Here is a 57671-nt window from a genome sequence, read left to right as displayed (position 1 = left end):
GGCAACACCGGCTCCTTCGCCTCCAAGTCGCCCCTGTGGATCGCCAACTACAACGGCACCCCGCTGCCGCTGCCCAAGGGCTGGTCGTCGTACACGATCTGGCAGACCGCCGACCACGGCACGTTCCCCGGCGACCAGAACGTCTTCAACGGCACGCTCGCCGACCTGAAGAAGCTCGCCGACGGCTCCTTCACGCCGCCCCCGCCGGGCAGCGACTGGGCCACGGTGAAGGAGGGCAGCAGCGGCTACCGGGTCACCGGCCTGCAGCACCTGCTCAACGCGCACGGCGCGAAGCTCGACGTGGACGGGCAGTTCGGGGCCGGTACGCGTACGGCGGTCGTCAACTTCCAGAAGTCCAAGGGCCTCGACGCCGACGGCATCGTCGGACCCAACACCTGGCAGGCCCTCATCACCACCGTCCAGTCCGGCTCCACCGGCAACGCGGTCAAGGCCGCCCAGTCCCTCCTCAACGCCCACGGCGCCAAGCTCACCGTCGACGGTGACTTCGGCGCGGGCACCCGCGACGCGACCGTCGCCTTCCAGAAGGCCCAGGACCTGGACGCGGACGGCATCGTCGGCCCCAACACCTGGAAGGCCCTCGTCGACTGAACACCGCCCCGCCCGCCCCCACCGCGAAGGGAACACATCCATGCGTACGTCATTCCGGCTCAGGCCCCTGGCCGGCGCTCTGACGGCCAGTGCGCTCGCCCTCGGCGCGCTCACCCTGACGGCGGCACCCGCCGACGCCGCGACGGTCTACAAGTGCAACCGCATCTACTACACGGGGGAGGCCCTGACCGCGTACGGCGATTCCGGGAACCGGGTCATCCAGGCCCAGTGCGGCCTGGTCAGCTACGGACGTCTCAAGGCTGCTGACGTGGACGGTCAGTTCGGATCCAAGACCCGCGCCGCCGTGATCGCCTTCCAGAACAGCCTCAAGTACAACAGCGCCTGCGGTGAGAACGTGAGCGTCGACGGCATCGTGGGGCCGGTCACCTGGTACTTCCTGCGTTACGGCTGCGGCTGACGGCCGTACGCGGCGAGTGCCGCGCGGCACGGATCCGCCGGTCGTGCGCCGGTTGTGCGCCCGCCGGGCGGCGGCACCCGATGGGGTCACGGTCGGTGTTCGGTGAGGGCGTCGGTCGTGGCGGCGGGAAGTCACCACGGCAGACGGATCCTCTACCGCGGGATCCACCAAGTGAAGGGACGTACGGATGAAGAGGACGACTGCGAGCCTCGCCCTGATCGCCGCCGTGGGTGGCGTGCTCGGGATGGCGGTACCGGCGACCGCCGATGACGCGAACGGCCAGTACACGGTGACCGGGCCCGAGGCGTCCTCGCGCGGGAAGGCCGTGACCGAAGCCCACTGCAAGCCGGGGGACCTGGTGGTGGGCGGCAGTTACGAGGTCACCGACGGCGTCGGCAGCAGTTCGCTGTTCGTCTCCACCGGCCCCACGGCGGACGCGACCGGCTGGTACGCGCACGCTCAGGGGAACCGTACGAAGGCCAAGCCCATCGTGTTGTGCCAGAAGGCGGCCGGCTGAGCCGTGGCTTCGCCCTGTCGCCCCCGTCCCACGAGGACGGGGGCGACAGGGTGCGTGGCACTGCGGGCTGCGTCGCGGACTACTCCTGCGCATCCTCGGGTGCGGGGATGGTGAGTTCGACGGTCTTGGGGGTGGTGAGCATGCTCGTACCGGGGGTGCCGTTGGACTGGTAGGTCTTGATCTCGCCGGCCTCGGTGTCGACGGCGAGGACGTCGGCCTTGCCGTCGCCGTCGTGGTCGCCGAGGGTCAGGTGCTGGTGCTGGCCGAACGGCATGACGGTGACGGGGGCCTTGAAGGGGTTGTTGGTCACGTCGCCGTTGGAGATCCAGACCTTGAGTACGCCCTTGGGGTCGAGGGCCATGATGTCGCTGGTGCCGTCGCCGTCGGCGTCGCCTGCGGTGGCCTGGGTGAAGTTGCCCCAGTTGGTGAGGTACTGCGGCGGGGCGAAGGGGTTCCCGGAGTCGCCCTTGATGCCGCGCCAGAGGTAGGCCTTGTTCTCGTTGGTGTTGACGGCGGCGATGTCGGCGATGCCGTCGTTGTCGAAGTCGCCGCCGCTGACCTGCTGCAGGTGCGCGGGCCAGTTGGTGAGGGCTTTGGTGTCCTTGGTGAAGGTGCCGTCGCCGTTGCCGCGCCAGAGCCAGGCCTTGGTGCCGTCGGTGGCGACGATGTCGGCTTTGCCGTCGCCGTTGAAGTCGCCGGCGGCGGTGTGGTCGTACTCCCAGGTGTCGTACAGGACGCTGCCCTGCTCGAAGGTGCCGTCGCCCTTGCCCTTGAACTGGTACAGCTTGCCGTCGGCGTCGTTGCGGGCGACCAGGTCGGCCTTGTCGTCCCCGTCGAAGTCGGAGGTGACCGACTCGGCCAGGTCCTCGGCCTTGAGCGTGCCGGTCGGCTCCTCGGCGCCCTCGACCGTGACCCGTCGCTCTACGCTCTCGGCGCGCAGGGTCTGGCCGTTGAGTTCGAGGGTGTTGGTGGCCTTGATGACGAGCGGTCCTGGCTCCTGTCCTTCGCGGGTCGTCGACCATGAGCCGCTGCGTCCGACCGGGAGGCTGCGCGGATCCTCGCCGTTGAACGTCACCTCGACGATGGTGCTCTCGCCAGAGGTGCCCTGAAACCTGTGATCGGTGGGTACGGTGGCGCCTTCCTTGAGGTTGTAGAAAGAGGGCGCCCGCAGCTTGATGTTCTGCGTGGGCACCGGCTTCAGCTCGGTCTTGGTGGTTCCGATGTTCTGGGCGAAGAGCAGTTCCTCGTCCTCGCTGAGGTCGACCCAGGTCCCGATGTTCGTGAAGGTGCCGTTGCTCGGGACGGGGAGCAAGGTCTTGCGCTCTGGCCCGGAGACGATAGTCGCACCGGGCTGGCCGGTCCCGGCTATCAGCACGTTCACGCTGCCGTCCCGCTTGTGATTGACGATGACCTCGGTGATCTCCAGCGGAGTGACTTCGTCACTGTCCGGCCGGACGCCCGGAGCAGAGTTGCTGGGTGGCGTGGGTGTCTCACCACCGGCCGCGGGCGGCGGGTCGGCAGGGGCCGGCTCCGAAGGCGCGGCGGCAGGGCTGTCCGGTCGCGGCTCGTCTCCGGCGGCGAGCGCGGGGCTGACGGCCACGGCGGTGAGCGAGAGGGCGGCGAGCGGGGCGACGAGCGCGCCGCGCAGGGCACGGGTCCTCAGGAACGGATGGGAATGGGGCACAGCTTCTCTCCGGCTTTCGTACGACGGCCCCGTACCGGCAGGCATGGCCGGTACGGGAGGGGTGTCCCCTCACCCTCGACCCCCACCGCTGGCCCGGGGCAGCGCCAGAAGAGAGCAGCGCGGAGCCGAAGGAGGACACCGCCGCATCACCCTGTGACGCGTCCACCTACCCCGGCCCGCGCCGAGCCTCGTCAGGAGCGATCAATCCATCACACTCCGTAGCGACTGGCACGCCACCCGCCAATAGACGCCCCTACCGCCCGTCCCGCGGCCCGAACGTCCGCACCGCCTCCGCGTCCGTCGTCACCGCCCTGATGTAGTGCTCCGCCCAGTCGCGGCAGCCGTCGAAGCCCGAGTCCTTCACTACCCGCTCCACCGCGTCGTCCAGGTCGAACGGGGTGTGGCGCAGTTGGACCTGCCCCTCGCGCAGCACCGCCCAGGACGCGCCGGCGCGGCCGTACGGCATGCCGAGGCTGCCCGAGTTGATCACCAGGCGCTCGTCGACCAGGCGTACGAAGGGCATGTGGGTGTGCCCGCACACCACCGTGCGCACCTCGTCGGGGAGGTCGGCGAACACTTCCTCCCAGCGCTCCAGACGGGTGTCGACCAGGACCACCTCGTCGTCGTCGCGCGGGGTGCCGTGGCAGAAGACGACCGTGCCGAAGCCGTCCACGTCCAGGGTCACCGGGTGGGGGAGCGAGGCCAGCAGGTCGACGTCCTGCGGGCGCAGCCGCGCCGCCGCCCACAGGTCGATCGCCCAGGCCTCGTCCTCGGGCGGGCCCTCGCCGCGGGCGATCGCGGCGAGCTCGCGGTCCGCGTTGCCGCGTACCAGTACCGCCCGGTCGCCGAGCGCGCGCAGCCGGTCCAGGACCTCCACCGGCTGGGGCCCGGCCGCGTGGTCGCCGGTCACCACGATCAGCTCGGCGTCGCGCACTTCGGGCTCCGCCAGCACCGCCTCCAGTGCCGGGAGCACACCGTGGATGTCGGAGAGGACGACGACGCTGGCGACCATGACGGGCCCTTCGTGGTTCGGTTGTTCGGTCGGTCTGGGTTGTCGGAAGTATCTGGAACTTGATGAACGGGACACGGGCAGTGGTACGTGCGGGACGCGGGCAGTGATCGGAGCACGAATCCGCGATCCTAGGCGGCCTCCGCCGTCACCTCCAGGCGGAATCGCGACAGGACCTCCTCCATGCGCTCCCGTACGACGGACGAGTCCGGGCCCTCGACGTGCACCACTCCGGTGGAGGCGCTGGAGGTGAGCGGGCGGGCGAGGACGTCGCCGGGGCGGGCGGTGACCTCGGCGGACACCACCCCCGGTAGGCGCGTCAGTTCGTCCGGTGCCGACACCGCGCGGACCCGGCCGGGGCGGACCGGCAGCAGCAGGTGACCGGCCGAACCGTCGCGGGTGTACGTCAGTTCGGGGCGTCGTCCCGTGTAGACGTCCGCCGTCGCCGCCAGCATGTCGAACCCGCGCGACAGCCCGTGGCTCGTGGGTAGTTCGGCGCCGCCGATGCGCGCGGCCACCTCGCCCATGACGAACGACCCGTCGGGTCTGACGAAGAACTCCGCGTGCAGATAGCCGTGTTCGAGGCCGAGGGCCTTCACCAGGCCCTGCGCCACCGCGCGCGCCTCCACCGGTGCCCGCTCCGAGGGCGCCAGCGTGATGTCGGCGTTCATGGCACCCCGCTGCGCGTCGAGGACGGGGGCCGGGTTCACCGCGACGTACGCGTCAAGGACCTCGTGCTCGTGCACCAGCGCGCACAGCTGGTGCTCGGTGCCGGGGACGTACTCCTCCGCGAGCCACGCGCGGTCCGCCCCGTCGCGCAGCGCGTGGTCCAGTGCGGACAAGTCGCCGCCGTCCACCTTCCAGACGTCCCTCGACGACCCCGACACGGCCGGTTTCACCACCACCGGCCCGCCGGTCTCCCGCGCGAAGTCCCCGGCCTGCGCCGCCGTCGTGATCCGGCGGTGACGCGCGGCGGGAAGCCCTGCCGCCGCGAACAGTTCCTTCATCGCCAGCTTGTCCGTCGCCGCGCGCACCTGACCGGGGCTGAGGTGCGGCAGCCCCGCCGCCGCGGCGAAGGCGTGCGCCGGGGCCTGTGCCGACTCGTCCGGGTTGCAGAACCGGTTCGGGCGGGGCAGGGCCCGTTCGTCCAGCCAGGACCGCAGGCGCGCCGCCTGCGCCCGAGGGGGCTGCCCGGCGGGCAGGGTGAAGACGTGCCCGCCGGGCGGCGCCTCGACGGTCGACCCCTCGGGCCGCAGCAGTACGGTCTCGATGTCCGGACGCTCCTGGACGTGCCGGGTGAAGCGGTGCCGCCGGCTCAGCACCAGGAGCAGGACGGGACGCTCACCCACGGGCGCTCACGCCCCCACGGGCGCTCACGCCGCCTCCCTCACCCGGGCGCCGTGCGCGAGCAGCGCCGCCAACTCCCGTACGGCGCCGGGGCGTCCGGAGACGTCGACCCGGGTGCCGCGCGGTGACCGCAGCCGCGCCACCGTACCGCCGCCCGCCCGGACCAGTGCGTGGCCCGCCGCCGTGTCCCACCACGGCAGCGCCACCGCCACGTGCGCGTCCAGCGTGCCCGAGGCCACCCGCAGCAGGTCGCAGGCTGCCGACCCGGTGCGCTGGATCGCGTACCGCTCCCCGGCCAGGCCCAGCATCGTCCGCGCCTCCTCCAGCTCCTCCTCCCCGTACGGCAGCGCCACCGCGACGCGGGGCGGCCCGGCGGCGGGCGGTGGTGGCGCGCAGTGGTCCTCCACCGCGCCCTCCCGCAGCGCCATCCACTGGTCGTCCGCCGGGCGCACGATCGCCGCCGCCAGGCAGCGCTCCCCGCTCTGCGCGGCGACGCTCACCGCGTAGTGCGGCGAGTCCCGCACGAAGTTCGCCGTGCCGTCCAGCGGGTCCACGATCCAGGTGACCCCGGTGCTCCCCGGACGGAACCCGGACTCCTCGGCCAGCACCGCGTCCCCCGGCCTCGCCTCGCGCAGCAGGTCCCTGATGGCCATCTCCGCCCTGAGGTCCGCCTCGGTCAGCAGGTCCCCGGGGCCGCTCTTCTCGCTGACCCGGTAGGCGCCGCGGGCGGTGTCGCGGATCTCGGCCGCCGCCCGCCGCGCCAGGTCGAGCGCCAGCCGCTCGGTGTCCGTCACTGCTCCCCCGTCCCTTCGTCCGTGGGCGTTCCGAGGCGCTCCAGCGCCTGTCCGATGACCTCGTCGAGCCGGGCCGTCACTTCCTCCTCCGTCGTACCGCGCACGGTCACCGTCACGGCGGCCTGGTTCCAGCCGGCCGGCTCGGGCATCAGGTCGCCGACCCGGAACCGCGTCTGGACGTCGAGGATCCAGTCCGCAGCCGGGGGCGTCGGGTCGGCCGCGAGGCGGCCCGGAGCCGCGTACACCAGGGCGTAGCCGGTCAGGTGCTCCGCGGGCGCGCCGGGGGCGGGGATGTCGTCGCCCAGGTGGGCCAGGACGGCCACCTCGTCCAGGTTGACGCCGGTGCGCGAGCGGAAGCCGGGGATGATGCCGCCGCCGCCCGGCCGGCCACCCAGCTCGCAGAAGCACACCTCGTCGTCGTTGAGGAACACCTCGTGGTGCGTCACGCCGCTGAAGTCCGGGTAGCAGGAAAGGACTTCGCGGTTGAAGGCCAGCAGTCGGTCCAGCGTGCCGCCGGGTCCCACCCCGACGTCGCGGAACGGGCCCAGGTGGCGGTAGGAGGTCGTCTCCTCCACGCTGCGGCCGGCCGTCGCCGCGAGCGGCACGCCGTCGCGCACTACGCTGTCGATGTGGAAGAGGGTGCCCTCGATCCGCTCCTCGACCTCGTACGCCTCCGGTCCCGCCCCGCTGTGGGCGGCGAACCGGCGGACGTCCTCGGCGCTGTCGAGGAAGGCGATGCCCGCCGAGCTCTCGCCGCGCCGCGGTTTGGCCACCACCCGGCCGTGCCGGGCGAGCAGCCGCTCGGCCGCTTCCACGGTGAACGGCGCGAACTCCGGTACGCGTACGCCGAACTCCCGCAGCCGCTCCTTCATCGTGACCTTGTCGCGGTAGCCGAGGACCTGCGCCTCGGTGGGCCCGGGCACGCCCAGCTTGTCGCGCAGCCTGGCGGCGCTGAGCAGCAGCCCCTCGCTGATCGCGACCACGCGGTCCACCGGGTGGCCGGACGCCGTGTGGTGGAACAGCGCCGCCGACTCCAGCAGGTCCTCGTCGCCCCGCGGGATGCCGACCACCGCCGCCAGTTCGTCGCCCCGGGCCTGATCCAGCTTGCGCAGGTCGGTCACCAGGCGGACGCGGTTGTCCGGGGCGGGCAGGAAGGCGCGGCCGTCGGTGTCCCGGTAGTAGCCGTAGCCGATGTGGTCGAGGACCAGGACCTCGCGCGGGCGGCCGGTCACCGGCTCACGCACGCGGCGTACCGCGCGGTCAGCTCGGTGGCCGCCTCCTCCACGTCGGCGAGCGCCAACTCCTTGCAGGTGTAGCCCAGTTCGTCGCGCATGATCTGCACGGACTCGTCGGTGAACTCCACCAGGCCGTCGTCCGCGATCGCGGCGATGCCGTCGTGGCGCTGGCCGTCCCGGTTGATCTCCACCGCCGCACGCTCGCTCAGCCCCGGCGGCAGGTCGAGGCGGCTGCCCCCGGCGGTCATGCGCACCGGGTAGCCGCCGGGCAGCCCGTGCCAGCCCGGCACGTGCGCGGTCACGTCCGCGCCGGTCGCCAGGGACTCCAGCACGCCGAGCGCCGACGCCGCCGTCATCAGCTGGCCCTCGCGACCGCCGATGCGCCGGTAGTCGGTGCGCATGGCCCGGAACACCTCGTCGGTGTCCAGCCGCCCGGTGACGTCCTCCTCGTCCCGCCAGAAGGACAGGTCGTACGCGGCTCCGCCGCTGTCCCCGGCGCGCGAGAGCCGGTGGCCCACGAAGTGGTGGGCCACGAAGCGGGGCTGGACCTCCTGCGGAGCGCAGCCCAGTTCCCGGGCCGCGATGGTGCGCAGCGCGGGCACCGAGTTGGCGACGTTCCCGATGCCCAGGTCCGGGCTCAGGCCCGCCCCGGCGAGCGCCGGGTGCACCGCGTCCGGGTAGGCCGCGTTGACCACGACCGCGTCGGTGCCCGACGCCCGTACCGCCCGCATCAGCTTCAGCACCGGGTCCAGGTGCATGGGCAGCCACGGGCCGAAGTGGGCGGCGCTGACCCGGGCGTAGTGCTCGGTGGGCAGCTCCGAGATGACGTACCAGGACTGGCGGCTGGCCGCCGTGAAGATGACGTCGGGCGCGAAGGCGCTGATGGCCTCGGCCGTCCCGGCGATGTCGTCGAGGTCCCGCACGAACGGGTCGACGGGGCAGGAGCGGCCCAGTTGGGTGGCGGCGAGCGAGACCATGTTCGCCGTGCGCACGACCGCCTCCGCGTCGCGCCCGAGGAGCCCCAGGTGCCGGGCCTGGCCGGTGGCCGTCAGGCCGTGCAGGACGCGGGTGGACAGGTCGCCGCAGCCCACGACGAGGATGCGCACGGGCCGCCCGGTCGCGTGCGCGGCGGTCTCGGCGGGGTGCCGGTCGCGGGGCGCGCTCATGCCGTCGCCCCCCTCAGCGCGGGGACGAACCGGTCGGTGTTGGCGGCGAGTTGGTCCGGCGGGCACAAGGGGGAGAAGCGTTCGAGCCAGCCGCCCGCCTCGACGGTGTCCCAGTGCGGGTAGTCCGAGCCGAACAGCACCGAGTGCGCGCCCAGTTGCTCCACGGCCCACTCCACGTGTTCCTCGTCGGGGTCGGGCACGACGGCGAAGTGCCGGTGGAAGACCTCCAGGGGGCTCTCGGCGCCGTCGCCGAGCCGGCGCGTATGGGAGGCGAGCCGCCCCAGCACGCTGGGGATCCAGGTGATTCCGGACTCCAGCATGACCACGCCGAGTCCGTCGGGCAGCCCGTCGGGCCGGGTGACCAGGTCGGCCAAGGCGACCATGTGCTCGCCCATGTGCCCGAAGGCGTGGGTCATCGCGTAGTCCTCGTACGCCTCGGCCAGTGGCGACCACTGGTAGCAGCCGGTGCCCCCGTGCACCATCAGGGGCAGTCGCAGGCGCGCGGTGGTCTCCAGGAGCGGCGTGACGGCCGGGGAGCGCAGCCGTACGGAAGGGGTGCGGCCGGTGGGGCGGACCACGACCGCGACCAGGTTCTCGTCCTGCGCGTACCGGCGCAGCGCTTCCTCGCTGTGCTCCGGGTCCTCCACGGACGCCAGGAACGCCCACTTCAGGGCGAGCGGCGAGGCGGCGCAGGAGCGTGCGGCCAGTTCGTTGTAGCCGTCGAACAGCCGCCGCCTGGCGCCCGCGTCGGCGACGGCCTGGACGGAGAGCCCGACGAACCCGGGCTGGAGCACGGCCGCCGCGATGTCGTGCTTGGCCATGAAGGCGGCCCGGTCGTCGTCCTCGCCGGGGCCGATCAGATGGCCCAGGCCCTTGGGGTTGCCGTGGCCGGGACCGTCCGGCCGGGGGAAGAGCCGGCCGCCGAGCCGCAGCCGCGTCGTCCCCTGCGCGGTCACCACCTCGGGGGTCTCGTCGGCCGGGAAGCCGATCGCGGACCAGAGCCCGGGGAGGTGGTCGGTGAAGTGCGTGTCGCAGTCGTAGAGCCGTACGTCGGACATGGTGCACGCCTTTCTGTCGGTACTTCCGTACTGCACTGCCGTGCGCGGGCGCCCGGTCGGCCGGGTCCTCCTCCCGGATCAGCCGCCGCCCGCCCCTCCCGGCCCGAGGTGCTCGCCCCGGGCCAGCCAGTCGAGGCCGTCCTCCACCTCGACGCCCAGGTCGCCGGCGAGCCCGCGCACCTCGGCCTCCGTGAGCCCCGCCGGGCTGAGCCCGGCCAGCCGCTCGCGGGCCGGTGGCGGCAGGGCCGCGGCCTCGTCCAGGAACCGCTTGGTGATCGGGTACCAGTCGCCCCGCCCGATGAGCCGGGCGTGCGCGACGGACGCCGCCGCGGCGAGGACGTGTTCCAGCGCGCCGACGCGCTCGCCCGCCCGCAGGTGGTCCAGCGCCAGCAGCAGCGCGCACGAGGCCCGGCCGCGCCACCACGGGACCGCGGCGTCCACGAGCACCCCGGGGCAGCCGGGCGCCTCGACGTCACCGGCCACGGGCGCCGACAGGGCCGCCTCGGCGAGCAGGAGGTACGAGGGGACGCCCCCGGCCGTCTTGGGGTACGCGTACAGGGCGAACGCGCCCCGGGCGGCCCGGGCTCGTTCCTGGGTGAGGTGCGCGAGGGGGCGCAGGCACACGTCGATGCGCGGCGAGGCCGGGACGCTGAACTCCGTCTCCTCGAAGGGGTGCCCGCCGTTGGCGGTCTCCACGTCGAACGGGTCACCCGGCCCCGCCCCGGCCAGCCGCCGCAACTGCGCACGGGGCGGCACCCCGTCCGCGTACACCAGGACGTCCCAGTCGCTGTCGGGCCCGGTGGGCCTGCCCCGGGCGCGCGAGCCCGCGATGCGCACCGAGCGCACCCCGGGCAGCGCGGCCAGGCCGTCGACGACGTCGCGCACGGCGGTGGGCAGTTCGGGGGCCCGTACGGTGGTGGTCATGCCGCCTCCTCGTGGGGGATCTCGATGCCCTGCCCCGCCAGGTAGGCGACGGCGGCGGGGCCGTGAGGGGTGTGGGGGAGGGCGCTCAGCAGGGCCGCGGCGTGGGCGTCGTAGTGGGCGAACAGCGCCGGCCCGGGCCCGTCGGCGGGGGTGAGCAGGCCGCCCGCCGACGCGAACAGCGTCTCCGGACCGCCCCCCTGGGCCAGGACCGCGCCGACGTTGCGCCCCAGGTTCTTCACCTCGTGCAGCACCCGCCCGTGCGCCGCCAGGGCGCTGACCAGCAGGTGCTCCGCCGCCAGCCGGTAGAGCACCGACGCGTCCAGGTCGAGCCCGGCGGCCAGCGCGGTCTCCGCCTTGGCCCGGTAGTGCCCGGCGGTCAGGAAGGTGGTCGCGCAGTGGAAGACGGGCAGCCAGCGGACCTCGGCCCGGGCCCGCCACCGCTCCACGACGGGCCCGCCCCGCACCACCGTGCCGCCGCGCAGCCGGGCCAGGAAGCGGATCTCCAGGACGTCCAGGACGGGCAGTTCGAGGTCGGGCACCGAGGGGTCGGCCACCCGCGCCATGCCCGCGGCGAGCGCGGCCAGGTCGTGCAGCGGACCGGAGCGCAGCACATCCATGTTGACCACGGGGTCCTCGCCGCACAGGTGGTTGCGCGCCAGGCCCATGGGCCGCAGCAGCGAGCCCGGGTCCGGGCTCCAGTCCACCGGCGCGTCCAGCACCAGCACGTTCACGTTGGAGCCGGGCATCGCCACGCCCTCGGCCGTGGACCCGGCGAGCAGGACGCCGCTCCCCTCGGGCCAGTCGAAGCGGTCGAGCAGGGCGGCGGTGCCGCCACCTGCGCGGAGCTGGTCGTCGCTCACGGGTTCCTCATCTCCGGGACGTGCCGCGCCTGCCGCAGGACGAGCACGGCCGGTACGCAGACCAGCCCGCCCACGGCGGCGGCGAGAAGGGTCGAGTCGGTGGAGGTCATCGAGGCGAACGCGCCGGTCAGCGCGTACGAGAGGGGGACCAGAACCTGGGAGAGCGCCCAGTCGATGCCGAACATCCGGGCCACGTACGTCCGCGGGACCGCGCTCTGCAGCAGCGCGCCCCACAGCACCGCCGACACCGCCAGCGCCGCGTTGATGACGAAGCTGCCGATCAGGGCGGGTGCCAGCGACGCGTCGAAGACGAACCCGGCCAGGCCGCCCGCCATCGCGCCCCAGGCCAGGTACAGCCACACCAGGGTGCGCCGGTCCAGCGACCGGCCGCCCACCAGCAGCGCCCCGGCGATCTGGCCGACACCGCCGACGGCCAGGACCAGGCCGTACGTCTGCGCGCCGTGCTCGCCGTCCTCGTGCAGCAGGTAGGGGACCAGGACGTTCCACGGGCCCATCACGCACACCACGGTCACTGCCCCGGCGGCGAACGCGTACAGCAGCCACTTGTGCCGCCACACGTACCGGAACCCGTCCACGCTCTCGGCCAGCAGCCCGGCCGGTGCCTCCTGCCCCGGGCTGCGCCGCTCGGCGCCCACCCTCAGCAGGAACACGAACGACACCACGAACGTCAGCGCGTCCGCCAGGAACACCCAGTCCGCGCCCGAGCGGGCGACCAGCGCGCCGCCCGCGGCCGGGCCGATCAGGCGCCACATCAGGGGCCGTACGACCTGGTCGGCGGAGTTCGCCCCGACCAGGTCCTCGGCCGGCACCAGCGACTGCACCATGGTGTTGAAGGCGGGCACGAACGCGGCCTCGGCCGCGGCGAACACCGCGAGGCCCGCGTACAGGTGCCACGTCTCCAGCCGGTCCGTCACGCCCAGGAACCCGACCACCGCGAGCACCACCGCCCGCAGCAGGTCGCCGGCCAGCATCACCGGACGGGCGCCGTAGCGGTTCACCCACGTACCGGCGAGCAGTGCGGCCGGGAGCGCGGCGAGCGCCATCGCGATGCCGATGCCCGCCAGGGCCGCCGTGGTGTCGCTCAGCGACAGCACCAGCCACGGCAGCGCGACGAACATCATGCCGTCGCCCAGCAGCGACACCGCGAACCCCGACCACAGCAGCCGGAAGTCGCGCCCCCGGAACGGCCGCAGCTGGGCGGGCCGGGTCAGCCGCTCGACCAGCGCGGACCGCCGACCGTCCGTCATCCGGTGCCCCCTGCCTCCCCGGGAGCCTCGAACAGGCAGTGCCAGTGGTACGACCCGGGGGAGGCGTGCTCCTCGTCGTGGGCCCGCAGCAGCTGTGCGGGCTCGTTCAGGGCGACCAGCTCCGCCGCGTCGCAGTAGAAGTGCGGGTGCACCTTGTCGTCGGCCGCCCCCGGCTGGACGAACGTGCCGGGGGAGACCTCCTCGCCCCGACCGCAGCCGGCGTTGCGCCGCGAGAGCATCGTCAGCTGGTACAGGCCCCCGGGACGCAGCACCCGGTGGATCTCCCGCACGGTCGCCCGCACCGCGTCCCGGTCCCCGTGGTAGATCGCGTTGTACGCCAGGACGTAGTCGAACGAAGCGTCCTCGTACGGCAGTCGCGTCATCGGGCCCACGCTCGGCTCGACCCGCACGCCGGCCCGCCCGGCCGCCGCCACGGTCTCGCGCACCGCGGTGTCGCTGGCGTCCACCGCCCAGGAGTCGAAGCCCTCACCGGCCAGGAACACCGCGTGCCGCCCCACCCCGCAGGCCAGGTCCAGCACGTCGCGTACCCCGCGCCGCCGCAGCAGCCCGACCGTGCCGGCCACCCACGGATCCACCGCGGACCAGTCCCTGCGGCCCTCCTCGCTCTTCCAGACCTCGTCCCAGTGCCGGTGGGCCGTGGTGCTCGATGCGGTCGACGACGTCACGTCAGCTCCTTGGGCCGTGGTGCTCGATGTGGTCGGTGGAGTCACGCCAGGTCCTTGGGTCGTGGTGGTCGATCCGGTCGGCGGAGTCACGTCAGCTCCTTCGTGCGCTGCGGTTCCCGGCCCAGGTCGGCGACCGAGGGCGCGCCGAGCAGGGCCATGGAGTGGTCGAGGCCGGTCACGATGGTCTCCAGGGCCCGCGCGGCGCCTTCCCGGCCGCCCGACGCCAGGCCCCACAGCACGGGGCGGCCCACCAGGACGGCGCGCGCGCCCAGGCCGAGGACCGTGGCGACGTGCGCCCCGCTGCGCACCCCCGAGTCGAAGAGCACCGGCACCTGGTCGCCCACCGCGTCCACCACGCCCGGCAGCGCGTCCACCGCCGCCAGGTGCCGGTCGGACTGTCGGCCCCCGTGCGTGGAGACCTGCACGGCGTCCGCCCCCGCGTCGACGGCCCGCACCGCGTCATGGGGGTGCAGCACGCCCTTGACGACCAGCGGCAGCCGGGTCCGCGAGCGCAGGGCCGCCAGGTCCGCCCAGGACACCGAGGGGTCGGGGAACAACTGCGACACCAGTCCGGCCGCGGTCAGCGACGGCGTGTCCCGCCTGCGGTGCTCCAGCAGGTCGAGGAAGCACGGGTCGCGCACCAGCGCGGGCGGCGCGGCGTCGAACCTGCGGAAGCCGTTGCGCGCGTCCCGGTCGCGCCGCCCGACCACCGGCACGTCCACCGTGCACACGATCGCGCCCGCCCCGGCCTCCTCGGCCCGGCGCAGCACCGACCAGCTCACCGAGCGCTCCCGCAGCAGGTACAGCTGCTGCCACAGGCCGGGCGCGCAGCGGGCCACCTCCTCCACCGGGCGCGAGCCGAACATCGACAGCGTGAAGCCGAGCCCGAGGGAGTCCGCCGCACCCGCCGTGGCCGCCTCCGCGTCCGGGTGGCACAGCGCCTGCAACCCCATCGGCGTCACGAGCAGCGGTGCGGCGAGCCGGCGGCCCAGCACCTCGACACCGGTGGAGCGCCGCGACACGTCGCGCAGCACCCGGGGCGTCGCGGTGAGCGCGTCGAGGCGCTCCACGTTGCGCCGCAGCCCCGACTCGTCGCCCGCGCCGCCCGCGCAGTAGTCGAAGGCGGCCTCGGCCATCGCCACCCGGGCACGCTCCCGCGCGTCGAGCCCGGACTCCGCCCGCGCCGGGTCCTCGACTGCCGCGCCCGACCCGGTACGGGCCTCCTCGCCGCCCGCGCCCGAACGCTCCGACAGCTCGAACAGCCGCTCCACGGGAGACAGTTGGTGGGACACCGAGTCCAGGCGGCGGGTCGCCACCACCTCGCGCAGCACCCGGGACGTCTGCTCCACCAGGCTGCGCATCACCACGTTCGCGAAGATCACCGTCACCGGCCCGTGCTCGGCGAAGGCCTCCGCCCCGGTCCCCGGCAGGGCGGTGGGCGCGAGGACGAGCGGGCGCAGCTTCGCCGCCTGCTCCACCACCGTCAGCAACTGGTCGGCGCTGGCCCGGTTGGCCTGCGCGAACAGCGCGTCGGCGCCCGCGTCCGCGTACCGCCGCAGCCGGTCCACGGCCTCGCCCGCGCCCATCCCCGCCACCAGGGCCTCGGTCCTGGCGATCACCTTGAGGGAGCGCCTGGCCGCCACCATCGCCGAGATCCGGCCCGCGAACGCCTCGGGGTCGAGCAGTTCCCGGCCGCCGAAGCGGTCGTCCAGCGAGTTGCGCTTGGGGTAGAGGTTGTCCTCCACGCAGATTGCGTCGGCACCCGCCTCCTCGAACAACTTCGTCGCCAGCACGGCCAGTTCGTCACTGCCCCGGCCGGTGTCGGCGTCCACGTAGATCGGCAGCGAGGTGACCGCCCGCACGGAGCGGATGAGGTCGGCGATCTCGTGCGGTTCGAGCACCTCCCGGTCCGGCACGCCGCGACTGGTGGACATCTCCAGGCTGCCGAGCCACAGCACGTCGGCACCGGCTTCCTCGGCGAGCAGCGCGGTGATGGGGCTGTGCACCCCCACGCCGATGCGCAGGTCGTTCATGGACACACTCCGTCTCGTCAGGCCCGGCCGGTACGGAAGCGGGCGGTGAACCGGGTGGTGATCTCGGCCGGGTGGTAGGGCACCCGGGGTGGTTTCGGCCCGGTGTCGGGCGCGGTGCGCACGTGCACGAAGGCAGGTCGCCGCGCCCCGGCGGCCGCGCTGAGGGCCGCTTGCAGTTCGTCGGGCGCGGACACCGACACGGCGGTGGCGTAGCGGGCGGCGCGGGCGGCCGCGGGGAAGTCGAAGGACGGCGCGGGCGAGGGCTGGCCGCCGGTGCTCTCGTACTCCCCGTTGTCCAGGACGACGTGCACCAGCGTGCCGCGCGCGAGCGGGGCCAGGGGGAGTGCGGACAGGCCCATCAGGGCGTTCCCGTCGCCCTCGACGGCGAAGGCGGGCAGGCCCGAGCGGCGTGCGAACCCCAGGGCGAGCGGCAGGGCCAGGCCCATGCTGCCCATCATGTAGAAGTTCTCGTCGCGGTCCGCCCTGGCGTACAGGGCACGGGGGTTGAGCCCGTTGCCGACGAAGAGGGCCGCACCCGCCCCGTCGGCGGCGCGGGCGACGGCGGTGAGCGTCTCGTCGCGGTCGAGCACGGTGTCACTCTCCTTCCGGTGCGCACAGCACGGCCACGGGGCCGCCCACCAGGGCCGCCTGTTCCCGGGCCCCGCGCAGCTGTGCCGCGATGCCCTGGAAGTCGCCGAAGCGGCAGCGCAGCGACGGGATGCCCAGGGCGCGCAGCACGGCGGGGGCGGGCTCGCCGATGACGTTGTGGTGGGGCACGTCCCGGCCGTCGTGCCCGGCCCAGGAGACCAGCAGCACCAGCGGGACGCGATAGACGATGGCCAGGCTGGTGAGCGCGTCGACGCAGGTGCCCAGGCCGGCGCTCTTCATGAAGACCAGTGGTGAGGCGCCCGCGAGGTACGCGCCTGCGGCCATGCCCACGCAGTTGTCCTCGCGGGTGCCGGGCAGGTAGCACTCGGCGGCGCGCTCGTGGGCGGCCAGGGCGGTCAGGAAGCCGGAGAGGAAGGAGTCGGGGACGCCGGTGACGAAGTCGTATCCGGTGGCGAAGAGTTCGTCGATCAGGGCGCTCTGGCGGGGATCGGCGACGGGGGCGGTCGGCCCGTCGGTGTGGTGCGGTCGGGTCACTGTCACGTGCGGTCTCCAGTCAGCCGTGCTCCAGCCGGTGCTGGTCGGAGGGGGAGTCGGGGTGCGGGGCCCTGCCCCCGGGCTCCCGTCGGGTGGGTGGCTCGCGTCGCGGTCCGGGGGCGGAATCGGTCAGGTCGGTGGTCCACAGGTCGCGCCGCGCCCCGTGGCAGCCGCGCCACTTCTTGCTCCGCTCGTAGCCCAGGCCGTAGTCGATGCTGCGCACCCCCTCGGCGAGGGCGGCGCGGACGGGCGCGTAGAACATGGCGTCGAAGTACGTCCCGCGGGAGGCGGGATCGGCGTAGTCGAACCCGCACCAGAAGACGTGCCACTGGTCGTGGTGGGTGAGGAAGAGGCTGAAGCCGACGACGTCGCCGCGGGCCGAGGTGCAGTGGAAGAGCCGGAACCGGTCCGGCGGGTAGAGGGCCAGCAGCCGGTCCAGCCGAGCGCGCTCCACGTCGCGGTGGCTGTAGCCGCCGTACTTGCCGATGAGGTTCATGCGCAGTGCGACCTCGTGGTCCCCGGGTGCGGCGGCGTCGGCCAGGGCAGTGCGGACCCCGGCCCGGGACAGGTCCCGCAGGTCCCAACGCACCTTCTGGCGACTGGTCTTGGTCAGCCCCGCCACGTACGCGTCGAAGCCGTCCGCGCCCGACACGCCCTCCGGGAGGTCCAGCACCGACCGTACGGTGCCGGGGTGCCGGTGCCACGCGGGGGCGTCGTCCAGTGCCCGGGTGAGGGCGGCACCGGAGGCGTACAGCACGGCCGCGCGCACCGCACCGGCCCGCCGCGCCCAGTCGGTGACGGCGTCGAGGAGTTCGCGCACCCGGTGTGCGGCGGTGTCCGGTGGCCCTTCGGTGAGGACGGCGCAGTCGTATCCGGGCTGGACGAGCACCAGGCAGGGGAAGGACGCGGTGCGCTCCGGCGCCGGCCCGGTGGGCGGCGGCTGGTCGGGGAAGACCGGCGGGTCGCGCCAGAGCAGGTCGTGGGGGTTGAACGACTCGTAGCAGTCGGGGTCCTCGACGAGGTACCCGGTCGTCGCGGCGAGGGTGCGCCCGCCGCGCGTCAGGCGGAAGAACAGGCCCCGGCCGGGCGGCCGGTCGCCCATCATGGCCAGCCAGGCCGGGGACGTCAGGAAGGTCCGGTCGGGCCAGTCGGCGGGGAGGGCCTCGTCGACGAGCAGATGGGTGGCGCGGTCCGGGTCGGCGTGCTGCACGGAAGTCGTCGTACCGGCCGTCGCCGGTGTCGCGGGTGTCACGCGCCCTCCCGGTGCACGGGGCAGGTGCCGTGGAGAGGTGCGCCGTCCACGTCGGGGAAGTACTGCTTCCACTTGTGCGTGGTGGAGCCGAGGCCGTCCCCCGCGTCGGAGAGCAGGGGCACGTCCTCGTACTCCGCGAGGCTGCGGCGGATGCGCCGCTTGGCCGCGCGACCGGCGTCCGTGGCCCCGCTGATGGTCCGGAAGACGCTCCGGCACTGCACGCCGATCACCAGCGACTCACCGAGCGCCCGGCTGCGCCGGGGGCCGTACGCCGGGCAGGTCCCGAAGGCGAAGAGCGGTTCGCCGGCGAAGGCGAACTCCCACAGCGGGTCGTCGGGGTCGGAGGGCACGCCCTCGGGGCGCGGACCGGGGTCGCGGGAGTGCAGCGCGGACAGCACGTCCCAGAACCGGGACCGGTACCAGACGAAGTCCCGGCCGGGCTCCGGCGGTCCGACGAGCAGCAGCAGGGACAGCCGCTCGGCGGGCCGCTCGCGCTGGTGCTCGACGAAGGCGCGGAGGTCCGCCGCGACGGCGTCCGCCTCCCGCCCCTGCTCGCCGTGCAGGTCCCAGTACGTGTAGTGGTTGGCGCCGCCCGTCTCGCCGATCGTCCCGAAGTGGCACGGGTAGGGGGCGGGCCGCTCGGCGAGCAGCGTGGCGCGCACGCGCAGGCGCTCCTGGCGCGCCCAGTCCGGGAAGCCGGGAGGCACCTGCTCGCCGCTGCTGGTGAGCCGCTGCGCGGCCACGGCGTCAGGCATGGGGCACCGGCTCCGCGACGATGCCGGGTGCGCGGGAGGCGACGGGCACGGACGGCGTCCGGCGCAGTGGCGGGAAGTGCTGCGAGGTGGTGAGCACGGCGCGGGCCCACGGGTCGACGGAGATGCCGGCGCCGTCGAGCGCGCGCCACAACCGCTCGGTGTCCAGGGGCGGTTGGTCGGGGGTGAAGGAGGACGTCAGGGCGCGTCGCAGCAGCAGGTCAGCGTGTCCGTCCAGGCCGTGAGCCACGCGGGCGAGGAAGTCGTCGCCGAGCGGCGCGTCGGGCAGCACGGACAGCTCCCGCGGCTCCAGCAGTTCGCTCGCGAGGACGTCCGCCTCGGGGCGCGGCAGGAGTTCCCACAGGTGGGCCACGAGCGCGCGCCGCAGCTGCTCGCGCACCTCGGGGAAGCCGCGCGTCTCCCGCGCTCCCTCGGGCCGGTCCAGGAGCGCGGCCAGGGCCCGCGCGCCGGGGGAGGACAGCGCGTCGGGGTGGTCCGGAAGGTCGGTCGGGCCGTGGTTGTTCCGGTCGCGCACGAAGAACGTACGCCAGTCCAGCTCGGCCTCCTCGGGACTGTCGGAGGCGTGCAGCAGCCCGAGGATCGTGTTCACCGCGCCGAGCCGCAGCCGCAGGGAGTCGGGGGAGGCCCGCTCCAGCGCCCCGGACCCCTTGAGCGCGGTGAAGTGGCCGTGGATCTGCGGCATACCGCGCAACAACAGGGCCAGGGAAGGACCCAGGGAGTACAGCGTGTCGATGGCGCGATACCGGTAGGTGCCGAAGTGGATGCGGCGCTGCGCCAGGTCGTCGTAGATGGTGTCCAGGAGCAGGCTCCCGGGCTGGACTACACGCGAGGCGAGTTGTTCGCATCCGCAACTCAGTACTTCGTCGACGACGCGGCGGCCGACGCCGCGCAGAAAGGAATCGGGACTCACCACTACGACGACGCAGCGGGACCAGTCGATGCTCCGGTCCGTGGTCACGTGCACACCCCTTCGCGCTCGCAGGAAGAAATCGCTGGCAGCTTGAAGACTGATGGGAGAAGAGGGGAGATGGGGGGAGAGGAGAAAAAGGGAGGGGGACCCGCGGGGATGGGGTGCGGTGGCGAGGGGAGCGCAGGGTGGGGGGAGCGCTCGGTCGTCGGAGACTCGCTGCTGCCGCGGACCCGGAGGTCGTTGCCGTTTGCTGTTGTGTGCGTCCGCAGTCCGTGACGGCGGCGTCGGGCACCCCAGGAACGTAGATCGCACACATGGGCGAGTCAATGGATCACCGTCGAGGATCAGCCAGACTGGCCGGGCGGTGCTCGACGGGTTTGTCCGGGGTTGCCGTCTTGTCAACCGGATGTTCAACCGGCTCCCGGGTGCGCGGATGCCATGTTCCGGCCTGCACGGCCAAGAATGTTCCTTTTGGTGGGAGCCGCATGTGTCGGCCGAATATCCACCCCGCGCGTGCGCGGTACGTTTGCGGCGCGTCGGGCGACGAGACGCGTGCGGGCGCCCCGCGCCGACACGGGTGGCCCGGCGTCAGCCGGGCCCGGCGGCGCCCACCCGCCCGTACACGTACATGTCGCGCCGCTCCGTACCCACCAACTGCCAGCTGCGTAGCAGCCCTTCGCGCACGAACCCGGCCTCTTCCGCCGTGCGGCAGGACGCCGTGTTCCACGGCTCGACGAAGAGCTGGAGGCGGGGAATGCGCAAGTCGTCGGCGGCCCAGGCGCTCACCGCCCGCAGCGCCGCAGAGGCGGCCCCGTGCCCGCGCGCCGACTCCGCCACCCAGTAGCCCAGAGTGGCGCGCCCCTGCGCCACCTCACCCACCCACAGGCCGATGGTCCCCAGGGCGCGGTCGTCGTCGGCCCGGGCGATGACGAAGGGGTAGCCGGTCCCGCCGGTCGTCCGCTCCCACTGCCGCCGCACGAAGGCCACGCCCTCGTCGTACGAATAGGCGGAGGGGACGGTGGTGATCAGCGGGATGTACGGGTCGCCCGCGGCCTCCTCCACGAGCGGGAGGTCGTCGAGCCGCCAGGGCCGCAGGACCAGCGCGTCGTTCGCGCGCAACAGCGGTACTTCGTGGGGCAGGTGCATGCGCCCCATGCTGCCGCGCCGACGGTGGGCCCCTGTGGCCGGGTCGCGGTCACAGGGGTGGGACGATGCCCCGGCCCAGCGCCCAGCCGCCACCGGTGAGGAGCACCAGGGACAGCACGGCCAGCAGTCGGGCGGGGCGGCGCCTCAGCACCAGGTGGAGGCTCCCGATCCGCAGCTCGAGGTAGGGGACGGCCTGTTCGCGCTTCACGCTCTTCGATGTCATGCGTCTTCCTTCGGTGTCATGCGTCCTCGCTTCGGTTGTGGCGAGGGGGCGGGCCGGAACGCCGGCCGCCCCCTCCGGCCAGGGCTCCGCCGAGGTCCGTCACGGCGGAGCCCCCTTGATCGATGCTGAGGCCGGGCGCCTCGCTGTCGCTAGCGCGCAAGAGTTGCCACCAGGTGGCAACTCTCCCTGGACAATGGCCGCATGACCGCCGACACCGACCCGGCACCCGCGCTGAAGGCCCTGCTCAAGGACCTGCTGCGGGGCACTGGGCTGACCCAGCAGAGCTACGCCCGACGCAGTGGCCTCAACCCCACCCAGCTCTCCAGGCTCATCAACCTCCACCAGGTGCCGCAGACCGAGTTCCTGCACCGGCTGATCGACACGGCGGACCAGGGCCCCGGCGGCCCGGTGGAGCGAGAGGTCCGGGAACGGGCCGACGGACTCCTGCTCGCGCTCGTCGCCCAGCGGCACCCGGAGCGGCGGTACGAGGAGGAGACGCGGCGCCGCGACCACGCCGAGGTCCGACGCCGCGCCGAAGACCTCCAGGCCCGGCTGGACGCCTGCGAGAGGGACCTGGCCGCCGCCACGGCACGAGCGGAGCAACTGCGCACGGAAAGACGACAGTTGCGTGCGGACCGCAGCCGGGCCCAGCAGAAGCTCGACGTCAGCCTGACGACCGTCCGCAAGCTGAACAAGCAGCTGGACGCGGCGCTCGCCGCCCCCCGCTCGCACCAGGAGGTACGGGAGGCGGTGCGCCGGCGCTGGGACGCGGACCCGTCCGACCGCTGCCAGGACCTCCTGCTCCCGGCGGCGACCGCCCTCGCCCCGCTGGAGGCCCTGCACCTGCTGGTCTGGCTCTGGAGCACACCGCACGACGCCTTCCGGACGGACGGCACCGGCCAGGTGTTCCTGGAGGACTTCCTGCGCTGCCGCAGCGCGGCGGACGTCAGCCAGCTGGGCACGGCCCTGCTCGTGGACGCCGTTCCGGGCCACCCCCGGCAGTGGGCCGAGCACCTGCTGACCGGGCTCGGACGCCGGCGGCCGCTGCCCGAACTGCTCGCCCAGCGGGACGACTGGACCGCCGACGAGTCGGTGCCGTGGACGGAGTACTGGGACCGGCACTGGCTGACCGGCTGGATGGGCGGCGACCGGCCGCTCCACGAACGCCTGGCGGTGTTCGACCCGGCGATGGAGGACGCCTGCCCCGGGATCGCCCGCAGGGCGGCCGACGCGCTGCGTACCGTGGTCCGTCCGGCCGACGCCGCGGAGATGCTCCTGGCACTGGCGGAAAGCGGGCACCCGTACGCGGAAGCCGTCGCGCTCGTCCACTTCGACCCCGACTGGGGCCCACTGCAGGATCCGGAGCCGGTGACGACGGAGTTCTGGCTGCGCCTGTGCCGCCCGTACGGTCGCGTCGAGGCACAAGCGGCGGTCATGCGGGCCGCCTGCCAGGCGCTGCGCGCGGAAGAGGTGGCGGCCACCCTGGCCTGGCTGCACCGCTGGGTCTGGGAGGCGCGCCTGGACGAGACGGTCCTCGACACGTTCCTGACCGCCGTGTGCGGCGACGCCGCGACCGCTCGTACGGTACGGGAACGACTCCGCGACGGGATCGACCCCGGCCGGGCCGCCGTGGCCGAGAGGCTCGGGGAACTGGTGCCGGACCGGGATCCACCTGGCACTGGCTGAGGGCGGGCGAACGCCTTGCCGCCGGGCTGGGTGTGTGCCCGGGAGGTCCCGTCTCAGGGTGCCTTCTGGTCGGCGCGCTTCTCGACCTGAGTGGCCACCCGCGCGCCCCGGAAGAGCACTGGGAGCCACAGGATGCAGGCCAGCAGCGGGACCGCCGCGTAGGTGGCCATGCCCGTGCCGGAGCCCAGTCCGTCCATGAGCGCGCCTAGGACGAGGTAGCCGATGCCGATGAGCGCCGACTCCACGAACGCGATCATCGAGAGCAGGCTCGCCCGGTGGCGCGACGGCACGGCCTCGTTGAACACGTTGTCCACGAGCACGGCAGTGACCTCCGGAACCCCGACCAGGGCCAGGAACGCGGCGACCGTGACCCAGGCGAGCCCGAGGCCGCTGAGGCCGAGGGCCACGGCCAGCGCCAGGAGGGACACCGGGACGATCACCCGGTAGCCGATGTGCCGGTCCGCGCGGTCCGAAAGCAGCGGTATGAGCCCGCCGACGAGGAATCCCCCGGCGATGGCCACACTGACCCACGCGGTGCCCGCTCCCTGATCGGAGAGGGTCTTCTGCGTGAAGATGATGTACGGGGTCAACGTCGCGTGCATCAGCCCGGACACCACGACGAGCGTGAGCAGCGCGGGCGTGGCGACCCGGAGCACCGCACGCCACGCCGTGGCGTCACCCTGCCCCTCGGCCCCGTCCCGCTCGTCCACCGCGTCCGCGCCACGGATCTCGGGCACCCGTGACACCAGCACCACCACGGCCAGGACGAGGCACGCCGCCGAACCGGCGTACACGGCTCCCCAGGAGAGCTGCTGGAGCTGGCCGCCGAGCACGATGGCGGCTCCCGAGGTGACCGTCCCGAGCATGGTGAAACGGGACCTGATCCGGACGTAACCAGCCGTCGCGCCACGCCGCACGAGCAAGTCGTACAGCAGGGCGGTGTCCGAGCCGGACACGCAGGCCATCCCTATGCCCTGCCCGATGAACAGCGCCAGGAACATCCAGTAGTCGGAGAACGCTGCCTGGCCGAGCAGACATCCGGCCACCAGTACCTGACCGATCACGATGCTGGCGCGCCTGCCGATGCGGTCGGCGATGACTCCCGTCGGCAACTCCGCGAGTCCGCTCACCAGGTAGAGCAGTGTCTGCAGCAGGGCCACTTGCCCGACGGAGAAGCCCCGTTGATAGAGGAAGAGGACGAACACGCCGCGCTGGAAGAGCGAGTTGGCGAGCACGGCGTACGCGTAGAAGGGTCGCGCGACCGTCCGTGCCGCATCGTCGATCGGGGCCGACCCGCCGAGGGGACGTCGCACGGTGCCGGTCATGCCGTGACTGTCCCATGCCGCGTCACGACGGGTCCTCTCATTTTCCGGGGGTGCGAACCGGGCGGCATGACGCGGGCCGAGCCACGTCGCCAGGCAGCGCGACGCGGTTAGCCCGGTCGCCTGGTTTTCGCGGCGGGCCGGTGTGTGGTGGACGGTGTTATGTACTGACGTGCTGACAATGCGTCATATGAACGTGAGAAGCAGCCTGGTCGCCGCTGCGGCCGTCGCATCCGTGATCGTGCTGGCGGGCCCCGCCTCCGCTCAGCAGCTCTCCGCGCCCCTGCCGCCGGTCTCCGGGGCGGGCGCGCTCGAAGCAGCCGGCGTCCAGGGCCCCGGGCCCACGCCGTTCGACTGCGAGGAGTGCCTCGACAAGAACTTCAAGAAGTACCTGGAAGCCGCCTTCAAGGCGAACCCCACGAAGTACCGGCAGATGTTCAAGGGCGACCCGGGCCCGGCCGGTCCTGCGGGAGCGCCGGGCGGGCCTCCCGGCCCGCAGGGCGAGAAGGGGGATGACGGTACCCGTGGCCCTGCGGGCCCGGCCGGTCCGGCCGGCGCTGCGGGAGCGAAGGGCGACAAGGGTGACAAGGGCGACGCGGGTTCGGCCGGTGCTGTGGGCACCGCGGGCACTGCGGGGCCCAAGGGCGACAAGGGTGACAAGGGCGATGCGGGAGCTCCCGGCGCTGCCGGAGCCAAGGGCGACAAGGGTGACGCAGGCGCGGCCGGAGCGGCCGGTGCCCGGGGGCCTGCCGGTCCCGTGGACCTGATCCGTGTCGACGGCCCGAGGGTCCCTGTCGCGGCCAACTCGGTCCAGACCATTCCTGCTCCGGCGTGCCCTGCCGGGCGGCGCCCGATCGCCGCGCACATCGGGAACCTGGCCGGTGTGACCAAGACCTACGAGCGCACGTCCATTCCGGACGCCAACGGCAACAACTGGGCCGTGTACGTCGCGAACGAGGACTCCATGGAGCGCCCCCTGGGCGTCTACACGCTCTGCGCGGCCAACTGACCCTGCCGCACAGCGCCGTGCCGCCGCCCTCCGACGAGCGGCGGCACGGCGCCGCAGCCGTGAGGACGGCAAGGAACGCGAGCAACGTGAGGAAGGTGCCTGCCCAGTGCGTCCTCGACACCGCTTCGAGGGGCTGCGCCGAAGAGCTGCCGTGCCCCGACCCGCACAGTCGCTGTGCGGTCACCTCCTCGTACTTACTTTCGCGCTGACCGCTCTCGGCACCGGCTCCGGCGCCGCATCGGCTCCCCTCGCCTCCGTCGCCTCCACCACCACCGCTCCCCGGCCGGTCCCCGAACGGGAGCTGTCCCCGCCGTTCGAGAGCGACAAGAAGGCCCCCTTCTGCACCGCGTACACCGGTCCCCACCAGCAGCAGATCGAGCGGTACCTCGGGCTGAGAGCCGACGGCCGACAGTCCGTCGCCGACTGCAGGGCCGTGCAGAAGTTCCAGCAGAGCCGGCGCATCACCCCGAGCATCGGATACGCCGGACCGGTCACCTACGCCACCACGGTGCTGCTGCGCGCCCAGGCCAGTGCCGACCCGCGCAACGCGTGCCCGAAGCGCGCCGCCACGGTGGTCTGCGTCGACCTCACTCGCCAGCTCCTGTGGGCCGAGCGCGGCGGCAGGACCGTCTTCACGGCCCGCCCGGTCCGCTCCGGGGCCAAGGGGTACAGCACCCGCACCGGCTGGTTCCGCATCTCCTGGCGCCACCAGGACCACTGGTCGACCCTGTACCGCAGCCGCATGCCCTACGCCCAGTTCTTCTCCGGCGGACAGGCCTTCCACGCCCATGACGGCTCGGTCTACGCCCCGCCGGGCTCGCACGGCTGCGTCAACATGCGCCCGGCGGACGCCAAGGCGCTGTGGAAGCAGACCCGGGTCGGCACGTCGGTGTACGTCTTCGGCCGCAAACCCGGCACCTGACGCCCGCCGCATTCTGCGGAGCCGGAGCCTGAGGCCACCCCAGCGGATGCCCTAGCAGAGCAAGGGAGACCATTCGCCGGTGGGTCCGGTGTAGCGGGCTGTGGGGTCTGCCGCCCACCAGAGGCGGTCGAAAGAGGTGAGGATCGAATAGGTGCTGAGGGTGTTCAGGCAGCCGCAGTCGCTGTATTTGCTGCGGTAGGCGGCCTCGATGAGGGGGATCCGCTGCTGCCAGGTGGCGGTGTCGTAGCCGTGGCAGCCGGGACAGTTCTGGAAGTGCGCCAGGCAGCCGTGGAGGATCTGGTCGTAGTGGGCCTTGTTCTGGCAGCGGGAGCGTAGGTCGTAGTCGTCGGGGGTGGGGCTGGGCGGCAGCGGGTTGAGGCTGTTGAGTACGGGGTCGCCGTAGGGATCGGCCTCGGCCCGGTCGGGAGGGGTGGGGGCGGTCAGGTGGTCGAGGAGGATGTCGGCTTGGTAGCGGGCCATGTAGACCTGCCAGAGCAGCAGTCGGCCGGCGATGTGGATGGCCCAGTCGGCGCCGTGGTCGATGGCCCAGGCCCACACATCGGTGCAGAATCGACGGACCAGGTCGACGCTCTCCACGCCGGTGTGAGCGGCGGTGAAGGTGAGGACGTTGTAGTACTCGTTCGCGACGTTGTCGTGACGGCGGTCGCAGGCATCATGCGTGACCACGGCGGCGAGCGCGACCGCGTCGATGATGTTGTCGTCCCCGAGGAGCGGACCCTGCTCGTGGCGGGCTTGGAGGGTGAGTGCCCGGATCGCTGCGTTGATCACGCGGTATCGGATGGTGCGGAGCTCGTCGTCGGGAAGGCGTAGTTGCTCGGCCTTGGGGTGGAGGACGTCGGCATAGATGGCTTGGGTTGACGCCAGCCAGGCGTCCATGATTTTGCGTTCCTGCCCGTCAGCTTCATGGTCACGGTGGACGTGGTTGATGTACTCCACGACGCGCTGTGCGGTGATGTCGAGAGTCTCGGGCATCTGTTCGGCGAAGTGGTAGTAGTCGGCGAAGGAGTCGAACAGGCTGACGGAGCAGGAGCCGTGTACGCAGTCCCGGCACAGCCGGTTGTTGTCGATGAGGCACCAGGCATAGCCGTAGGTCTGCTCGGCCACTGCGTGCCAGAAGGGGGTGTCGGGGATGGGGATCGCTTCGGCCATGGCTTGCAGGAGTGATGTGCCGCGGGGGATGAAACCATGGCGGCGCGGCGCGTCGAAGGCGAGAGGGAGGTCGGGAAACTCCTTCAAAGCTCGGGTCTTGGCCAGATTTTCCTGGAAAGGAACCCCTCTCATATGGGAGTCGTAGCTGCCGACTGCGTTATGGGTGCCGAACAGGCGGGTCCCCATCGCTGGATCCCAGCCCTCCCGGAGACTTGGAATGCGTCGCATGTCGGAGGCGAGCAGGCTCGCGGTCCGTTCGTCGGGCCGGAACAAATCCGGCCCGTAGAGGGCCGCAGGTACGGGAGAGACTCCTGGTTCGACTATGTGCCCGACGGTGTCCATGACGACTCGTCCTCACTGTCGTTCGCTGTCTTCACGCATCGTCGATGAGACCTCAGCAGGGTCTGACGGCGTGGCAGGCGGCAGTTGCATCCCTTCCGTCATCAGCAGACGACGCAAAAGGCGGGTGGGACAAGGCCGTGTGGCCGCGCAAAGTGTGAAACTGTTGAATGCTTGTGCCCTTGTGACGCGGTGAGATCGGCGATGCCGTGGTCATCGCCGCCCAAGATCCTTTTGCGGGACAAGCCTTAGAGCTCGTAGTCCTGAGCCAGTTCCTCCCACCGGACGCCGCGCAGCGCAAGGTCGGCGTCCTCGCCCGACGGGACGTCCAAGCCGGTCTGGAACCAGATCAGAGTGAGAGCGGAACGGTGCGAAACCGCGTCGAGGTCGGGGGAGACGACGGTCGAGCGGAAGGACCCGATACAGGCCACGGCGGGCAGCACCTCAACGGGGCCGAAGGCGCCGGCCGGCTGGTCCGGGTACTCGCGGGCGGGCGGCACCAGGTGGACCGGCGTGGTGGGGAACGTGCGGTCCGCCTGGTGGCGGAGGCTCGTGACCTTCATGTCGTTGACGGGCTTGCACGGGTAGCCCTCCAGCATCCCTCCGTAAGTCGAGGACATGCGCAGTTCGGTGAGCTCGATCGAGCGTCCGGACGAGAGGGCTATTCGACTCAGCGACATGTCGACACTCTATGCGCAAGGTCGACTCACGGTGCGCGGGCCGTTGGCGTACCGCGGTCACGGTCGGTCCCGTCACGGTCGATCCCGTCACGGTCAGTCCCGTGCTGGTTCGTCCGCGAGGAGTCGGACCGCCAAGGCCGCGAGGCCGGGGTCGGTCAGGACGGCCGCTGGCAGATAGGCGGGCGTGCGGGGCCAAGTGGCCAGCAGACGGACCACGTACGTGCGACAGCGCGCGAGGTCGACCTCCCGGGCCGCGACCACGAACGCCGTGAGAGCCCGTTCCGCGTCGGCTCCGCCCGCACGGGAGCTCAGGCACGAGAATGCCTCGTCCAACAGCGCGAGGGCCTCTTCCCGTGAGCCGTCACGAGCGTGGGCCGTCGCGCGGGCGGCGAGGGCCGGCACCCGGTGGTCGGGGCTCGCGTCGGCCAGCAGCCGCAGCAGTTCGTCCGCGCGCGACGTCCGGCCGATGAGGGCGGCTCCGACGGCGGTCCGCGACCAGATCCGTGACCGTGCGTACGCCGCCGCGTCCGTCCACCCGGCCGCGGCCTGCCCCGCCTGGTCGATCAGGCGGTCGGCGCGGTCGGCCTCTCCCCGCGCGGCCGCGATGCGGGCCACCGCCGTCAGCGCCTCGGCCCTGTCCGGCGGTATCCCGACGGCCCGGGCCGCCCGCTCCGCGGCGTCGAGGTCACCGCGCACCGCGTGGGCCACGGGCTGTGCCGTCCGGCTCATGTACCCGCCCGGGTGACCGATCAGCCGCACGAGGGCCTCGGCCCATCGGGTCTCGCCCCGCTCCACGGCCTCGATCGCCGCGAGACCGGCGACGTCGTGTTCGATGCCCAGGCGCGCCACGCGGGCGGTGCCGCGCAGTGCGCGGCCTGCGGCGTCGAGCAGCTCGCCCACCAGCTTGAAGTGCCCGCCCTCGGCCGCCCCGAGGGCCCCTTCGCGGAGGACCAGGTACCGGTGCTCGGTGTCGCAGCGGTCGGCCAGGGCTTCCACCCGGCGCGGATCCCCGAAGCGTCCGGCGCCGTGTGCCAGCCGCGCCGCCGTGCGGTTCGTCTGGTCGGTCCGTCGCCTGCCGAGTGCGAAGAGTGCTTCCGTCTGCTCGAACCGTCCCTGGCGTGCGATGGCCTCCGTCAGCGCGAGAGCCTCCCAGAAGTGCTCGCGTGGCGGGCTGGTGTCGCGCAGGACCCGTTCGGCCCGCTCGGGGTCTCCCGCGCGGGCCACGGCGATGGCGAAGGCGGTGCGTACGTCGCCCTGGCGCCGGGGCTCCTCCAGGGCGGCGACCATCGGCTCGGCCCGCTCCAGGTGGCCGCGGGCGTCTTCGTCGGCACCGGCGTCGTGGGCCGCTTCCGCGCACCGGACCAGCGCTTGGAGCCGGGCCGCCCCATCGGGGAGGCTGTGGATCAGGGCCACCGCGTGCTCGGTACGTCCCAGCCGTTGCTGCACCTCGGCAAGGCGTACGACCGCCGATCCGGCCGCGGAGGAGGTGAGGGACCCCTCGACCTCCTCGGCCAGGCGACGAGCATGAGCAGCGTCGACGGCCACGGCCGATTCGGCCAGGTCGAGCAGTGCGGCGATGCGCTGCCTCGGGTGCGCGGGTTCCCGGCCGTGCCGCGACGGGGGAGCGGAGTCGCCGGCTTGCGAAGCGCCGTGCGCCGGTAGGGCTCCGAGAGCTCGCTCGCCCCGTGCCAGCAGGGTGCGCGCCAGGTCTGCGCCCTCCGCGTGGGCGGCGGCCCGGGTGAACTCCGCGTACACCCGGGCCAGGCCGACGGGGGTGCGCGGCCGTGGGAAGGAACGGAGGGCGTCCCCGAAGCCACGCGCCACCGCGCAGCCGAAGGCGATGCGCGGCAGCAGGTCTTCGCGGCGCGAACCGCTGCCGTCCGCCAGGCGTTCGGCGTCCAGGGCGACGCGCCGGGCCTCCGCCGGGTCCCCGGTGGCCGCATGGGCTTCGGCCACCCGGGCGAGGGCCACGGCCATCAGATCGGTGCCGGGGCTGGGTGGTGCGACGTGGACGAGGTGCTCGGCCTCGCGCAGGAGGTCTCGTGCGGTCGCCGGTGCTCCGGCCCGGTGCATGACGGGAGCGAGCGCCGCCACGCTCGGCGCGTGCCAGACGCTTCCGGCCTGGTCCCGTGCGGACGCCGCCCGTGCCCGCTGCACGAGCCGGTGGGCGCGTTCGAGGTCTCCCGTACGCGCGGCGACCGCGGCCAGGTCGGCGTAGGCGGTCGCGGAGTGCCAGATGACGGAGGCCAGGTACTCGGCCCTCGGCCACTGGCCCCGCTCGGCCCACGCCGTGACGATCGCGACCGGGAAGCTGCTGCTGGGGTCGGCGGGGACCTCCAGCAGCCGGTAGCGGCGCATCGCCAGCAGGCACGCGGCTCGAAGGGCCTCGGGGCCCGCGGTGGGCAGGGCGTGCAGCACGTCCGTGATCTCCTGCACGGCGGAGCCGTCGTGGCCGGTCCGCCGCTGCCACATCGCTACGCGGCCGGGTGACGGCAGCGCCGCGAGCGCGGACGGATCGGGGTCCGCCATGGCCACCGCGGGGTAGTGCAGGACGAGGTAGTCCGGGGTGTCGTCCGGCCAGCCGCGCTCGTCGAAGTCCGACGCCCAGGCGTGCAGCGCCGCCCTGTGGCGTGCGGCGGCCGTGGGCCCCACCGCCTCGACGGTGGCCCGGCGCAGCTCGTCGTGGGCGAAGCCGAAGCGCTGGGTGCTCCCCTCTCCCAGGGACGACAGGACCCGTGAGGAGACGCTGTCCACGACGGTCCGCACGTCGTAGGCGTCCAGTGAGAGGGCCCCGGTACCCAGGGCGCCGGCCCCGTCAACCAGTGCGCGGGCCCCGGCACGCCGTGCACCGGCTGCCCCTGCGCCGAGCGCGTCGGCGAGGTCGTCGACCGTCATCGGGCCTCCGACGGCCAGTGTGCCGAGCACGGCGCGGGCCTGCCGGTCCGGCAGGACGGCGGCGAGCTCGTCCGTCGCGCGCTCGCGCAGCCGGTTCGCGTACGGGGTCGGGGCGAGCCGTATCCGGGGGCAGCCGTGTTCCGTGCGCAAGGGGTGCGAGCGGGGGACGGCCGCCGGGACGGGCGGGTTCTCCCGGCCCAGGACGAGCACATGGCCGTACGCACCTGTCTCGGCCGGCAGCAGCGCGGCGATCGAGGGGGACTCGTCGTTCTCGTCCAAGCCGTCCACGAGCAGCAGCAGGTGCCGCCCGGTGGCCGCGGCCTGCGCGGACGCCCGTGCCCACAGGTCGTCCAGCGCGCTCTGCCCGGAGAACACCCCGGGCGGCTCGTCGACGAGGGCCGCGAGCTGGTCGCACACCTCCTGCTGGAACTGCCGCGTCTGCTCGCCGAAGCTGCGGGACACGAAGAACGCCACGACGTCGACGCCGTCCGGCGGACGGGCCGCGAAACGGGCGGCGAGAGCGGTCTTGCCCGCCCAGGGAGGCCCGATGACCCACCGGTAGGGCTGGTCGGAGCGGGCGAAGGCCTCCAGGTCGGCCAGCTCCTCCGCCCTGTCGTGCAACTCACCTGTGTGTGCGGCAAGTTGGAGGATCCTGCTGCCGTACCGGGTGGGGCGCCGCACCGGGCGCAGTTCGAGGGACACGCCGTCGTCGGCCAGGATCCGCCGGATGCGGGGGTCGCCCTGGAGGGCGGACACCGGGGTCGCGTGGAGGGCCGGGGCGTCGGGCTCCGCCGCCACCACGACGCCGACCAGGGAGCCCTCGGCGAACACGGCGCCACCGGAGAGCCCGCGCCACCGGGCCCCGAGCGTGCGGGGCCGCGCGTGCGGACGCAGTTCCAGGCGGCGGGTCTTGGTGAAGGTGTGGGTCGCGATCTCGGCGGTGACCTGGTAGCTGTCCCGTACGTCGCCGCCGGCCGGGTCCGTGACCCCCGCGAAGGCGGGGAAGCCCGTCACGGTCACCTCCACGGTCCGCGCGGGGTCGGCGCGCAGCGTGCCGAGGTCCGGGTGCCGCGAGCGCGGCCGCGGCGGCTCGCCGCTGAGCCGGAGCAGGGCAAGGTCGTCGGAGTCGTCCTCGGGAGTCCTCCAGGCCACGTCGGCGGGGTGCAGGGTGGCGTCACCCGCGAGTCGCACCGAGACGGTGCCGGTCGGCTCCGTCGTCCCCAGCAGGTGACGAGCAGTCAGGATGGTCCTGCTACCCAGGAGGTACCCCGTGCCGTAGCTCCAGCCGCCGGCCGGAGAGCGCACGATGACCTCCGCCACGCGCTCCAGGGCGGGGTGCTCCGCAGGGGGCGCCATCGCCGTCGCGGCTCTACCGCGGCTGCCGGTCGAGCTGGTCGCCGACCTTCACCGGCGTACCGTCCGGAACCTCGGGAGTGAGCGACAGGGTGATCCGCTGGCGGGACTCTCCCACGTGCCGGCCCGATCCGGCGGCGCCGACGACCCAGAACTTCACCTCTCCCGAGGCGCCCGTCTCGCGGGTCGTGGCGATCTCCAGTTCGAGTTCGACCGGGCCGACCACGAAGTGGATGTCGTGCGCGTCCGCCGTCTGCTGGGCCCTGCGCAGTTCGGTGCGCAAGGCTCCGATCCACTCGGCGAGTCCCACGACGGGCGATGTGTCTGTCAAGGCCGACCTTTCCGCTCCCTGGTTCCGGCAACCCGCTGTTTCCCCTTGCTGATCAACATAGTTGGAGCGGCGGCGTGGCGTGGTGCGTCTTTCCGAAACCGCCGGACGGGACGCCCATTGCTGCGGTGGTGTTTCGGCTTCGTGGCGGGATGCCCGGATCGCTGGCGCCACACGTGTACCGCACACAAGACTCTCATTCGCGCAAACGTGCAATCGACCCGTAGCTCCAGAAGGTTCCACCCCCCATGCTCACCCCCCGCAGACCCTGCGCCCACGAGGCGCGCCCGCCGCACCCGGTGGGGAGGTGGAGCCCGTGCTCCGGTACGTGACCCGCAAGGCGGCGGGCTGGCTCCTGATGATCGCCGTGGCCACCAACGCCACCTACTTCCTCGCCAGTTGGTTCCTGGACCCGCGCTCCAACTTCAGGGAGCTGCGCCCGGTCCGCACCGACGCCCAGATCTCCCGCGCCCTCGCCCCGTACAACCTCGACCCGCACGAGCCGCTGGTGCACCGCTGGTGGGAATGGCTCACCGGGGTCGTCCTCCACTTCGACTGGGGGCGCTCCCCGGTCGGGGTGTCGGTGAACGGCGAGATCGGCTACCGCTCCCTGGTCAGCGCCGAACTGGTCATCGGCTCCACGATCCTGTCGGTCGTCCTCGGCGTCGCCCTGGCCGTCCACACCGCCTCGCGCCAGTACGGCTGGACCGACCGGACCGCCCAGGCCGTCTCGATGGCGCTCTTCAACATCCCGGTGTCCATCGCCGCCCTCGGCCTGGTCCTGCTGGCCATCTCGCTCAACGAGCACGCCGGCTGGCACTTCCTGTACGTCGCCGGGGCCAACTCGCCCGACGTGGAAGGCTTCTGGCCCACCATCGGGGACCGCCTCCTGCACCTCATCCTGCCCACGCTGACGCTCACGCTCACCGGTTACGTCGGCTACCACCTCACGCAGCGCTCCCTGCTGCTCGACACCATCAACTCGGACTTCGTGCGCACGGCCCGCGCCACCGGACTCACCCGGGCCCAGGCGGTGCGGCGGCACGCCCTGCGGACCGCGCTGATCCCGACGGCGCAGTCCGTGGCGTTCAGCATCCCGGCCGTCTTCACCGGCGCGATCCTCACCGAGACGATCTTCGGCTGGAGCGGCATGGGCCAGTACTTCATCCAGACCATCGGCAAGAACGACGTCCACGGCACCGTCGCGACGGCCGCCTTCGCCGCCGCGCTGACCGCGATCGGCGCGATCCTCGCGGACGTCGCCACCGTCTTCCTCGACCCCCGGGTGCGGGTGAGCTGAGGTGAGCACTCCGATGAGGCCCGACGTGACCCCCGACGCCGTCCTGGCCACCGGCCCCGGACCGGCGGCAGGCCCGCAGGCCGCCCCCGCGCCCGAGGACCGCTACCTGGGACGCGGCCGCCTCTACCTGCGGCGCTTCCTGCGCAACCGGCTCGCGGTGACCGGTTCGCTGATCTTCGTCCTGCTCGTGCTGTTCAGCGCCCTCGGCGGCCTGTTCACCCCGTACGCGCACTCCGACGCCGACTTCGCGGCCCTGACCCAGCCGCCCAGCGCCGAGCACTGGTTCGGCACCAACCAGGGCGGCAACGACATCTACGCCGCCACCGTGCACGGCCTCCAGCGCTCCCTGGTCATCGCCGTCAGCGTCTCCCTGCTGACCGTCGTCGTCGCCGCGGTCGTCGGCGCGGGCGCGGCCTACCTCGGCGGGCGCGTCGAGAAGGCCACCCTCGCCACCATCCACTTCCTGCTGATCGTCCCCTCCTTCCTCATCCTCGCCCTGGTGTCGCACCGGCTCGCGGGCGACTGGCGGGCGCTGATCCTCGTACTGACCCTGTTCGGCTGGATGTCCACCGCGCGCGTGGTCTGGTCGGTGTCGACGTCCCTGCGCGAACGCGACTACGTGCGCGCCGCCGAGTACATGGGCGTGCACCCGCTGCGCATCGTGGTGCGCCACATCATCCCCAACCTGGGCTCCCTGCTGATCGTGAACCTCACCCTCGGCGTCGTCTCCACCGTCCTGAGCGAGACCGCCCTGTCCTTCCTCGGCTTCGGAGTGCAGACGCCCGACGTGTCGCTGGGCACGCTGCTCGCCGACGGCGCGGGCACCATCACCAGCGCGCCCTGGCTCTTCGCGTTCCCCGCCGGGCTGACCGTGCTGCTCACCGTCTCGATGACCTTCGTCGGCGACGGACTGCGCGACGCCCTCGACCCCACGTCCACCACCGGCGCGGCAGGAGGCCGACGATGACCCTGGCTCCCGCCCCCCGCACCGACGAGGGCAACGGGCCCTCCGGCCCGGCGCCCGTACTGTCCGTACGCGACCTGCGCGTGTCCTTCCCCTCCGAGGCCGGGCCCGTCGAAGCCGTCCGCGGCATCGGCTTCGACCTGCTGCCCGGGCGCACCCTGGGCATCGTCGGCGAGTCCGGCTCCGGCAAGTCCGCCACCGCCCTGGGCATCATGGGCCTGCTGCCGCCCACCGCCCGGATCGAGGGCCAGGTCCTGCTCGGCGGCCGCGACCTGGCCGCCCTGGACGACAAGGCGCTCTCCCGGGTGCGCGGCAAGGACATCGGCATGGTCTTCCAGGACCCGCTGTCCGCGCTCACCCCCATCTTCACCGTCGGGCGCCAGCTGTCCGACGCCCTGCGCGTGCACCAGGACCTGTCCAAGAAGGACGCCTGGGAACGCGCGGTGGAACTGCTCGACCTGGTGGGCATCCCCGACCCGCGCGAGCGCGCCAGGTCCTTCCCGCACGAGTTCTCCGGCGGCATGCGCCAGCGCGTCGTCATCGCCCTCGCCATCGCCAACAAGCCCTCGGTCCTCGTCGCCGACGAGCCCACCACCGCCCTCGACGTCACCGTCCAGGCCCAGGTCCTCGACGTGCTCCGACTGGCCCAGCGCGAGACCGGCGCCGGGCTCGTCCTGATCACCCACGACCTCGGCGTGGTGGCCGGGCACGCCGACGACGTCGCCGTCATGTACGCGGGACGGATCGTCGAACACGCGGGCGTCGACGCCCTGTTCCACCGCCCGGCCATGCCGTACACCGCCCGCCTGCTCGCCGCCGTGCCCTCCGTGGACACCGGCGCCGAGCGGCCCCTGGTGCCGATCGGCGGCGAACCGCCCTCCCTGGTCGACCTGCCGACCGGCTGCCCCTTCGCGCCGCGCTGCGCCGTCGCCCAGGACGCGTGCCGCACCGCCGAGCCCGACCTGGCCGCACTGGACGGCCACGGGCACGCCGCCTGCCTGCGCGCGCCGGAGATCGCGGAGGGCACGCTCGACCCCGCCGGGGACGCCGAGCCCGTCGCACCCGCCGTCGCGGGGAGCCGCACCGCGGGCGAGGTCGTGCTGCGAGTGGAGGACCTGGTCAAGACCTTCCCGGTGACCCGGGGCGCCCTGCTCAAGCGCCGGGTCGGCACCCTCAACGCGGTGAACGGCGTTAGCTTCGAGCTGCGCGCGGGCGAGACGCTGGCCCTGGTGGGGGAGTCCGGCAGCGGCAAGACCACCACGCTGCGCGAGGTGCTCCGGCTGCGCGCCCCGGAGGCCGGACGGATCGAACTGGCCGGCACCGACGTGGCCGACCTGCGCACCGCCGCGCGGATACGCGAGGTGCGCGGCGACGTCCAGATCGTCCTGCAGGACCCGACGGACGCGCTGGACCCGCGCCTGACCGTCTTCGACCTGCTCGCCGAGCCGCTCGGCGCGGCCGGCACCGACCGGTCCGCCGTACGCGCCCGGGTCAGCGAACTGCTCGACCTGGTGGGCCTGGACCGCGCGATGGGCGACCGCTTCCCCGCCGCCCTGTCCGGCGGCCAGCGCCAGCGCGTCGGCATCGCCCGCGCCCTGGCCCGCGAGCCGAAGGTACTGGCCCTGGACGAGCCGCTGTCCGCGCTGGACGTCTCCGTACAGGCCGAGATCATCAACCTGCTGGTACGGCTCAGGCGCGAACTCGGCCTGGCCTTCCTGGTCGTGGCCCACGACCTGGCCGTGGTGCGCCACTTCTCCGACCGCATCGCCGTGATGTACCTGGGGCACGTCGTCGAGTCCGGGGCCACCGAGGAGATCTTCGCCCGCCCCCGGCACCCGTACACCAAGGCCCTGCTGTCGGCGATCCCCGTACCGGACCCCGCGCGCGAACGGACCCGTGAGCGCATCGTCCTCGCGGGCGAACAGCCCAGCGCCGCGCGGCTGCCGCGGGGCTGCGTGTTCGCCGACCGCTGCCCGCTGTACCTCCAGGCCGACGAGAGCGTACGCGAACGCTGCCGCACCGAGCGCCCGGCGACCGTGCACGCCCCGGGCTCGGCGGACCACCAGTTCGCCTGCCACGCGGCCTGACACACCATCAACTCCGCACCCCAGCCACCCCCCTCACCCCAAGGAACCCCCATGCGCAAGAAACTGGCCCTGCCCCTCGCCCTCGCCGCGGCGATCTCGGTCGCCGCCACCGCCTGCTCCTCGCCCTCCGGCTCCGGAACCGGCTCCGCCAAGAACGCGGCCAAGGCCGCGTCGTCGGTCACCGACTACAACCCCCAGTCGTACGAGAACGTCAAGGACGGCGGCACCTACACCACTGCGGGCACCTTCGAGGACCAGGGCAACCCCTTCAACGTCAACGGGACCCTGACCTCCCTGCGGGTGTGGTCCTGGTACAACGCCGACGCCATCACCTACTCGCCCACCGGCGAGGTCCAGTACAACCCGGACTACTACAGCGACGTGAAGGTCTCCGTCGAGGGCGGCAACCAGAAGGTCGTCATCACCCTCAACCCCAAGGCCGCCTTCAACGACGGCACCCCCATCGACTGGAGAGCCATCGAGGCCACCTGGAAGGCCAACAACGGCTCCGACAAGGACTTCGCCGCCTCCTCCACCGAGGGCTACGACCGCATCACCTCGGTCACCCGCGGCAAGGACGACAAGCAGGCCGTCATCACCTTCAAGGGCGTCAACCCGTCCTGGACGGCGCTGTTCTCCACCTTCCTGCACCCCAAGGCCGCCACCGTCGACAACTTCAACAAGGCGTACGTGAAGACCGCGCACCCCGAGTGGGGCGCCGGCCCGTACACCGTCGGCAGCTGGGACGCGCACTCCGGCAACATCACCTTCGTGCGCAACCCCAAGTGGTGGGGGAAGAAGGGCAAGCTCGACAAGCGCGTCTACGTGAACCTGGAGTCCGCGGCTTCCACCAACGCCTTCAAGAACGGCCAGCTCGACTACACCTCCGGCGTGGACGCCGAGAGCCTCAAGCAGCTCAGGACGGTCAAGGGCGCCGAGATCCGCAGCGGCGGCAGCCCCTTCGAGTACTCGCTCCACCTCAACACCAAGTCCCCGCTCCTCGGCGACCTCCAGGTCCGCAAGGCGGTGCTGGAGGGCATCGACCGCGGCCAGATCGCGAAGATCCAGTTCCAGGGCCTGGACTACAGCGAGCCGCTCCCCGGCTCCGCCGTGCTCTTCAGCTTCCAGAAGGGCTACCAGGACAACGTCTCCGCCGTCCTGAAGCACGACCCCGAGGACGCCAAGAAGACGCTGGACGCCGCGGGCTGGAAGCCCGGCGCCGACGGCATCCGCGCCAAGGACGGCAAGAAGCTCGAACTGGGCTACACGCTGCTCGGGGACCAGCCGATCGAGAAGGCCACCGCCGGCGCCTTCACCGCCATGCTCAAGGGCATCGGCGTGAAGGTGAACATCAACAAGGTCTCCGAGAACGACTTCGCCAAGGTCATCAGCGAGCGCCGCTTCGACCTCTTCATCTCCGGCAACCGCGCGACCGACCCGTTCGGCGCGCGCTACCTGTGCGACTTCTACTGCTCCGACCGCGACTCCAACATGACCGGCTCGGGCACCCCCGAACTGGACAAGGAGATCAGGGCCACGAGCGGGATCGCGACCCTCCCGGAGCAGATCGCGGCGGTCAACAAGGTCGAGCGCAAGGCGCTCCAGCAGTACGCCTTCCTGCCGCTGTACAGCGGCCCCTCCACCTACGGCATCAAGAAGGGCCTCGCCAACGTCGGCGCGAGCATCTTCTACAGCCCGCTGCCGGAGACGATCGGCTGGCAGAAGTAGGACGCGGGAATGCGGGGGCCGCAGAGGCCGTTGCCCGGAAACGGGCGCGGTTCCCTGCGGCCCCCGCTTCCGGTGACCACGACTCTCTGGCGCCGGCGCGCGATCAGAGGGTGCCAGGGGTACGGGGGCCGGGGTGCACGGCGTAGTGGCTGCCGACCTGCTGGTGGTAGTCGGGGCTGCCGAGGTGCTTGTCCTTGTCGAACTCCGGGGCGTTCTTGATCTCGTCCTTGGTGCGCCCGATGCGCACCGTCTGGTTGTCCAGGTCGACGGCGGTGACGGTTCCCGCGGGCAGGAGGACCTCCTTGCCGAAGATCCAGACGCCGGTGTCGACGACGAGGTACTGCGCGCCGACCTCGGACGAGTGCTTGTCGATCTTTCCGATGTGGCCGTCGGTCGCCTCGACCCTCCAGCCCGTCAGATCGGTGCCCGAGGTGAAGTCGGCGGCGGGAGCGTAATTCCACATGGTGTCAGTCATTTCGTTACCTCCGTGGAAATGGGAAAACCTGCGGAGAGCGACACGGAATTTCCCGGTCATTTCGCAGTGGGTATAGCTCTCGTGTGACCGGAACGAGCCCGCGTAAACAGATTGGTTGTTCGTTAACGTCGGCAGCGACCTTTGACACCCGACGAAATCCTCTCGGGGAGGCGTGCGAGCGACCAGGCGGCGAGTCAGCGTGGTTCGGCGGCGGGACGGCAGTAGCGGTGTATCAGGTCCGACTGTTCGGGGAAGGCCCGCAGCAGGTCGTCCGCGCGGGCGAGCGTCATGTCGTCGTAGTCGAATCCCGGCGCGACGGCTTCGCTGATCAAGCCGTGGTCGCCGTGGGTGAGGTGGGACGCCTTCCACACCCCACCGGGAACGGCGAGCACGAGGAGCTGACCCTGACCGGGGTCCTGGCCCAGGACCACTGCTCGGTGGCTGCCGTCCGGGAACAGCAGGTGATAGGTGATCGGGTCACCGTGGTGGTGGAAGTGCAGTATGTCCGACCGGTTGAGGTGCCAGTACCCTATGGGCGACCGGCGCGTCAGCAGGTAGTGGATGGACGTCAGCGTGTAGCGCTCGCCCGCGGGCGTGGGGATGCGGGCCCGGTGGTCGGCTTGGAACGTCCGGCGGAAGTACCCTCCCTCCACGTGCTCCTCCAGGTCGAGCGCCTCGATCCAGTCCTCTGCCGTCGTCATCGTGCCGTCCTCCTCGCATGGGTGGCCTTGCGCGGGTTGCCGAGCACGGGCGGTCACGGGTGGTCCGGTCGTCCGGACGCTTGCGGATGACGCCGGGAGACCGCCGCACGGCGACCGTGAGCCGCTGCTCCCGCTCCCTCCGACGCCCCCTACTCCTGCGGCTCCGCCTCCAGCCGCCCGAGTCCCCGCTCCCATCGCTCGCGTCGCTCGCGCTCCGTCAACTCCCACCAGGGGGTCCCGCGTTCCCCGAGGGCTTCCTTCGCCTGCTGCACCCGGCTGCGGGCAGTGCGTTCGGCGCGTGCGTCACCGTCGGCGAGCGCGGTGCGGACGGCCCGGCGCGCGGCCATCAGGTGGTGACGCAGACGGGACGCGACGTCCTCGGGGAGCGCCGGGTCCGTGGCGCGCCACTTGCGGCCGTTGATGACGATGTGGTGCCCGTCCGGCGTCATCTCGCGCGAGGAGCCGGGGGAGGAGCTGGGAGACGGGCCGGGCGAGGCGCCGGGTGAGGGGCCGCGTGATGATCCGGAAGGCGAGGAGGCGTCCATGCGGGACATCATCGTGGAGGGCCCGGCCGTCGGGGCCGCGACCTTCCGGTGGCCGGGCAGAGCGCCCGGTTCAGGCAAGCAAGGCGCGTACGCTCTCCTCGATCGGCCCCTGGGTGGCGGGCGTTCCCCGGGTCGTGTCCGCGCCGAGCGCGTCCAGGTCGGCCGCGATCGTACGGCCCTGTGCGTACAACTCGAAGAGCCGCGGGTTGATGTAGGACGCCCGGCAGACGGCCGGGGTGTTCCCCAGGTACCGGGACACGTCCCGTACGACCTGTGCTTCCGCGCGCCGGCGCGCGGCGTCCCCGGCATCGGCGCTGCGGACGGCGACCGCGAGGCCGACGGCCGCGAGCACGGTGGCGTGCCACGTGCGGAAGTCCTTCGCGGTCAGGTCGGCGCCCGACAACTCCCTCAGGTGTTCGTTGAGTTCGCCTGCCTCGACGGTGTGCCAGGAGCGCGTCCGCCAGTAGGCGAACAGTGCGGGATCGTCGCCGGGGCGCCGCCGCAGCGCTCGTACGACCCGGAAGGCGTCCGGATCGGGCAGCCGCCAGCAGCGCTCCACCCCGCTCTTGCCCGGGTAGGTGAAGCGCAACTCGCCCGCCACGCAACGGACGTGACTGCGCAACAGCGTGGTCAGGCCGTACGCCTCGTGGGCGCGGGCGGAGGCGGGCGATCCGATCCGGAAGTAGCCGTGATCGAGGAGCCGGACGAGCCCGCCCAGCACGCGCTCGCGCGACAGGCCCCTGCCCTGGAGGTCCCGCGCGACCTGGTCGCGTACGTCCGGCAGCGTGGTCGAGACCTCGCGTACGTGCTCGTGCTTGGCCAGCTCCTGCTGGCGACGGAACTCAGGGTGGTAGAGGTACTGCCGACGACCGGCGTCGTCCACGCCCGTCGCCTGGACGTGTCCGTTCGCCCACGGACAGATCCAGACGTCCCGCCAGGCCGGGGGGATGGCGAGCGCCCGGATCCGTTCGAGGTCCGCCGAGGAGAGCGGGCCTCCCCGGGCCGTCCGGTACCGGAAGCCCCGGCCGTGGCGCAGGCGCTCGTGGCCGGGGAGTTCGAGCCGACTGGTGCGCAGGCGCATGGATCCCCCTGAGGACGTGGCCCTGGACCTGGACGTGGACCTGGGTGCGGGACACCGGGTGCGCGGTGTCCCTGGGACGGTGCAAGTGTCCGGGGGACGGTGCGTACGAGACGTGTCCGCGCGGCGAATCGCGGCAGCACCTGACGGCCCAAGCGCCGTCGGGAGGGTTCCCGGAGCCCTGCCGGGCACACCTGGCCCGGCCGCTGTTCACCCGATCACGTGAGTGCGTGGCGGCGCGATCACGCGGTTCGTCCGGTGCGGGGGAGCCGGCGTGAGGACACCTTCCGGCCATGTTCGGTTCTCCGCACGTGCGTCGTGGCGGGAGTCGGGGTACACAGACTTGCGTCGATGTCAGCTTCGAAGCCGAGGAGCCCGTGCCATGACCGACCTGGTGCATCCGTCCCCCTACGGGGCGGCGCGCAAAGCCGTGCTGGAGGTCCTGGGCTGGTACGACGACCGCCTGCGCACGGGCGCGCCGGGAGCTGACCCGTACTCCCGCGCGGGCAGCGACGTGGTGGTCGGACAGCGGGCGCACACCGCGGTCCTGAACAGCCTCTCCAGCGTGGGTCCGCAGCTCCTGGAGCGCGTGGCCTCCGACTACACCGCGCTCCTCGCCCATCTGCACGGCGCCGGGCCCGCGGGGGCCGGACCGGCCTGACGCGGGCCCCTCAGCGGCGCCCGGTGGACTCCTCCGGGTCCCCCGGCGCGGAGAGTTCGGGCTCGAGGCCCTCGGTCACCGTCGTGCGGCGGCGGCCCGTGTCCGCGCGCCAGGCCTCGAAGACCAGGGTCGTCGCCGTGACCACGGCGAGCCCGAGGAGCCAGCCGCCCACGACGTCGCTGAACCAGTGCACGCCGAGCGCGATCCGGGTGAAGCCCACGCCCAGCACGCTGGTCACCGCCACGGCCCACGGCAGCGGGCGCCAGCGGGCTGGGACGAGGGGCAGCAGGACGAGCAGGACCACCGCGCAGGAGGTGGTGGCCGTCATCGCGTGGCCGGAGGGGAAGGAGAAGCCCGGCGCGTGGGCCACCGGGTCGGGCAGGTGGGGGCGGGCGCGTTCCACGACGTTCTTCACCAGCAGCCCGATCAGGCCGCCCCCGACCGCCGTGACGGCGGCCCAGGCCGCCAGCCGCCAGGCGCGCCGCACCAGCAGCCACACCACCACCGCGGCCACCAGCAGGCGCATGGTCAGCGGGTCCCACACCACGTTCGAGAGGACCCCCAGGGCGTCCACCCACGCCGGGTGCCCGAGCGCGGCGGAGTGCAGCCCCTCCGCCGCCGCGCGGTCCAGGCGGCGCAGCGGGGGCCAGCCGGACTCGACGAGGACGAGGGCGAGCCCGAAGGGTACGGAGACCGCCGCCGTCGCCGTCACCGTGAGCAGCAGCCTCCGTCCGAACGCCGCGTCGGCCCAGGACCGGCCACCCGCACCCCGGCGCTCGGGAGTCCGGGCCGCGAAGAGGCGGCGGAGGAGGGGGCGGGCGGTGCGCGGTTCCATGGTGCGCGGTCTCCTTGTCCAGTCGGTTCGTTCGGGATGGTGAGGGCTGGGTGCCGGGGCGGTGCCTGCCGGATCGGACGCCAGGCCCACGCTCGTCACGTCTCCACGGCACTCGGCCGACGGCTCCCCTCGGCCTTCCCGACCGTGGGCAGAGACGGGGACGTCAAGGGCGAAGGGGCGCCGCCCGTCACGGCCGGGACCGCATCCGCCACGACCGATGCGGGCGACCGGGGCAGGCGGACGCGGAGGGCTGACGGTTCGACGGCGACGCTCAGCCGGGTGCCGTCGGACAGCACCTCGCCGTCGGCCTCGCGGGCTTGGGGGCGGTCGAAGCGCAGGTCGACGCGGGACGCGGTGAAGTACTCCAGGGCACCTCCGGCGACCGGACCCGCGTCACCGGAGGCGGGGTCGGGGTCCGTGGTACGCCACGGCAGCGCGCGGGCCGCCAGGTGCGTGAGGGCGGAGAGCCAGCCGGCCGGACCGTGCGGGTCGAGCAGGACGACCTCGAGGCGTCCGCTGTCCGGGCGGGCCCCGGGCAGGAGTTCCAGGCCTCCTTGGAGGGTGCCGACGTTGCCGATGGCGACCATGCGCGCACTGCGTCGCAGCGGGCGGCCCCCGTCCAGCCGCAGGGTGAGCCGCATCCGAGGGTCGCCCAGGTGCCGGGCGGCGGACAAGGCGTACGCGGGCCAGCCCAGGCGCGCCTTGAGCGCGGGCGAGGCGTCGCGGACCATGGCGGCGTCGAAACCGGCGCCGACCATGACCGTGAACCGCGCGGGCGTGAGGCCGTCGCCCGTGAGCCGACCCACGTCGATGCCGAAGTCGGCGCCCTCCAGGGCCTCTTCGAGTGCGGTGAGGGTATCGGTCGGCAGGCCGAGGTTGCGGGCCAGCAGGTTGCCCGTGCCGCAGGGGGCGAGGGCGAGCGGCACTCCTGTACCGGAGAGCACGTCGGCGCAGGCCTGGACGGTGCCGTCGCCGCCGCAGACCACCACCAGGTCGACACCGTCCAGGCCGGTCCGCCCGGCGAGTTCGCCACACGGCCGCTCGGCGCTGGTGGACGTCCACTGCTGCTCGGCGCAGCCGTGGCGGTCGAGCAGGGTACGTATCTGCCCGGCGAGGTCGTCGGGGCAGGAGAGCGGGTGGCGTACGACGAGGGCGCGGAACCCGGTGGTCAGGCCGGGGACGGCGCGGGTGCCCGGGCGGGTGTCGGAGGCCGGTGCGCGCTCCGTGAGGAACGCCGACCCCATCACGAGCAGGGTCGAGGTGGCGTTCAGGAGGCCGCCGACCACGTCCGAGGGGTGGTGCATGCCGCGGTACATGCGGGACAGGGCGACCGCCGGGGGGACCAGGAACAGCAGCGTCGCGGCGATGAGCCGCCAGGGGCCGCGCAGGCGGCGCAGCGCGAGGACGGCGAGCCCGCCGTACAGGGCCGCGGAAGCCCCGACGTGCCCGGAGGGGAAGCTGGAGGTGGGCGGTGCGCCGTCCAGTCGCTCGACGTCGGGCCGGGGGCGCTCGACGAAGGCGGTGACGAGGAGGAAGACGGCCGACTGCGCGGCGACGGACGCGCCGAGGAACAGTGCTTCGGCGCGCAGGGGCACGCGCGGTGCCACCAGCAGGGCCACGACGCAGAGGAGCGCGAGGCCGATGACCATCTCGGTGCTGGCCGCGGTCGACAACCAGGCGGTGACCGTGTCGGCCAGCGGACCCCGGTGTGCGGCGAGTGCGCGGACGATCCCGTCCTCCGCGGCCAGGGGCCGTCCGTCCGCCGCCGCGTAGGTGACCAGCAGGCCCAGGAGCACCATTGCCACGGCCTGGCCGACCAGCAGCGTTCCGTGCCGCCACCAGGGCGCGGGGGTGCGTTCATCCGTCGTCATGGAGGCTTTGTTGCCGGAAGGGCGCCGATGATGCGCGTGTTCGGCCGCGGGTCGGCCGGACCGCTCACCGCCGGGGCGTCGAGGCTCCCCTCAGCGGTACCCCCGCACCCGCACCGGTGTTCAGCTGGTGGAGGGCGCCAGGCCGGTCCGGTACGCGAGGACGACGGCCTGGACGCGGTCGCGCAGGGCGAGTTTGGCCAGGATGCGGGAGACGTACGTCTTCACGGTCTCCGGGGCCACCCGGAGTTCGGTGGCGATCTCGGCGTTCGACAGGCCCCGCGCGATCTGCTGGAACACTTCCAGTTCGCGTACGGTCAGGGCCCGGACGACGGCGTCGCGTTCGGCGGAGGCGGGGCGCAGGTGCTCGGCGTAGTGGCCGATGAGGTGGCGCGTCACCGCGGGGGCCAGGAGGGCTTCGCCGCGGGCCACGGTCCTGATCCCGGCGACGATGTCCGCCGGGGGCGAGTCCTTGAGGAGGAAGCCGCTGGCCCCGGCCTTGAGCGCGTCGTACACGTAGGCGTCGACGTTGAAGGTGGTGACGACCAGTACCTTCGGCGCGTCCTCGGCTTCGGGGCCGGCCAGTCGGCGGGTGGCGGCGATGCCGTCGAGCAGGGGCATGCGGATGTCCATCACCACCACGTCCGGGCGGAGCCGCAGCGCGAGCTGGACGGCTTCGTGCCCGTTCGCGGCCTCGCCGACGACGTCCATGTCGGGCTGTGAGGAGAAGATGGTGGCGTACCCCGTGCGGACCAGGGCCTGGTCGTCGCAGACGAGTACGCGGATCGGCGGCGGTGCGTCGGTCACGGGACTACTCCTGGCCGGACTGGAGGGGGAGGGTGGCACGGACCTCGAAACCGCCCAAGAGGCTTGGTCCCGCGTGGAGTTCACCGTGCAGCGCCTGGATGCGTATGCCCAGGCCGGTCAGTCCCCGCCCGCCTCCCGTCACCGGCCGCGCTCCTTCGGCGGAGTGGACGGGTGCGAGGCGCGGGCCGTCGGTGGTGACCGTGATCTCGATCGTCGACGCGGTGTGGCGGAGCGAGACCGTGGTGGGCTGCCCGGGGGCGTGCTTCATCGCGTTGGTGAGCGCTTCCTGGACCGTACGGTAGGCGGCCAGCTCGATGTCGACCGGCTGGGGAGTGCGCTCGCCCTCCTCGCTGAAGCGGACCGGCTGGCCGGACGCGCGGGCCTGCTCGACGAGGTCCGCCAGCCGGCCCAGCGTCGGGCCCCGGTCCGTTCGCGCGGGATCGGCGAGGGCACCGTCCCCGGTCGCCTCCAAGACGTCCAGGAGACTGCGGAGTTCGGTCAGCGCCCGCCGACCGGTGTCGCTGACGGCGACGAGCGACTCCGTGGCCCGCTCCGGCGCACCGGCGATCAGGAACTGCGCCGCGTCCGTCTGGATGACCATCGCGGTCACGTGGTGCGTGACCACGTCGTGCAGTTCGCGCGCGATCCGGGCCCGCTCGGCGGCCGTGGCGGCGTCGGCCGCCAGCCGCCGGCGCTCCAGCTCCCGTGCCCGACGTACGCGCACACCCCGCCCCAGCAACCAGAACCCGGCCAGTACGAGGAAGAAGGCGAGGTAGTCCATCGCGGCCTGGGGCGAGCCGAGGCGGTGCAGCACCACGGCCAGGACGACGTACCCTGCACTCGCCACGGCCGGCAGGGCGCCGCGCGAGCGGGCCTGGTGGGCGCCTGCCGAGTACAGCGCCACGTACAGCCCCATGCTGCCGAACGTCGTCGCGTAACCGAGGACTTGATGGCCAGCGAAGGCGAACCCGATGACCGCGAAACAGACGCCCGGGACCTTTCGGCGGCCCGCGAGGGGCAGCGTCTGGGCCAGGGTCAGCACGATGCTCAGAGCGTCCGCAGGACGCCCGGGCAGGTCGCCGATCTGCGCACCGATCACCGACAAGGTCGGGACGAAGGCCATTACCGAGAGGACCACGGCCAGGACGCCGTCCTGCACGGCGACCGGCTGGCGCTTGCCCCAGTCCAGCGCGGGGACTGGTCGGTGCTTGCCCCAGTTCGCCACGGTGTAGGGCCAGTTGGCTCGCTCCGTCGTCATCTCGCCCCTCCGTACGCCTGGTTGTCCGGTCCTCAGCGGCGGGTGAGCCGGGGCCATATTGTGCCCTGGCGGCGCGCCCGGACGAGCATCGGGACGATGATCAGGAGGCTGAGCAGGACGGGCACGACCGATGCCTCCAGGCCGAACCGGCCACCGGTCAGGACGGAGGACCCTGCCGTCTCGACGGTGAACAGGCCGTCGGGAGTGTGACCGGACAGGGGTACGCCCGCCAGTTGCTGCACGGTGTTCCAGGTGAAGTGCAGGCCCGCGACGAACCAGATGCTGCGCCGCCACAGGAACGCGACGCCGAGCAGCACGCCCGCCTCGACGGCGATGGCCACCGCACCCCACAGGCTGGCGCCCGCCCCGCCCAGGTGGGCCGCGCCGAAGAACACCGCGGTGACGGTGATGGCCACGGCGCTGCCCCAGCGCTGTTCCAGGGCCTGCAGGGCCAGGCCGCGGAACATCAGCTCCTCGGCGACCGCGGCGTTGAGCTGCATCATGACCGCCGACCACACCACCCCCACGAAGCCGTGCCCGGCCCAGGTGAACGAGTAGCCGCCGAACAGGGTGATCAGCGCGAGGACCACCAGGATGAAGGCCAGGCCCAGCCCGCCGCCGAGCGCGGCCTCCCGCAGCGCGCCGGCCCGGGCGATCTCCGGCGTCGACCGTTGCGCGAGACGGCGCATCACCCACGCGTACACGGCCACCGCACCCACGGCGCCCAGCGCCGGGACCGGCCCGGGGCCGGTGGCGGTCAGGGCCGCGACCAGCCCGATCCCGAGCATGCCGCACACCGCCCAGCCCAGCGGGGTGCGCGCGAGCCGTCGGAGGCGGCCGCGCGGTCCGGCCTGCGCGTCTGACGCCCCGGATCCCGGCTCCGGTCCGGAGGGCGTTTCGTGCGGGGCGGCGGACGACGAACTCATGGTGGACCTCCCTGGCGGCGGGGGACCGCACTCGTGGCGGCCCGCTGGCCACGCTAGGCACGCGCCGCGGAGCGCGGATCACCCGCACGAGGACAACTGCCGTAGCTCTCACGGGGGATGTGGCGCTGCGCTTGCCTTCGTACCGTCGTCCTGCCACGAGTGCGCGGGGGAGCACTCGAACAACTCCCCGTGGCGTGCACCGCACTTTGCCGGACGCGCGGCGTCCCGTTCCCCCACCACCTACCGCCCTCGACTCGCCCCGTCGAAAGCAGGACGTACGCATGCGCCTCCTCCGCTCCACGCCGTCCCCGACCCGCGCCCGGGAGTGCCGACGAAGGCCTCCGGGACCCTCCCGCCGCCCGGCCAGAGGGGTTCTCCTCACGGTCGTCCTGGCCCTGTTGTCGTCCGCCGTCGTCGCGCTCGGCGGGGCAGCACCGGCGTACGCCGGCTCCCTGCGGACGACGGGCGTGATCACCTACAACCTGCAGGGAGCGACGGCGGGCAGGGACAGCAAGTGGTTCAACACCATCAGGAGGTACGCGATAGCCGCCGATGTCGTCACGGTCCAGGAGGCCGGACCCGAGCCGCCCGGTGACTTCGTGGAGAACATCGTCATCGATCCCGCGGCGCCCGGCAGGTCCGGGTACGTCCAGCGCTATCGGTGGCGTGTCGCTGACGAGCGGGACCGGGAGACGTTCCACATCTACTACTTGCAGACCGACTCCCAGGACGGCAGGTACGTCGGAGGACGCAACAACCTCGCCATCGTGACGAGGCAACTGGCGGACGAAGTCCGCATCATCCGCAACCACGACCCCGGGCGCACGGCGCGCAACGCGCTCGGCATCCGTCTGGGCAACGAGTGGTACTACTCCTTCCACGCTCTGTCCGGCTCCGCGGCCGACGCGCCCGCGATGACGCAGGCGATGGCGGATGCGGCAGGGGGCCGGAACTGGACCATCGGAGCGGACTTCAACATAGAGCCGGGGCGGTTCGCGCAGCCGGCCAACTCCTACCGCTACGCCACCGGCCTGCCCACGCAGCAGAGCGGCCGTGAACTGGACTGGGTCCTGTCCTCGGAGCGGATCGACGACCATCCGGTGGCGCGGCGCCCCGGGGAGCAGGCCGACCACTACGCCGTCCAGGTCGGGGCCATGCGGGCCGCGGCCGAGCCGCCGGACCTGCGGATCCTGCCGCTGGGCGACTCCATCACCTACGGCGTGGGCAGTTCCGACGGCGCAGGCTACCGCGGGCCGCTCTGGCAGGACCTGAGGAACCAGACGCAGACGGTCACCAGCTTCGTCGGTTCGCAGCACAACGGCGAGGTCCCCGACAACGACCACGAGGGCCATTCGGGCTGGACCATCGAGAACATCGCCAGCATCACCGACACCGCCATGGCCACCTACAAGCCCAATGTCGTGCTCCTGCACATCGGCACCAACGACATGAACACCAACCGTGATCCGGCCGACGCGCCCCGGCGCCTGGGCGGGTTGATCGACCGCATCGTCAACGACCAGCCCGACGTGGCCGTCGTGGTCTCCACCCTGGTGCCCGCACGCGACCCGGTCGTCGAGGGGCGCATCGCCGCCTACAACAACTCCATCCCCGCCGTGGTCGCCGAACGGCAGAACGCGGGCAAGCACGTGTGGATGGTCGACATGGACCCCGTCCAGGTCTCCGACCTGGCCGACCTGCTGCACCCCAACGACAGCGGCTACCGCAAGATGGGAGACATCTTCTACGAGGGCGTCCGCTCCCTGGAGGTCGCCGGCTGGGTCAAGCCCGCACCGGGCAGCGACCCCGGCAACGGCGGACCGCTCGGGGCCCCCAACTGGTTCGCCAAGGGCAACATAGCCAGCGGGTACGGGGCCTCCATCAACCCCGACCCACAGCCGGGCGCCGACCCCCCGGGCCCGCAGAGCACCTACCACCTGGCCGACCTGAACGGCGACGGCCGCGACGACTACCTCAAGGTCGGCGGGGACTACCGGATCACGGCCTGGCTCAACGGCAGCAACAACCCCGCAGGCACACCCACCTGGAACTACCTGGGCCTCATCGGACCGCCCCTGCCGCCCACGGACATCGTCGACTTCGCGGACATCAACGGCGACCACCGGGCCGACCTGCTGCTGATCGGCGCCGCGAACGGCTCCCTCATCGCGTTCCTCAACGCCGGTCCCACGCCCTCGGGCTGGGCGTGGAACCCCGCGGGCAGGGTCGCCCCCGGCGTCGGTTCGCTCGGAATCCTGGTACGGATGGCCGACATCAACGGCGACAGCCGGGCGGACTACCTCGTCCTGGGCAGGGACAACGGGTCCGTCCGCGCCTGGATCAACAACGGCCCCTCCGCCTCGTCCGACTCCGGCTGGGCCTGGGACTCCGCCGGCGAGGTCGCCCCAGGCGTGGGCTCCCCCTTCCAGCAGGTCGTCTTCGCGGACGTCACGGGTGACGGCCGCGAGGACTACCTGGTCCTGGGCAGGGACAACGGGTCGGTGACCCTTTGGGACAACGGAGGGCCCTCCGCCTCCTCGCCGAGCGGCTGGGCGTGGAACCCCCGTGGCCGCATCGCACCCGGTGCCGGCTTCATGTCACCGCGGGTCCTCTTCGGCCACCTGCACGCCCGCACCGGACCCAACAACAACGGCCGCGCCGACTACGTCGTCTTCGACATCACCAGCGGTGCCATGGACATGTGGCTCAACGCCGGTCCCCCGCCCGGCGGAAGCGGCGACTGGAACTGGAACCCCCTGGGCACCATCGCGAACGGGGAACGCGGCCGGGTCCTGTTCGCCCACATCGACGGCGACGCCCGCGACGACTACGTCTACCTCGCCGCCAACGGAGCCGTGTACACCTGGCTCAACGGCGGTCCCGACCGCTACGACTGGCACTACAAGGGCCGCATCGCCCCCGGCGTCGGAGTGCCCGGCCGGGAGGTCACCTTCGCGGACATCGACGGCGACGGCGACGACGACTACGTCACGCTCCACCCGGACACCGGCGCGCTGACCCTGTGGGAGAACCGGGGCGCCTCCGCGGCCTCCGACAGCGGCTGGGCGTGGGAACCCAGGGGCCGCATCGCCTCCGGAGTCGGCGCCCGCGGTGAACACGTGCGCCTCGCCGACGTCGACGGCGACCGCAAGGACGACTACGTCGTCATCGGAGCGTCGAACGGTTCGCTCACCGCCTGGTCCAACGGCGGCTACCGCCCCGGCTCGCCCATCGACCCGTGGAACTGGAACCCGCTCGGCCAGATCGCCCCCGGCGTCGGCTCACCCGCCAGCCACATCCGCCTCGCCCAGCTCTACATCTATCCCAACGATCCCACGGCCAGCCGACGCGTCGACTACCTCGACGTCAACGACGACAGCTCCGTGCGCGGCTGGCAGAACGCCGGACCCGCCTCCTCCTCACCCAGCGGCTGGGCCTGGAACCCCCAGGGCATCATCGCCGCCGGGGTCCCCGCGGCCACCGGCGGAACCCGCTCCGCACCCGGCAGCCACATCCACTTCGCCGACATCAACGGCGACGGCCGCGACGACTACCTCGACATCGACCCGGCCAACGGCTCGGTCTGGGCCTGGACCAACACCGAGGCGTTCTGACTCCTCGGCGCGGTTCAGGCGGCGGCAGCGGGCTGGAGGCGGATCAGGGCGCGGGCCAGGGCGTTGCCGAGGAGGGTGCCGGCGACGACGCCGATGCCGATGGCACTGCTGGCGACCAGGGCCAGCAGGGCCGCGGTACCGGCGTCGTCGCGTCCGAGGGAGAGCTGGGTGAGGCTGTCGTACACCTGCAGGCTGGGGAGCAGCGCACCGGCCGCACCCGGGATGATCACGGCCGCGGCGGGGATGCGCAGGAGCGGGCTGCACAACGCCGCGGCGATCCCGAGCGTGGTGGCGGCGCAGGCCACCGCGAGGGGCGGTGCGCCGAGCAGGTGGACCGCCGCGGTGTTGACCCCGCCGGCCAGCAGGCCCGCGGCGAGGGCGACCGGGATGTGGCGGCGCGTTCCGCCCATGGAGAGGCAGTTGCCCAGTGCCCCCACCGCGGCGACGAGCAGTGCGCCCCACACCGGCAGCACGGTGTGGTCGATGGAAGGGGCGTAGAGGTCGGCGGCGGCCTCGTCGGCCAGGACGGCGGCGGTGACCACGCCCGCCGCCATCCCGGCGAGTGCGAGGGAGACGTTGACGGTGCGGGTGGCGGTCATGAGGGAGAAGCCGTTGATGCCGTCCTGCGGCAGGGCGATCAGCGGCCCGATGGGCAGGAGCACGACGAGGTTCGCGGCCATGACGGCGGTGCTGTAGGGGTGTACGAGTCCCCACTCCAGCAGCGCGATGCCCAGGGCGACGACGACGGCGGCCTGGATGGCGATGGTGAAGAAGAACGGGACGGCCATGCGCGCAAGCAGCCACCCGGTTCGTTCGCACAGTCCCCAGACGGCCGCGGCGGTGAGGGCGGCTGAGGGGGAGCCCCCGACCTGGAGCGTCACGGACGCCGCCAGGATCGCGCCGCCGAGCACGACCACCCACCACGGCCACGGCGGGGGAGTCCGCTGGATGCGTTCGAGGGCCTTGCCGGCCTGGCGGACGTCGAGGCGTCCGGCGACCACGTGCGCGGTCAGGCGGTGCAGGGCGGCCATCCGGTGCAGGTTGCGGGGGTCCTGCGTCACGCGGGTCACCCGCATCATCGACGTCGGCACCTGGTTGGGCGGCGCGTACTGCAGGTGGATGGTGCGCGCGGTGACGTCGACCTCGAGGTGGTTGAGGCCGAGCGTGGTGGAGACCGCGATCACCGACGACTCGATCGTGCGGGTGCCGAAGCCGGACAGGAACAGCTCCTGCCCCAGCCGCAGTGCGAAGCCCATCACCCGGGCGGCGTCGGCCTCCGCGAGCACGTCGGCACCGGCGGACACCACGCCGTCGAACTCGGTGTGCCGCAGCCGCTCCAGGACCTCGGCACCCGGCCGAAGCCGTCGCCCGCCCTTCTCACTCCCGGACATGCCGAGCAACGTAGCGCACCGGCACCGGCGCCCCGCTCCGCGCCACGAGGGACACGCGAGGGGGGCTTCCGTCGGCTCAGGAGGTGGCCCGGGGCGTGGCGTTGCGCAGGCGGATGCCGCTGTAGCCGAGGGTGCCGGCGGTGACGGCGTCCCAGAAGTCCCACAGGTTGTCCAGGAGACGCAGCTGGATGCCCGCGTCCTGGTGCAGCCGCAGCAGGTCGCCGACGGGTTCGGGTGCGCCGAGCGGTTCGACGGGGGTGGTGGAGACGTGGGCGTGGGGGACGGGGTCGCCGACGGGGCGGAAGGAGGCGGCGGGCAGGCGGTAGGCGAAGAGCTCCACGTGGAGGAGGCGCGGCAGCCAGCCGTACTCGATCGCGTGGACCCGTTCGCCGCCGCCGGGTCCGAGGATGCGTTCCTTGTCGTCCTCGGTGGTGCCGGGCACGGTCCAGGCCATGGCGCGAGGACATTGGCGGGGGAACCAGTAGTCGGGTGCCCGGGCCGCGTCGACGGCCCACACGAAGGCTTCCGGGTGCCGTGCGGTGGCGGCGACGTGCGGGCGGAACAGGGTGATCGTGGGGTCCTCCGAGAAGTGCAGGACCTCTCCGGGCCGTGGGCGCATGCGCCGGTTCTACCAGAGCCGGTCAGCGCCCGGTACGCGTACGCGGAGTGCGGGTCAGCTGTCCTGTGAGGGCCCGGTGTCGGCGACGGTGAAGTGCTCCAGGGTTCCGCTCAGGGACAGCAGCCGGCGCACGCCGTCGGGGAGCGGGCCGAGCAGGATCAGCTCGCGCCCGGTGGCCTGGTGCCGAGCGAGGGCGCCGAGGAGGCTGTTGAGCAGCATGCTGTCGGCGAAGGCGACCCCCGAGAGGTCGATCGCGGTGGTGGGCAGCGCCGCTTCGTCCGCGGCGGCCCAGGCGGCGTCGAGTTCGGCGGTGTCGTCGAAGTCGGTCTCACCGTTCAGCTCGATCAGGAAGACCTGATCGAGTCGGGTGGTACGTGTTCTCGGGGCGGGCTGGTCGTGCATGCACGGATCTTCCCACCGGCTCGCGGGAACCTGGAAATCCGCCGTCCACGCCGTCCGGCACCACACCCGCACCGCCGCTCCCGGCGATGACACCGTCCGCGCGTACGCACTCCGAAAAGCCGTAGCCCTCGCATTTCTGACGGTCACTTTCCAGCCAACATTTACGGATCCTTGGGGGAATGACGGACGGCGTCCATCCTCGCGTTCCCCGTTCCTTCCCCGCACCAGACCCTCTCGCCCCACTCGCCCCACAGGAAGCGGCGCGACCAATTCCGACAGGTGTACGAAAACTGAAAGGGGGCACGGCGTGATCGCCCGGGGCCGCCGCGTGTGAACGTATGGCCGCCGCCGTACCGGCCGTCGGAGCCGGTAGGCGCCTCTTCCTGTGGGGGGAAGTCCATGCGTTCGCCCGTGCTGGGCGCGTCCGTCGTGCGCGCTCGCAGATCCAGCAGATCCACCCGCCTCGTGGTCACCGCCGCCCTCGCGGTCATGGCCGTCACCGCGACCACCCTTCCCGCCGTCGCCGCCGACCCGGGCGACCCGGGCCCGACGTCCGTCTGGGGCAAGGACGATGCGCCCCTGGCCTCGCCGCCGGTCCTGGTCGGCAGCACCAAGCCCGTACCGAACCAGCCGGAGGCCGCCCCGTCCGCCGCCGAAGCCGCCTGGGAGGCCGCCCAGCGCGAGCGCGCCGAGACCGGTGAGGCCCCCGCCCCGCCCGCCGGTGCGCGGCTCGCCCCGCTGGTCTACGTGCCCGAGGGCCAGGGCGACGTGCCCTGGCACCAGAAGTCGAGCTTCCGCGTCAGCGACTCGCTCGTCGCGGTCGTCAACCACTCCAACGGCAACCTGATGCTCGCGGGAACCGACTTCCAGGTCGCGGGCGTGGGCCAGAACCTGACGCTCTCGCGTACGTACAACAGCCTCGACGCCCCCTGGGGCAAGGTCTCCAAGCACTGGTGGCAGGGGTACGAGCGCTACGTCCAGTCGTTCGCCAACGACGCGGTCGTCTACGACAGCACCGGCGCCGCCCTCAGCTTCGACAAGAACGCCGACGGCTCGTACACGACGCCCAAGGGCTACTCCAAGGACCTGAAGAAGAACGCCGACGGCACCTGGACGCTCACCGACCGCAAGACGTCGGCCAAGGACACCTACGACGCGAACGGCACGCTCACCAAGGTCACCGACCGCAACAAGGGCGAGATCACCGTCGAGCAGCACGACCAGGGTCCCGAGCACAAGGGCTTCAAGCTCACCGAGAAGCGCTCCGGCCGCTGGATCGACCTGCTCAAGACCGACGCGTCGCAGTGGCAGGCCAAGGACCACACCGGCCGCACCGCCGTCTTCGACCTCGACCCCGAGGGCAACCTGTCGCGCACCACGGACACCGAGGGCAAGACGACCACCTTCGAGTACGACGGCTCGCGGCGCGTCCGGAAGATCGTCACGGCGGAGGGCCGGGTCACCGTCTTCTCGTACGACGACCAGAACCGCGTGCGCTCCATGCTCCGCGGCACCGGCCTCAACTCCGAGGGCCACACCGGGCCGACGTACACCTACTCCTACACCGGTGCCACGCCGGTCGACGCGGGCGAGACCACGGTCACCGACCCCGAGCAGCACCACACGTACTACAAGCACAACGCCGACGGCGAGGTCACCGAGACCCGCGACCACCTCCAGCGCAAGCGCGGCAAGTCCTTCGACGCCAACCGCAACATCGACTCCGCCACCGACGCCATGGGCTCGGGCTCCACGCCGGGCAACGTCACCAAGTACGGCTGGGACACCCGCAACAACCTCAAGTCGGTGACGGCGCCGACCGGCGGACAGACCGTCAACAACTGGCAGACCGTCGCGGGCGCCGACCGCCCCAAGGACTCCACCAACCCCGACGGCGAGAAGACCGAGTACACGTACGACGCCGTCGGCAACACCACCTCCGTCGCCAAGACCGGCACCGGGGGCGGCAACCAGACCTTCGAGTACAACCCGGCCACCCCGACCTGCGGCGGCTTCGAGGGCCAGCGCTGCAAGGCGATCACCAAGACGTCGGCGTCGAAGTCGGTGACCACGTCCTTCAAGTACGACGCGAAGGGCGACCTGACCACCGTCACCCCGCCCACGCCGCTCGGTGTCACCAAGATCCGCTACGACGACCTGGGTCGCGCCGTCAGCGTCCAGGACGGCCGCGGCGTGACGGTCACGTACGCGTACGACCACCGCGACCGGATCATCAAGGTCGACTCGTCCAACTACGCCACCGTGACGTACGCCTACGACGCCGACGGCAACCTCGTGCAGCGCTCGGACTCCACCGGCGTGACCAAGTACGAGTTCGACCCGCTCCAGCGCGAGACGATCCGCACCCTGCAGAACGGCTCGCAGACCAAGCTGGCCTACACCCCGGCGGGCAACGTCGACTACTACCAGGACCCGGCGGGGACCACGGACTACACCTGGAACGAGGTGAACAAGCTCAAGGAGCTGAAGGAGCCGAACGGCAAGGTCACTTCGTACGAGTACGACAAGAACGACGTCCGCACCAAGACGACCTACCCTGGCTCCACCGTCCAGGAGGTCACGGTCGACGCGGGCGGCCGCCCCGAGAAGATCAAGGCGACCTCGCCCAAGGGCACCCTAGTGGAGCTGGACTACGGCTACAGCGACGCCGGCAAGGACAGCGCCAAGATCCGCACGCGCACCGACGTCCTCGCGGGCCTGAAGACCACGTACCAGTACGACGGCGCCGGGCGCTTCTCCTACGCCAAGGAGGAGAAGGGCGGCACCCTCACCGAGTCCTGGCAGTACTGCTACGACCTGGCGGGCAACCTCACCTCGCAGGGTGTCGACCCCGGCTGCCCGCGCGGCACCACGTACACCCTGAACGACGCCCAGCAGATCACCGGCAAGAACGGCTCCACCACCGGCTGGAGCTACGACAAGGTCGGCAGCGAGACGGCCGGCGCCTCCACGCCCGAGGCCGCCAGGACGGCGGGCAAGTACACCGACCACAGGCAGCTCACCTCGGTCACGGTCGGCGGCAAGGCCTACGCCGGCCAGTACGCCTCCACCGACATGAGCGAGCGCATCAAGCTCGGCGACACCTACTTCCACAACGGCCCGCTCGGCCTCTCCGCCGCCTCGACCCTGGGCGTGGACCAGGGGTTCAACCGCGAGCCCGGGGGCACCCTCAACTCCATGACCACCGGCGGAAGGAGCTACTACTACCTCACCGACGCCCTGGGCTCGGTCGTCGCCCTCGCCGACGACACCGGCGCGAAGGTGAACTCGTACAGCTACTCGCCGCGCGGCGTGCGGCGCGGCGGCACCACCGAGAAGGTCGGCCAGCCCTACCGCTTCGCGGGCGGCTACCAGGACCCGACCGGGCTCTACCACTTCGAGGCCCGCTACTACGACCCCAACGTCGGCCGCTTCACCCAGCCCGACCCGTCAGGGCAGGAGAAGAACCCCTACCTGTACGCGGACGGCGACCCGGTCAACCGGATCGACCCCAACGGCCTGGCCTTCTTCGACGGCGTCGGCAAGGCCTTCGACCTGTACGACATCGGCAGCATGGCCAAGGACATCAGCGAGGGCAACTACAAGGACGCCCTGGCCACCGGTGTCGGCATGGCGGCGGGCGCCGCGGCGGA

Annotated in this window: 49 protein-coding genes and 1 pseudogene (1 of these 50 running past the window's edge); 14 read left to right on the top strand and 36 right to left on the bottom strand. The window is 72.6% G+C overall.

Translation table 11 applies throughout. The features are described from left to right. From ABT160_RS25600 to ABT160_RS25585, 4 genes and pseudogenes are all read left to right on the top strand, one after another. Window positions 1-186, top strand: a pseudogene (locus ABT160_RS25600) (lysozyme); its annotated part reaches 651 nt to the left of the window's first position; the annotation flags it as partial. Window positions 187-225: 39 nt separating this feature from the next. Beyond that, window positions 226-609, top strand: coding sequence for a peptidoglycan-binding domain-containing protein (locus tag ABT160_RS25595; RefSeq protein ID WP_351650168.1), 384 nt, complete (start codon window positions 226-228; stop codon window positions 607-609). Between the two features lie 40 nt (window positions 610-649). Beyond that, window positions 650-1027: a peptidoglycan-binding domain-containing protein gene (locus ABT160_RS25590; protein WP_351650139.1), complete on the top strand. Its 378-nt coding sequence runs from the start codon at window positions 650-652 to the stop codon at window positions 1025-1027. A gap of 187 nt (window positions 1028-1214) precedes the next feature. Further along, on the top strand, window positions 1215-1544 hold the full coding sequence (locus ABT160_RS25585) for a hypothetical protein (protein WP_351650138.1): 330 nt from the start codon (window positions 1215-1217) through the stop codon (window positions 1542-1544). 79 nt (window positions 1545-1623) lie between these two features. Here ABT160_RS25585 and ABT160_RS25580 read toward each other — a convergent pair whose 3' ends face one another. The 19 genes from ABT160_RS25580 to ABT160_RS25490 form a co-directional block, all read right to left on the bottom strand. Beyond that, on the bottom strand, window positions 1624-3228 hold the full coding sequence (locus ABT160_RS25580) for an FG-GAP repeat domain-containing protein (protein WP_351650137.1): 1605 nt from the start codon (window positions 3226-3228) through the stop codon (window positions 1624-1626). A gap of 253 nt (window positions 3229-3481) precedes the next feature. Next, complete coding sequence (locus ABT160_RS25575; RefSeq protein ID WP_351650136.1) at window positions 3482-4240, bottom strand: metallophosphoesterase family protein; 759 nt, start codon at window positions 4238-4240, stop codon at window positions 3482-3484. A gap of 128 nt (window positions 4241-4368) precedes the next feature. Next, window positions 4369-5586 (bottom strand): ATP-grasp domain-containing protein, encoded by a 1218-nt coding sequence (locus ABT160_RS25570; protein WP_351650135.1) that lies wholly within the window; start codon window positions 5584-5586, stop codon window positions 4369-4371. A gap of 24 nt (window positions 5587-5610) precedes the next feature. Further along, a complete protein-coding gene (locus ABT160_RS25565; RefSeq protein WP_351650134.1) occupies window positions 5611-6378 on the bottom strand; it encodes an inositol monophosphatase family protein in 768 nt (255 codons plus the stop codon). Further along, entirely contained in the window at window positions 6375-7622 is a 1248-nt protein-coding gene (locus tag ABT160_RS25560; protein WP_351650133.1) for an ATP-grasp domain-containing protein, read from the bottom strand. The genes ABT160_RS25565 and ABT160_RS25560 overlap by 4 nt, the downstream gene beginning before the upstream one ends. Beyond that, a complete protein-coding gene (locus ABT160_RS25555; RefSeq protein ID WP_351650132.1) occupies window positions 7607-8779 on the bottom strand; it encodes a hypothetical protein in 1173 nt (390 codons plus the stop codon). The genes ABT160_RS25560 and ABT160_RS25555 overlap by 16 nt, the downstream gene beginning before the upstream one ends. Then, window positions 8776-9837, bottom strand: coding sequence for an amidohydrolase family protein (locus ABT160_RS25550; RefSeq protein WP_351650131.1), 1062 nt, complete (start codon window positions 9835-9837; stop codon window positions 8776-8778). Before ABT160_RS25550 ends, ABT160_RS25555 begins: the two co-directional genes overlap by 4 nt. A gap of 78 nt (window positions 9838-9915) precedes the next feature. Continuing rightward, window positions 9916-10761, bottom strand: a complete 846-nt coding sequence (locus ABT160_RS25545) for a nucleotidyltransferase family protein (protein WP_351650130.1) — start codon at window positions 10759-10761, stop codon at window positions 9916-9918. Further along, window positions 10758-11621: a hypothetical protein gene (locus tag ABT160_RS25540; RefSeq protein ID WP_351650129.1), complete on the bottom strand. Its 864-nt coding sequence runs from the start codon at window positions 11619-11621 to the stop codon at window positions 10758-10760. The genes ABT160_RS25545 and ABT160_RS25540 overlap by 4 nt, the downstream gene beginning before the upstream one ends. Beyond that, window positions 11618-12889, bottom strand: a complete 1272-nt coding sequence (locus tag ABT160_RS25535) for an MFS transporter (protein WP_351650128.1) — start codon at window positions 12887-12889, stop codon at window positions 11618-11620. The genes ABT160_RS25540 and ABT160_RS25535 overlap by 4 nt, the downstream gene beginning before the upstream one ends. After that, complete coding sequence (locus ABT160_RS25530) at window positions 12886-13575, bottom strand: class I SAM-dependent methyltransferase (protein ID WP_351650127.1); 690 nt, start codon at window positions 13573-13575, stop codon at window positions 12886-12888. Before ABT160_RS25530 ends, ABT160_RS25535 begins: the two co-directional genes overlap by 4 nt. Before the next feature lie 86 nt (window positions 13576-13661). Beyond that, a complete protein-coding gene (locus ABT160_RS25525) occupies window positions 13662-15608 on the bottom strand; it encodes an alpha-hydroxy-acid oxidizing protein (RefSeq protein ID WP_351650126.1) in 1947 nt (648 codons plus the stop codon). A 17-nt stretch (window positions 15609-15625) separates the two neighbouring features. Continuing rightward, complete coding sequence (locus tag ABT160_RS25520; RefSeq protein ID WP_351650124.1) at window positions 15626-16198, bottom strand: thiamine pyrophosphate-dependent enzyme; 573 nt, start codon at window positions 16196-16198, stop codon at window positions 15626-15628. A 4-nt stretch (window positions 16199-16202) separates the two neighbouring features. Continuing rightward, window positions 16203-16757 carry a thiamine pyrophosphate-binding protein gene (locus ABT160_RS25515; RefSeq protein ID WP_351650123.1) on the bottom strand — a complete coding sequence of 185 codons (555 nt, stop codon included), beginning with the start codon at window positions 16755-16757 and terminating at the stop codon, window positions 16203-16205. A 13-nt stretch (window positions 16758-16770) separates the two neighbouring features. Then, a complete protein-coding gene (locus ABT160_RS25510; protein ID WP_351650122.1) occupies window positions 16771-18003 on the bottom strand; it encodes a GNAT family N-acetyltransferase in 1233 nt (410 codons plus the stop codon). Further along, window positions 18000-18758, bottom strand: a complete 759-nt coding sequence (locus ABT160_RS25505) for a YqcI/YcgG family protein (protein ID WP_351650121.1) — start codon at window positions 18756-18758, stop codon at window positions 18000-18002. The genes ABT160_RS25510 and ABT160_RS25505 overlap by 4 nt, the downstream gene beginning before the upstream one ends. Next, complete coding sequence (locus tag ABT160_RS25500; protein WP_351650120.1) at window positions 18751-19734, bottom strand: nucleoside-diphosphate kinase; 984 nt, start codon at window positions 19732-19734, stop codon at window positions 18751-18753. Before ABT160_RS25500 ends, ABT160_RS25505 begins: the two co-directional genes overlap by 8 nt. 540 nt (window positions 19735-20274) lie before the next feature. Next, a complete protein-coding gene (locus ABT160_RS25495; RefSeq protein WP_351650119.1) occupies window positions 20275-20832 on the bottom strand; it encodes a GNAT family N-acetyltransferase in 558 nt (185 codons plus the stop codon). Between the two features lie 49 nt (window positions 20833-20881). Next, window positions 20882-21055: a hypothetical protein gene (locus ABT160_RS25490; protein ID WP_351650118.1), complete on the bottom strand. Its 174-nt coding sequence runs from the start codon at window positions 21053-21055 to the stop codon at window positions 20882-20884. A 201-nt stretch (window positions 21056-21256) separates the two neighbouring features. On the opposite strand from ABT160_RS25490, the gene ABT160_RS25485 reads away from it, so the two are divergent. Further along, entirely contained in the window at window positions 21257-22741 is a 1485-nt protein-coding gene (locus tag ABT160_RS25485; RefSeq protein WP_351650117.1) for a hypothetical protein, read from the top strand. A gap of 53 nt (window positions 22742-22794) precedes the next feature. Here the strand turns inward: ABT160_RS25485 and ABT160_RS25480 are convergent, their stop codons facing one another. After that, on the bottom strand, window positions 22795-24066 hold the full coding sequence (locus ABT160_RS25480) for an MFS transporter (RefSeq protein WP_351650116.1): 1272 nt from the start codon (window positions 24064-24066) through the stop codon (window positions 22795-22797). A 187-nt stretch (window positions 24067-24253) separates the two neighbouring features. Between ABT160_RS25480 and ABT160_RS25475 the strand changes: the two genes are divergently transcribed. Beyond that, on the top strand, window positions 24254-25072 hold the full coding sequence (locus ABT160_RS25475) for a hypothetical protein (RefSeq protein ID WP_351650115.1): 819 nt from the start codon (window positions 24254-24256) through the stop codon (window positions 25070-25072). A gap of 151 nt (window positions 25073-25223) precedes the next feature. Next, on the top strand, window positions 25224-25994 hold the full coding sequence (locus ABT160_RS25470) for a L,D-transpeptidase (protein ID WP_351650114.1): 771 nt from the start codon (window positions 25224-25226) through the stop codon (window positions 25992-25994). A gap of 51 nt (window positions 25995-26045) precedes the next feature. On the opposite strand, the gene ABT160_RS25465 is transcribed toward ABT160_RS25470, so the two are convergent. From ABT160_RS25465 to ABT160_RS25450, 4 genes are all read right to left on the bottom strand, one after another. After that, the gene (locus ABT160_RS25465) at window positions 26046-27506 is read right to left on the bottom strand and encodes a hypothetical protein (protein WP_351650113.1); all 1461 of its coding nucleotides are present in this window, start codon (window positions 27504-27506) and stop codon (window positions 26046-26048) included. 245 nt (window positions 27507-27751) lie between these two features. After that, window positions 27752-28183 carry a hypothetical protein gene (locus ABT160_RS25460; protein WP_351650112.1) on the bottom strand — a complete coding sequence of 144 codons (432 nt, stop codon included), beginning with the start codon at window positions 28181-28183 and terminating at the stop codon, window positions 27752-27754. Between the two features lie 93 nt (window positions 28184-28276). Continuing rightward, window positions 28277-32434 carry a trypsin-like peptidase domain-containing protein gene (locus ABT160_RS25455; protein WP_351650111.1) on the bottom strand — a complete coding sequence of 1386 codons (4158 nt, stop codon included), beginning with the start codon at window positions 32432-32434 and terminating at the stop codon, window positions 28277-28279. Between the two features lie 13 nt (window positions 32435-32447). Continuing rightward, complete coding sequence (locus ABT160_RS25450; RefSeq protein WP_351650110.1) at window positions 32448-32762, bottom strand: trypco2 family protein; 315 nt, start codon at window positions 32760-32762, stop codon at window positions 32448-32450. Between the two features lie 313 nt (window positions 32763-33075). Here ABT160_RS25450 and ABT160_RS25445 point away from each other — a divergent pair, with 313 nt between their 5' ends. From ABT160_RS25445 to ABT160_RS25430, 4 genes are read left to right on the top strand one after another with little or no spacing between them, the layout of a single operon-like run. After that, the gene (locus tag ABT160_RS25445; RefSeq protein WP_351650109.1) at window positions 33076-34059 is read left to right on the top strand and encodes an ABC transporter permease; all 984 of its coding nucleotides are present in this window, start codon (window positions 33076-33078) and stop codon (window positions 34057-34059) included. A 13-nt stretch (window positions 34060-34072) separates the two neighbouring features. Further along, window positions 34073-35026: an ABC transporter permease gene (locus ABT160_RS25440; protein ID WP_351650108.1), complete on the top strand. Its 954-nt coding sequence runs from the start codon at window positions 34073-34075 to the stop codon at window positions 35024-35026. Next, window positions 35023-37110, top strand: coding sequence for a dipeptide ABC transporter ATP-binding protein (locus ABT160_RS25435; RefSeq protein ID WP_351650107.1), 2088 nt, complete (start codon window positions 35023-35025; stop codon window positions 37108-37110). The genes ABT160_RS25440 and ABT160_RS25435 overlap by 4 nt, the downstream gene beginning before the upstream one ends. Window positions 37111-37161: 51 nt before the next feature. Next, entirely contained in the window at window positions 37162-38838 is a 1677-nt protein-coding gene (locus ABT160_RS25430) for an ABC transporter family substrate-binding protein (RefSeq protein ID WP_351650106.1), read from the top strand. 103 nt (window positions 38839-38941) lie between these two features. On the opposite strand, the gene ABT160_RS25425 is transcribed toward ABT160_RS25430, so the two are convergent. The 4 genes from ABT160_RS25425 to ABT160_RS25410 all read right to left on the bottom strand — a co-directional run bounded on the left by ABT160_RS25425 (window position 38942) and on the right by ABT160_RS25410 (window position 41640). Continuing rightward, on the bottom strand, window positions 38942-39313 hold the full coding sequence (locus ABT160_RS25425) for a PRC-barrel domain containing protein (RefSeq protein ID WP_351650105.1): 372 nt from the start codon (window positions 39311-39313) through the stop codon (window positions 38942-38944). A 194-nt stretch (window positions 39314-39507) separates the two neighbouring features. Then, window positions 39508-40014: a cupin domain-containing protein gene (locus tag ABT160_RS25420; RefSeq protein WP_351650104.1), complete on the bottom strand. Its 507-nt coding sequence runs from the start codon at window positions 40012-40014 to the stop codon at window positions 39508-39510. Between the two features lie 149 nt (window positions 40015-40163). Next, window positions 40164-40637 carry a hypothetical protein gene (locus ABT160_RS25415; protein WP_351650103.1) on the bottom strand — a complete coding sequence of 158 codons (474 nt, stop codon included), beginning with the start codon at window positions 40635-40637 and terminating at the stop codon, window positions 40164-40166. Continuing rightward, window positions 40630-41640, bottom strand: a complete 1011-nt coding sequence (locus ABT160_RS25410; protein WP_351650102.1) for a DNA topoisomerase IB — start codon at window positions 41638-41640, stop codon at window positions 40630-40632. Before ABT160_RS25410 ends, ABT160_RS25415 begins: the two co-directional genes overlap by 8 nt. A 379-nt stretch (window positions 41641-42019) precedes the next feature. On the opposite strand from ABT160_RS25410, the gene ABT160_RS25405 reads away from it, so the two are divergent. After that, the gene (locus tag ABT160_RS25405; RefSeq protein WP_351650101.1) at window positions 42020-42298 is read left to right on the top strand and encodes a hypothetical protein; all 279 of its coding nucleotides are present in this window, start codon (window positions 42020-42022) and stop codon (window positions 42296-42298) included. A 10-nt stretch (window positions 42299-42308) separates the two neighbouring features. Here the strand turns inward: ABT160_RS25405 and ABT160_RS25400 are convergent, their stop codons facing one another. From ABT160_RS25400 to ABT160_RS25380, 5 genes are all read right to left on the bottom strand, one after another. Then, window positions 42309-43133, bottom strand: coding sequence for a phosphatase PAP2 family protein (locus ABT160_RS25400; RefSeq protein ID WP_351650100.1), 825 nt, complete (start codon window positions 43131-43133; stop codon window positions 42309-42311). A gap of 95 nt (window positions 43134-43228) precedes the next feature. Then, complete coding sequence (locus ABT160_RS25395) at window positions 43229-45004, bottom strand: bifunctional phosphatase PAP2/diacylglycerol kinase family protein (protein WP_351650099.1); 1776 nt, start codon at window positions 45002-45004, stop codon at window positions 43229-43231. 120 nt (window positions 45005-45124) lie between these two features. Beyond that, on the bottom strand, window positions 45125-45808 hold the full coding sequence (locus ABT160_RS25390; RefSeq protein WP_351650098.1) for a response regulator: 684 nt from the start codon (window positions 45806-45808) through the stop codon (window positions 45125-45127). Between the two features lie 4 nt (window positions 45809-45812). Next, window positions 45813-47066 (bottom strand): sensor histidine kinase, encoded by a 1254-nt coding sequence (locus ABT160_RS25385; protein WP_351650097.1) that lies wholly within the window; start codon window positions 47064-47066, stop codon window positions 45813-45815. A 32-nt stretch (window positions 47067-47098) separates the two neighbouring features. Next, window positions 47099-47992 carry a CPBP family intramembrane glutamic endopeptidase gene (locus ABT160_RS25380; protein ID WP_351650096.1) on the bottom strand — a complete coding sequence of 298 codons (894 nt, stop codon included), beginning with the start codon at window positions 47990-47992 and terminating at the stop codon, window positions 47099-47101. A 398-nt stretch (window positions 47993-48390) separates the two neighbouring features. Here ABT160_RS25380 and ABT160_RS25375 point away from each other — a divergent pair, with 398 nt between their 5' ends. Continuing rightward, entirely contained in the window at window positions 48391-51606 is a 3216-nt protein-coding gene (locus ABT160_RS25375; RefSeq protein ID WP_351650095.1) for an FG-GAP-like repeat-containing protein, read from the top strand. A 14-nt stretch (window positions 51607-51620) separates the two neighbouring features. Here ABT160_RS25375 and ABT160_RS25370 read toward each other — a convergent pair whose 3' ends face one another. From ABT160_RS25370 to ABT160_RS25360, 3 genes are all read right to left on the bottom strand, one after another. Then, window positions 51621-52997, bottom strand: a complete 1377-nt coding sequence (locus ABT160_RS25370) for a threonine/serine exporter family protein (protein WP_351650094.1) — start codon at window positions 52995-52997, stop codon at window positions 51621-51623. A 76-nt stretch (window positions 52998-53073) separates the two neighbouring features. Next, complete coding sequence (locus ABT160_RS25365) at window positions 53074-53616, bottom strand: DUF6886 family protein (protein ID WP_351650093.1); 543 nt, start codon at window positions 53614-53616, stop codon at window positions 53074-53076. Between the two features lie 54 nt (window positions 53617-53670). Next, the gene (locus ABT160_RS25360; RefSeq protein ID WP_351650092.1) at window positions 53671-54018 is read right to left on the bottom strand and encodes an STAS domain-containing protein; all 348 of its coding nucleotides are present in this window, start codon (window positions 54016-54018) and stop codon (window positions 53671-53673) included. Window positions 54019-54417: 399 nt separating this feature from the next. Here ABT160_RS25360 and ABT160_RS25355 point away from each other — a divergent pair. Further along, window positions 54418-57671 (top strand): RHS repeat-associated core domain-containing protein (locus ABT160_RS25355; protein WP_502984298.1); only part of this gene is annotated, 3254 nt, incomplete at its 3' end.

Source organism: Streptomyces sp. NPDC001941 (assembly GCF_040296945.1).
Classification (GTDB): Bacteria; Actinomycetota; Actinomycetes; order Streptomycetales; family Streptomycetaceae; genus Streptomyces.
This window is presented reverse-complemented; position numbering and strand designations above follow the sequence as displayed.

Excerpts from the sequence above, each read along its gene's own strand:
- ABT160_RS25590 (WP_351650139.1), top strand. The coding sequence starts at position 650 with ATGCGTACGTCATTCCGGCTCAGGCCCCTGGCCGGCGCTCTGACGGCC.
- ABT160_RS25585 (WP_351650138.1), top strand. The coding sequence starts at position 1,215 with ATGAAGAGGACGACTGCGAGCCTCGCCCTGATCGCCGCCGTGGGTGGC.
- ABT160_RS25575 (WP_351650136.1), bottom strand. The coding sequence starts at position 4,240 with ATGGTCGCCAGCGTCGTCGTCCTCTCCGACATCCACGGTGTGCTCCCG.
- ABT160_RS25555 (WP_351650132.1), bottom strand. The coding sequence starts at position 8,779 with ATGAGCGCGCCCCGCGACCGGCACCCCGCCGAGACCGCCGCGCACGCG.
- ABT160_RS25550 (WP_351650131.1), bottom strand. The coding sequence starts at position 9,837 with ATGTCCGACGTACGGCTCTACGACTGCGACACGCACTTCACCGACCAC.
- ABT160_RS25545 (WP_351650130.1), bottom strand. The coding sequence starts at position 10,761 with ATGACCACCACCGTACGGGCCCCCGAACTGCCCACCGCCGTGCGCGAC.
- ABT160_RS25535 (WP_351650128.1), bottom strand. The coding sequence starts at position 12,889 with ATGACGGACGGTCGGCGGTCCGCGCTGGTCGAGCGGCTGACCCGGCCC.
- ABT160_RS25525 (WP_351650126.1), bottom strand. The coding sequence starts at position 15,608 with ATGAACGACCTGCGCATCGGCGTGGGGGTGCACAGCCCCATCACCGCG.
- ABT160_RS25505 (WP_351650121.1), bottom strand. The coding sequence starts at position 18,758 with ATGCCTGACGCCGTGGCCGCGCAGCGGCTCACCAGCAGCGGCGAGCAG.
- ABT160_RS25495 (WP_351650119.1), bottom strand. The coding sequence starts at position 20,832 with ATGCACCTGCCCCACGAAGTACCGCTGTTGCGCGCGAACGACGCGCTG.
- ABT160_RS25490 (WP_351650118.1), bottom strand. The coding sequence starts at position 21,055 with ATGACATCGAAGAGCGTGAAGCGCGAACAGGCCGTCCCCTACCTCGAG.
- ABT160_RS25485 (WP_351650117.1), top strand. The coding sequence starts at position 21,257 with ATGACCGCCGACACCGACCCGGCACCCGCGCTGAAGGCCCTGCTCAAG.
- ABT160_RS25480 (WP_351650116.1), bottom strand. The coding sequence starts at position 24,066 with ATGACCGGCACCGTGCGACGTCCCCTCGGCGGGTCGGCCCCGATCGAC.
- ABT160_RS25475 (WP_351650115.1), top strand. The coding sequence starts at position 24,254 with ATGAACGTGAGAAGCAGCCTGGTCGCCGCTGCGGCCGTCGCATCCGTG.
- ABT160_RS25465 (WP_351650113.1), bottom strand. The coding sequence starts at position 27,506 with ATGGACACCGTCGGGCACATAGTCGAACCAGGAGTCTCTCCCGTACCT.
- ABT160_RS25460 (WP_351650112.1), bottom strand. The coding sequence starts at position 28,183 with ATGTCGCTGAGTCGAATAGCCCTCTCGTCCGGACGCTCGATCGAGCTC.
- ABT160_RS25455 (WP_351650111.1), bottom strand. The coding sequence starts at position 32,434 with ATGGCGCCCCCTGCGGAGCACCCCGCCCTGGAGCGCGTGGCGGAGGTC.
- ABT160_RS25440 (WP_351650108.1), top strand. The coding sequence starts at position 34,073 with ATGAGGCCCGACGTGACCCCCGACGCCGTCCTGGCCACCGGCCCCGGA.
- ABT160_RS25435 (WP_351650107.1), top strand. The coding sequence starts at position 35,023 with ATGACCCTGGCTCCCGCCCCCCGCACCGACGAGGGCAACGGGCCCTCC.
- ABT160_RS25430 (WP_351650106.1), top strand. The coding sequence starts at position 37,162 with ATGCGCAAGAAACTGGCCCTGCCCCTCGCCCTCGCCGCGGCGATCTCG.
- ABT160_RS25425 (WP_351650105.1), bottom strand. The coding sequence starts at position 39,313 with ATGACTGACACCATGTGGAATTACGCTCCCGCCGCCGACTTCACCTCG.
- ABT160_RS25420 (WP_351650104.1), bottom strand. The coding sequence starts at position 40,014 with ATGACGACGGCAGAGGACTGGATCGAGGCGCTCGACCTGGAGGAGCAC.
- ABT160_RS25410 (WP_351650102.1), bottom strand. The coding sequence starts at position 41,640 with ATGCGCCTGCGCACCAGTCGGCTCGAACTCCCCGGCCACGAGCGCCTG.
- ABT160_RS25405 (WP_351650101.1), top strand. The coding sequence starts at position 42,020 with ATGACCGACCTGGTGCATCCGTCCCCCTACGGGGCGGCGCGCAAAGCC.
- ABT160_RS25400 (WP_351650100.1), bottom strand. The coding sequence starts at position 43,133 with ATGGAACCGCGCACCGCCCGCCCCCTCCTCCGCCGCCTCTTCGCGGCC.
- ABT160_RS25395 (WP_351650099.1), bottom strand. The coding sequence starts at position 45,004 with ATGACGACGGATGAACGCACCCCCGCGCCCTGGTGGCGGCACGGAACG.
- ABT160_RS25385 (WP_351650097.1), bottom strand. The coding sequence starts at position 47,066 with ATGACGACGGAGCGAGCCAACTGGCCCTACACCGTGGCGAACTGGGGC.
- ABT160_RS25380 (WP_351650096.1), bottom strand. The coding sequence starts at position 47,992 with ATGAGTTCGTCGTCCGCCGCCCCGCACGAAACGCCCTCCGGACCGGAG.
- ABT160_RS25370 (WP_351650094.1), bottom strand. The coding sequence starts at position 52,997 with ATGTCCGGGAGTGAGAAGGGCGGGCGACGGCTTCGGCCGGGTGCCGAG.
- ABT160_RS25365 (WP_351650093.1), bottom strand. The coding sequence starts at position 53,616 with ATGCGCCCACGGCCCGGAGAGGTCCTGCACTTCTCGGAGGACCCCACG.
- ABT160_RS25360 (WP_351650092.1), bottom strand. The coding sequence starts at position 54,018 with ATGCACGACCAGCCCGCCCCGAGAACACGTACCACCCGACTCGATCAG.